The organism is Algoriphagus sp. SE2 (assembly GCF_039563885.1).
Taxonomy (GTDB): Bacteria; Bacteroidota; Bacteroidia; order Cytophagales; family Cyclobacteriaceae; genus Algoriphagus.
The window spans coordinates 1-57,671 of the sequence record NZ_JBCLWJ010000017.1 but is presented as its reverse complement, the minus strand read 5'-3'; the positions used below and the strand labels follow the sequence as shown (position 1 = coordinate 57,671).

The window sequence follows — 57,671 nt, the reverse complement described above, 5'->3', positions numbered from 1 at the left end:
CAAGAAGTAACTGAAAAATATCTCTTGCTGAATGACCTGTAGCCAGAATAACTCCAAGACCTTTTATTTTCTCTCTTACTTGTGTTATTACTCCTTTAATTTCATTTCCTACTAAAATGAAATCCTCGACTCTACAATCAAAATGTATCTCCCCTCCAGATTCTAAGATCGTATTTCTAATATCTGCCACAAGTTTTGGTAACTTATTTGTTCCAATGTGTGGATGTGCATCGACCAGGATTTCTTCAGTTGCACCATGTGCTACCAAAATCTCCATAATCCTCCGAATATCCCCTCTCTTTTTTGATCTCGTATAAAGCTTTCCATCAGAATAAGTGCCTGCTCCACCTTCCCCAAAACAATAATTAGAATCTGGATTAACTAGGTGATGTTTAGTAATAGCTGCCAAATCCCTCCTTCTAGCCCTAACGTCCTTTCCTCTTTCTAAAATTATTGGCTTCACTCCCAACTCTATCGCTCTTAGTGCTGCAAAAAGACCAGCTGGTCCCGCACCAACAATTACTATTGGGTCGGCTTTACTGACGTTTCCATAGGTATGCTTATGTTCAATTAAAGACTCTGGTTTCTCATTTATAAAAATCTCTGAACGAACATTAACCTTAACCTTTCTACCTCTGGCATCAATAGATCTTTTAATTTGTCTTACTTGTACTTGAGGTGTTGTGGGGCTAATTCCAGCATTTTTAAGAACTGTAGATCTAAACAGTTCCGAATCATACGCTTCTTCTGGCGAAAGCTGTAATTGGATTTCTTTTTTCATTGTAAGGTATTTATCCCTAAAGTCGAACAAAGATAGATATTCAAATAAGCATTAACTAGGATCCATATTTAGAATCCCAAACGTTCTGAATCAAAAAAACTCCAGATTCTTATCTGGAGTTAAAAGACTTTTAATATTATCTATTCATGGTTAATTCAACCTATCCAAAACTTCGAATCTAGAAGAATTAGAAATAAACTCAGGAACAATTACCTTGAGATGACTTACGAGATCATTTTCAGAATTCTTACCAATTAAATCCATAAAAAGTTCTATCTGTCCATCGATTTTATGATACGCAGCTGGAGCTACTTGCGCTATTTTTATTTTTGGATGATGAGTAATTTTAACTGTTTCGAAGTCATTCAAAAGTTCTTCATATAATTTCTCTCCTTCTCTTAACCCCGAAAAAACAATTTTTATATCCTCATCTACTTTTTTCCCTGATAGTTGAATCATCTTTTTCGCCAAATCCAAAATTTTAACAGGTCTTCCCATATCAAAAACATAGATTTCCCCTCCTTCTCCCATCACTCCTGCCTCCAACACCAATTGGCAGGCCTCTGGGATAGTCATAAAGTATCTGGTAATATCAGGATGAGTTACAGTAATTGGCCCGCCATGTAAAATTTGCTTTTTAAATAGTGGAATTACAGAACCGTTGGAACCCAACACATTACCAAATCGGGTAGTAATAAACTTAGTGTGATATTTTTTGTGATTTCTTTCGAGATATTCATTTAATGCCTGAACATACATCTCTGCAGTTCTCTTACTTGCTCCCATCACATTTGTAGGATTTACCGCCTTGTCTGTAGATACAAAAACAAATTTATCTACTTGGGAAAGTACAGATAAATCAGCCAATATCTTTGTACCTATCACATTCGCATGAACGGCCTCTTCTGGATAGTTTTCCATCATTGGGACATGCTTGTAGGCAGCGGCATGAAAAACTACTTGAGGTTTTAAATTCCTAAATACCTCTTTCATTTTCTTCTTATTCCTTACATCGCCCAGAATTATTTTTATTTTACACTGAGGCCATTTCTCTTTAAACTCTTGCTCTATATCATATAAAGCTGATTCTGCTATATCCAACAAAATCAAAAGCTTAGGATCATAATGCGAAATCTGTCTACATAATTCAGAACCAATAGAGCCAGCAGCTCCAGTAACTAAAACTACCTTGCCTACCAAATCTTCTTGAATTCTAGGATTTTCTAACTGAATTTGTTCCCTACTCAAAAGATCTTCAATCTTGATTTCCCGAATAGCTCCAGCTGTAAGTCCTCCATTGATCCATTGCCCAACAGGTGGGACTATGGAAACGGATATATTCAATCGAAGACATTCATCTATAATTTCATTCTTCCTTTGAACTGTGAGGTCTTTTACAGCAATAATTAATTCGGTGACATCATGTTGCTTAACAAGTTTATCTAATTCAAGAAGACCTTTATATATTCTTTTACCATCAATGTTCTTACCATCTTTTTTAGGATCATCATCTAAAAAAGCAACTGTATTAAAGAGGCTCTTACTATCTCTTTTTATTGCTTCCTGTGCAATAATTCCAGCTTCACCAGCGCCAAAAATGACTCCGTTTTTCATTTCTCGCTCAGTGATACCATTCTTCAAATAAACAAATAGTTCTTTTACCAATAATCTGTAAAAAATCAGCATGAACATAGCTGACAAGCTTGCTATAATTAAAACTGAATTAGGTAGTAAAAATCTATCATTAAGAAAATTACCGCGAAAAAAATTTAAGAAAAGAAATAATACAAAGTTGATTATTACGGTCTTAAAAATATTAGAACCATCTCTAAAACCAGTATGCCGGACAATCCCTTCATAACTCCGAGTATTTTGCATGACAAGTAATCCACCTATCATAAATGTGAAGGACCCAGCAAATGCATCATTTTGTTCGATGAGAGAAAGTTCAAAGTTAAACCGAACCAAGTACCCAAAAAGTGCACATTGAAATAAAATGAATGAGTCAAGCGTAGCTATGATCCATCTTGGAAGGATTTTTAACCTAGTCAAAAAATTCATAGTAGAGATTGAGTCAAATGGACATTATTTGATTACAAACTTAATTAAACTGAAAAGCAAAGATATCATATTTAATCAAAAGAATTAAGCAATACCCAAAGAAACTTAGGTTAATACCAAATTAATCCAATAAAATTTTGCGCTTTTCAAATAAGTAAAAAAGTTCTTCAAAAAACAAATTCAAATGAATCATCAGAAAAATCACAAAACTGATTGATTCGTATAGTCTTTAGTAGAATTTCCGGTAAATTTTTTCATGCTAATATGTCCCTCTTGAGAAATTCCTTTTCCTGACAAAACATTAAAAAATGTACTAAACAGAATTTTTATATCAAGAGCTAAACTGCAGTTATCAATATACCAAATATCATATTTAAACTTTTGCTCCCATGAAATTCCATTTCTTCCATTAATTTGGGCCCAACCTGTTACACCCGGTTTTATATCATGTCTTTTATGCTGTTCGTCGGAATATAAATTGAGGTATTCTATCAATAAAGGCCGAGGCCCAACCATACTCATATCCCCTCTCAAAACATTTAATAATTGAGGTATTTCATCCAACGAACTTTTTCTTATTACTTTCCCCAGTTCAGTAATTCTTTCTTCATCCGATAGCAAATGCCCTTGTTCATCATAGGAATCAAGCATAGTCTTAAATTTCAGGATAAAAAAAATTTTTCCATTTTTACCTGGCCTAGGTTGGGTGAAAAATGGTGAAGACTTGTGATAAAGGCCTAGGATCACGAAAAGTAAAAGGAAAATTGGAGAAAGTAATAGTAACATCAATGAAGATATTACAAAATCTAAAGGTCTTTTAATAAACTTCTGATAAATCACTTACCTATAAGTTTTTGAAATTTCTCTTTCGATTAATTCTACTATTTCTTCTTGTTGATCAAAAGTAAGATTAGAAGAACTTGGTAGGCATAAACCTGTCTCAAACATGTTTTGGGCGAAATCCCCTCCATAAAAAGGGACATCTTTGAAAATAGGCTGAAGATGTAAAGGTTTCCATAAGAACCTTGTTTCTATTCCTTTTTCGAGCAATAATAATCGAATCCTATCATTTTTAAGCCCTGTAGTCTCCTCATCAATTATGATTGTGGTTAACCAATAATTTGATCGACTTAATTTATCTTCATCTTGAAAAGAAATACCAGGGACTTTTGAAAACAGCTCTCTATATATGTTATTAATTTTTCTTCTTTTTGAAACTAGATCATCTAATTGCTCCAATTGGGCTAAACCAATTGCCGCGGCTAAATTATTCATCTTATAATTAAAGCCTATCTCTAGATGCTGGTAATAAGGTAGGTCTTCTCTTGCTTGAGTGGATAAATGAGCTGCCTTTTGAATTATTTTGGTGTTGTTAGAAACGATGGCGCCTCCACCTCCAGAAGTTATGATCTTATTCCCATTAAAAGAATAGATTCCAATCGTTCCGAATGTACCACAAGCATTTCCTTGATATTGACTACCAACTGCTTCAGCAGCATCTTCAAGGATCGGTATATGGTATTTATTTGCAACATTTAAAATTTCATTGATTTTTGCAGGCATTCCAAAAAGATGTACTAAAACAATTGCCTTTGGTTTTTTTCCTGCTGCTATTCTTGAAAGAATCGCATCTTCGAGAATTTCAGGAGAGATGTTCCACGTATCTGTTTCACTATCAACAAATATAGGTTTGGCACCTAAATAAACAATTGGGTTAGCCGAAGCACAAAAAGTAAAAGATTGACAGATAACCTCATCACCAGGTCCAATACCTAATAAAATCATGGCTAAATGCAATGCTGAAGTACCTGAATTTATTGCAACTGCTTGATGAGTTTTAGTTTTTTTCGAAAGTTTGTGTTCAAACTTATTAATAAATGCCCCATATGTTGCCAAATTACCGGAAGCTATAGCCTTTTCAGTATAGGTTTTCTCATTACCTTCAAATACAGGAAAAGAAAGAGGAATTCTATAGGACATTTAAACCGATAAATGAATTTCCACTAAACATACCATTTAAAACATAAAAACCAAATAAAATAATCCTTAAAAACCAATCAATTTCTCCTTTTCTCACCTTGAACAAAAATATTTCACCTTATAAAAAAGGTTGTTAATTGTATTTTGATATAGGTTTAAATTTTCTAAAAAGAATATGGGTGCATTTAAGATAAGCCCGGATTAAAACAATCATTTTCTAATATTACGCTACAATTTGTGGAATTAATCAGCAAAATGATGGGAAAGAGAACAGATCCTGGATTTAAATCTTTTTAAATCAGATATTGACTACCATAATTGTATTGAAGTGAAATTTAAAAAATCTACAAATTCTTTATTTCAATAAGTGTTTTAAAAATGAATATTCAGATTGTTTTTATAGCAAAAAAAGCCTCCTTAGTTATAATAAGATAAGAAAACTACAATCAACCTTTTTTGAAAATTGATTTAGTATACCGACCTTCGATTTATTGAATTGAGGTATTTAGTTATTGATTTTCTACTAAAAATAACATGGCGAAACAAGTGTGGAGAATAGTTGGAATAGAGCAATCGAAATTAAATTCCAAAAAAGAATTCGAAAAAACTGAGGCGTTCGATTTTTCAAAAAATTATAATTGGAAAAACTTAATTTTAAAAAGATTATTCGATTTAATTGGAGCGTTTTCCTTTTTTATAATCTGCGGATTTTGGTTATTTCCCATTGTTGCTGTCCTAATAAAATTGGATTCAGCTGGACCGGTATTTTTTAAACAAGTAAGAGTAGGAATGAATGGGAGACTTTTTAATTGCTATAAATTTAGAACCATGATTGTGAATGATGATGCGGATTTAAAACAGGCTACTAAAAATGACCCGAGAGTTACCCGAATCGGTAAATTTTTAAGAAAAATCAGTATGGATGAATTACCACAATTCATGAACGTAATTTACGGTAATATGTCTTTAATAGGCCCTAGGCCTCTTATACCTATTCAGAACGAAGAGGGTGAGAGAATAATTGAAGGATTTATTCTTAGGAATTTAGTGAAGCCTGGAATTTCTGGTTTAGCTCAGGCAAAAGGGTATAGAGGGGAAACTAAATACTTTAATGCTATTTATTTCCGCCATAAACTCGATATGTATTATATAAAAAATTGGTATCCTATGTTTGATTTAAAAATAATTTGGATGACCATCACATCAATCGTATTTGGGGACAATAAGTCCTATTAAAAAAGGCTCTTTGCTTCTTGTTCTAGAAAAGCTAAGACTAGTAAATTCGACTTTTTAAAGTAAACGTTGAAACCCTCAATGAGGGTGAAATTTTATATTTAGTAGAGATACCAAATTCAAATAAAGTTGTTTTTTACACTTACCTTAACTTTTTGGTTAAAAAATAAATCTTAAATCAGACAATTAATTCATGTTGATTGGAGTGTCTTTAAAACTCTCTTTGTCTAACCTCACCTTCTTCTTATTCTTTGAATTTCTCTCTCTACTTTCTAATATTCTTGGTGCTTGAATAACCTTCTTTTTAACATATTTAACAGTGACTTGATCTAATCTCCAACCCAATAAAATAGCAATTAGAGATATAATAGGGAGTACCATATGATCAGAAAATTCACTCATTGAAAAAACTAATAATATGACCATTAGCTGTAGCATGCCAAGCAAAACAGCAACCTGATTATGCTTCAATCCCATTCGCATAAGGAAGTGATGCACATGTGATTTATCTGGAGTCATAGGTCCTTTACCCTGGGAAAGTCTACGAGTAAATACTCTTGCCATATCATATAATGGAAAAATCATTAAAGCCACTGACATGGAGAAAGTAGGCTCCAATTTTAAAAATGTCCCTTCAGGTAAACCTTCATTAATCTCCATAAATGCTACTATTAAAGTGGCTAAAGTAAACCCTAATGTTAGAGAACCTGTATCACCCATAAATATTTTAGCAGGATGCCAATTAAAAACCAAAAATGAAAGGACTCCACCTAAAAAAACAAAACTTATCAAAGCATAACTTTCGATCCCTTGAATGTAAAACCAACCTCCTAAGCAGCTCAGAGAGATTATGGCAATTGTACCAGCTAACCCATCTAAACCATCTACTAAATTAAAGCCATTTGTTAGAGCAAGTAATACTATCCCCGTGAAAATGTAGCTAAAGGCAATATTTAAATCTCCTATTCCTAAAAATCCATGAAAAGTTTTTATCCTTATATCAGCAACAACAACAATCAAAATAACTGCTAATAATTGACCTAGTAACTTCCTTGATGCTCTCAACTCAACAATATCATCCCTTAAACCAACAAAAAACATTAGAACAATACCCCCTAGGATATAAGTTATGTCGGGTAAAGGGAATTGCCATGCCCATATACCAAAAGAGGTAAAAGCGGCAATGAAAAACCCTATACCTCCCATAGAGGGGACGAAAGACTTATGAATTTTTCTTCCTCCAGGAGTATCTCCAATCTTCAGTTTCTTTAAAAATGAAATTAATATTGGGGTTACCAACAAACCCACAGAGAAAGCAGTTAAAATTGAAAGAATAAAAAACATAAAATATCGCTTAGGATGTTATAAAATTAATAAATCACAACACAATTGCCTTGCCAATAACAAAAAAATAATTATTATCTGTTTTTTTTTCAATATTTGAAATGCATTTGAATAAATATTTTTCCACAAAATTCTGATTTGAAATGCAATTATTTGAGTTTGTTATTTTTTTCAAAGAAATTTTGTGACAAGTTCTTACAGATGTGCTACAATAAAAACCCAATCTTTAAAAGAAAGTCAAGGATTAAGATTATAAAATTGAAACTTTTATCTTTCCTGATTTTTTTTATTCCAAAAATAAATAGCAGATACCTGGCCCATAACACTAGTAAGATTTTTGCCCGTTGGAAAATCAGGTGTACTGGCTGGATCCAGCTGCCACTGGTAATTACGGGCACGGATAACTTGAAGCTTAGAACTCAGCAATATTTTATCAAATTGCTTATCAAAGAGAAAGGCTAAAGAAAGGTCAATCCAAGGTTTTCGTTCTGTATTTTGCAGTTGGGCTTTATAATAAAAGTCTTGATTATTTTCAAGTCGTTCAAACATGAATCCGATTTTATTAAAACTTTTAATTTTCGAAATTTCTATTGTTTGAACATTGGATCCCAAACCTGAACCTACCCCCATTGCCTGACCAAAATTAGAAAAGCCTCTTGCTAAAGTATTTGTTGCCCATGAATTATTCCCTTTAAGACCTGGATACCTAATATATCGATTTATAGATTCTTGCTGTTGCGTTATTTCAGATTTAACCTGAATAAATTGCCCCGAATTTGGCAAAGAAAATAATTTATTAAATCCCAATAAAAAAGCCCTCGCATGTTCTGGGTTCAACAAAAATTCCCTCCAAGAGTAGTTATGGTCTCGTTTTCCAAACTCAAAATATAATTCTGATTTGGCTTTTTTAGAAACATAACGACCAAAAATTGTCACTTGTTGATCTCTACCATTTCTATCAAAATCAATTGTATTCCCGTTTTCAAAAAAATTCTTCTTTTGAAATCCTTCAAATACTGGGAACCAATCATAAAAAGTATTGCCTCTTAAATCATTGTAAACTTGAAAAGTACGAGTAAACCCTAAATGAAGGCCTTCAACCCATTTTGGGTTATAAGAGATCATGATAGCATTAAGATATTTAAAATCCCCATTAAAAGATTTAAAATATCGATCATTGTAAGCTTGATTAATTAAAGGGGCCAGACCAGAGTCTTTAAAAGAACCAATTAATAATTGCCCTTGGAAATCCCCAAGAAAAGTTTTAGCTGGTTTAACAGTGTTTATACTAAGATGAGGAAAACTTCTCGCATTATTTGAGAAAACCAGGGCATTCCATTGTCCAGGTCCCCACCAAATATTTTCAGTAGAAAGCTTAAATTCAAAAGCCCCATAATTTAATGCAAGTTTGGATTGACCCCACCAAACATTGAAATTGTTACCTCTACCAAAATACTCCGGATAATCGCCCTTATTTAATGCTTGAAATCGATCAGTTACTTGATCAGAATCTAAGTCATCAGGAAATCCATCATATTTCAAATTTGAATTATAATAAATCTCAGGTTGAAAATTGAGAGTGACAAACTTCCATTTTGATTTTACTCCTGACGATAAATATTGTTGATAACCAACATTGGGATTTAATCCGTAATCATTCCAACCATAGGGTCGGCCTGTATTTATTCTGGATAAAGAGTTTAAGGGGGATAACTCTATTGAAATCTCATTTTTATTAAAAAGAGTTTGATTCAAAGGTAGGATTGAGTCACTTTCTAAAAAAATTGACCTTCTTTGAAAATCGTTTAACAAAAAAAAGTCCTTATAAATTTTGGTTTGAGTATAACCATAGCTTATGAAGCTAGTAAACAAAAAGAATAAAAGACCTTTCTTAAAATTCATAAAAAACTTACAACTATTTTTTTATTTGAATCAAATCTAATAACAGCACACCTACGATATTAAGGTCTAACAAAGTATTAATTGTTCATTTGATAGGTTAATACCTTCTCAACAATTTTACCAAAAGGATCTTCAATTTTATTAAAATCAAAGTTATCTAGCCTCTCTTTCACCTTTAAACTAGGTTTACTGGTTTTGAAAGTCTGGTTTATCAAGTCCAATATTTCTCCTGCACTATGAACAATATATGGTGCTATTGAATAAAATACTTCAGGTGTTGGATGTTTTGGAAGTTCGTGTAGTATTAATTTGCCAGATATATTTGCAGCTGCAAAAATCATCGAAGAATAATGAGTGAGATAAATTTCACAATTAGGAAAATCTCTTTGAATGGTTACGTTACTTAGAAGTTCAAAATCCTTATAATAATCGATATTAGCTCTTGGGTGAAGCTTTATTATGAATTTCTCAGATTGCTTTGCTATTAATAAATAATCTTTTAAAAGTCGTTTAAATGAAGCTTCGGTCATTCTTCCATCTTCTACCAACGTCTGCGTAATATAACAAACACCTTTTATCTTAGGTGATTTACAGGCTTGTGCTGCCAAAAGAAAATCATGAGGAGTGATTATGGACATTTTTGAATCATCAAATCCATATTTGTTGTGCCAAAAGACTTTGTAAAAGTCAGAGTAAACAAAGGTGTGAAATGGATGAAATGATCTATGTTTCAGTAAGGAACTCTCAGAAGTCTTTCCACTAAGGATATAAGAGACATAATCACTCACAAGTTTGAAAGAATTTACTTTTGAGAATTTTGAAAGTCTAAACGCAGTTGAAATCAGCCTAAAGCTTTTCTTAAATTTGAATAGAGCTCCTCTAAAAGTGTAATTCACACTATTTACCTCAAAGCCATGTTGATAATTATAAACATTAATATTTCTTTTTAATGCAATATTACACCATAACTGGTCGTAAATTCTATAGGCACCAATAAAGATAAAATCAGGCTTATGTAAATTAAGAATTTTGCTAATCTCTTCTACCGTAAAAGACCCCTCTTTTATTACAGGAATATGGGAAAACTTTTCTAATTCTGTTTTTGAATTCTTCTCTATCTCAATATTTACATTGCTAGATATTTCACCCGAAACAAAAACAGCTTGGAAATCATTTACCTGTTTATCAAATGCAACTGCAATTGGTAAATGATTTTTAGCAAGCATCGTAGCGCTCGCATCGAAAAATAATCCTTTCATCAAATTTATATACTCTCCATAAATCGTTTCAAAGAATTGCCAAGGAATAGAAAATCAGTGCTTAAAGCTATAAACTTATATCCTTTCTCCTTAGTCTTAGAAAATAAATCGCTATCTGGAGGTACGACATGGTACCCCATTGGGAATTTATTTTCAACACATGTTTCTTCTAAATATTTTAGAGCCTCTATCACTTCTTCTCGGTGATATTCTCCTGGATACCCCAAAGACCCAGATAAATCATAAGGCCCTACAATTATTGCATCTATACCCGGAGTAGAAATAATGTCCTTTAAGTTTCTAATTCCATCTATATGTTCAATTTGAGCAACAATGACAACATGATCATTTAACCATTCCTTATAACTCTCAAATCCATCTCCGTAGTTTTGGGCTCTCGAAAGCCCTACTCCTCGCTTCCCAAATGGAGGATAATAAACAAATTCAACTGCTTTTTGCGCATCCTCTTTTGAATTAACCATTGGGACAATCACCCCATCCGCCCCGGCATCTAACACATGCTTGATTACTACCTCCTCATTTTTTGAAACTCTGACTAATGCAGCTTTCTCTTTACTTTGAATAATAGAAATAAGGCTTCGTATTTGGCTGGGGTCAAACAAATTGTGCTCAATATCTATAGTTAACCAATCAAAGGGATAATTACATAGAATTTCAGCTATTGCTGGATGCCCTATTGTCAACCAAGATCCAAGTGTAAGCTCGTTAAGTTTTAATTTATTTTTAAGAGATTTATTTTTCATTTGTCCTTGATTTGTACTTTATAATAATACTCAGAGGAGCACTACATTTCTCACTTATCCAAAATGGAAAAACTATAGGTAATAAAAACTTTGTTTCGATTTAATATTTGATAAAGTCAAATCCAATATGAGAATTAATGTCAATCCTCTTTGTAGAAAGGATAAAAGGCATTCTTTCAAATAAAGTTCTATTTTGAAGGAAACGCTATTTTGATCAATTTCATGAGGAAATGTAAACTATTTCAGCTCTCCTTTCTCCCTTAACTTAAGTAAAAATTCAGCCCATAAGAAATCCTCCCAATAGTCAATATCGGTGGCCTCTAACTCTTCCATTTCAAACATCAAAGGATTAGTTCCTAATCTGTTTTTACATTTTTTGTTAGTTTCTTTTGAGAAGATATATAGACAAGAGTTTTCTTCGAAAATTGGCTCAAGATCTTGAGTTCTAATTAGCACATTTGGATCATGATTAATCCCTTTTCCATTTTTCCAATAAAATCTAGTTTTAACTGGAGTAACTGAGAACAATGCATCATGCTCATTTTGGTTAAAAAAGACCTCGATTGCTTTATTGATCGTTTCTGTTTTTACGAGTGGATTTGTACTATGAGTTTGTAAATAAAAATCAGTATTCCCTTTACTAATATCATATTCAATCAGTGGTTGAATACTAACCATGTCACCCAATAAAAAATCTGGCCTTTCTAAGATTCGAACTTTATCAAAATTACTAGCAGCGCTCTCTGCAATTTCTTTTGAATCTGTGTTGACAAGAATTTCAGAAATATATGGTGAAGCCGAAAGAGAATCCATAATCCAATGGAAACTTGGCCTACCTGCCAGATCTCTAATATTTTTATTTGGAACTCTTTCGGAGTGTCCTTTCATTGGAACTAGCGCTGTAATTTTTGGAATATTCATTAAATATATACCTTGACAGTTATCTTTTTAATCAACTCTTTTTCTTTAAAGTAATGTTGAGGTCCATGACCATCTTGAGGGAAAAATATCGCAAAATATTCGTTTCCAATCACTACTTCAGTCATTTGTTCTGAGGGAGATTTATAAAATGTTCTATCCTTTTTTTCGTCATATGGAATATTGATTTCCATGTTATCAATGGGAGACCATTTAATGCGCTCATATCCGGAAATAGGATATTGAATATCTATTTCATGTTTATGAGCTTCAAATCCCCTCTCAAAATTCTCTACTGTCTCATATTCCGTAACAAATGCTTTTACTTTTTCTGAGATAGTATATTCACCGAGTTTAATGTCCTTGTCAGCAGAAGCAATAAATTGTAAACCCTTATAAATGTCAGGAGATACACCTTTATAAGTTTCGATATGTTGTATTTTATCTAAAATCATCTTGTTTTAATTTCTTGAAAATATTCTTTTATCCATGTTTTAAAAGGTTCTCCTGGATCAACTAAATCCTTGAAAATCTTTCCATATCCTTTATTTAAAATCAGGCCTAATTGATTTCCAACATTTTTTTTGTCTCTTCCTAGAGCATGGATCAATTTCTCGTAGTCTAATTTATTAATTGAATATCCGTTCCAGATATAACTTGTAATTGCTCTAATCTCTTCTCTGATTTTAGGTTCAATTAATCCCATTTTTACCGAAACGTAATTAGATAAATCCATTCCAAAACTCACCGCTACACCGTGAGGAATCGAATAATTAGTCAAAGATTCAATCGCATGGCCGAATGAATGTCCATAATTGAAAACCTGTCTTATGTGCTTATCAAATTCATCTTTTTCAATATATCCTTTCTTAATTTTCAGACTCCTTTGAATAATTTTTTGCAAATCATCCCGGTTTTCGAAAGCACTTTTGTAAAGACTTTTATAAAAATCAAAATCTTCTTTTCCCGACACAATGAAATAATGTAACATCTCACCCATACCAGATTGTATTTCTGATTTTGGTAGAGTATTTACAAATTCAGGATAGATAAAGACCTTTAAAGGAGGATAAAATCCCCCGACCTGATTTTTAAATTCTCTAAAATTAATAGAAGTCTTACTTCCAATACAAGAGTCGCCTTGAGCCAGCAAAGAAGTGGGGTAAAACAACCATTTTACTCCTCTGTATAAAATTGATGCAATAAATGCCGTAACATCTTGGGTAATTCCACCTCCAACTGCAATTAGTCTATGGTTCTTTTTAAACCCTCCAGTCATTAGAGAATTTAAAACGGGAATGACACCTTCATAACTCTTTTGAGCTTCGCTCGCTTCAATTATGATATACTTATAGTTTTCTAATACCTTTGAAAATGAGTCAGAATAAAGATCTTTTATTTTTTTATCAATGATAATAAAATCACCTTCAATAAGTTCTGTGCTTAAAGAAATATCTAGGTTATCAACAAAACTCACCTCATAATCCTGAATTTGTGATTTAATCTTAAAATCAAATAATTGTGTATCCCCCATCTATGGTTAAATTTTGTCCTGTAATGTATGTATTGTAAGAGGATGCCAAAAAAGCGATAGCCTTTGCCATTTCTATAGGTTCTGCCATTCTCTTTATTGGTATTTTTTCCTCTATTTCTTCAATCTGTTCTTGCGTATTCGTATTACGTGTCAATTCAGTTTTGGTAAAGCCAGGGCTAACGCAATTAGCTAAAATATTCCATTGAGCCCATTCAATTGCGGCTGTTTTTGTCAATCCTATTAATGCATGTTTCGAAGTAGCATACATAGACCTCTTTGGTCGTGTAATTACTCCCCAAATTGATGCAATATTTACTATTCTGCCATATTTATTATTCCTCATTTTTGGCAAAATAGCTTGCATGATCCTAAATGGACCTTCTACATTAATTTTATGGATAAGATTGAAATCACTTAACTTTGCATCCTCTAGTGTTTCAATAATGTTAATTCCTGCATTATTTATGCAAACATCTAGTCTATCAAAAGTTAATAGATCTTTAGTAAAAGAATCGAATGATGTATCAGATGCTAAATCCAATTGTAGAAAATGTTTCCTTGGATCTTGATTGGTCTTGTTAAAGGAATCTATTTCAGATTGTTTGGTTCCGGTAACTATTGTATTGGCACCTAGCTCATAAAACAAATCTGCTGTAGCTTTTCCAATCCCTCTTGTCCCGCCTGTTACTAGTACTGTCTGACCTGAATAATCAATAGTCATCATACCTCTGGAATTGCCAAAAATTCTTCATTATGGCACATGTAATTAACTAAAACATGATTAAAAATCATGTGAACATCTTCGATTGGACCGTAGTCTCCTTTTGGATTGGGGGTATAAAGACAAACCTTAGTAACCTCCTTTAATTTACCTCCCTCAAAGCCTACAAAACCGATTGAAGTTCCTCCTTTCTCATTTACATAATTTGCTGCCCTAACCACATTCTCACTATTACCACTAGCCGAAATAAGAATTAAAACATCTCCTGCAACAAAATTCCCTTTAAGTTGCTCAACAAAAACATCATGAAAAGAGGTGTCGTTGCCTATTGCAGTTATGATTGGACCATTGTCAGTTAAAGCCTTAACCTTAGGTCTGAATTTGGTGAAATATCTTACAAAAAAACTAAAATCAGCTTGCATGTGAGAAGCTGTTGCTGCGCTTCCTCCATTACCACAGACATAGACTGTTTTCCCATTTTTAAAAGCTTCAATCATGACTTTGGCAACTTCCCCAAGAGCATCTGTATCTACCGTATCTAATATGTTATCTATTCTTTTCCTATAATCTTCAAAATAGTTTTTCATTGTGTCTAAATTTTATTGATCAATCCTTAAAATTCCTTTTGCTCGTATATTTTATCAATGATCTTCATCAGCTTTAATGCATCCTCCGAAGATCCAATAGTAATTTTATCGCCAGTTCTGATTGCATTGAAAAAATGCTCCATTTCATATCTCCAACTGTTATTATCAGTGTATTGGGTTTTTACTTCATCCTTCCAAGTAGCAGCAGGAGCTGTAGACCTGTTTTTTGCAATAGATAATACTTCCTCACCATAAGACATTGAAGAAGTAATTAACCCATTCATTACCATATATCCCTTTTCTAAAAACACCTCAATTGAAAACAAATGCCTCCATTGAGTCATAGTGGAATGAAGATTAGCAACTAGTCCTGTTTCTGAATTTTTAAGAATAACAAAGGCATTATCTTCAACTTCCAAATTCCAATATAGATTTGAAACTTCAGCTTTTACTGTATCAAAGTTTCCACCTAGGTGCAAAAATAAATCGAGCATGTGAATCCCTTGGTCAATGACAATACCGCCTCCCGATAATTCTTTTTTCGCTCTCCATTCGTTAAAATAATCAGGGGTAACACTCTTTCCATATCTTCCTCTCATCCATAGTATTTTCCCATATTCTCCACTATCAATAATTTTTTTCATATCCATGATACTATCATGATGTCTATGATTAAAACCATACATTAGTCTTAATTGAGGGTTTGCTTCTTCCACTTTCCTAACTTCCTCCATTTCTTCTCCAGTAAAAGCTGGTGGCTTTTCACAAAAGACATTTTTTCCTGCCTTTAACGCCTTAATAGTTAAGGGTTTATTATATAAATTTGGAGTGCAAATAATTATTGTATCTATTTCTTCATGAGATATTATCTCTTCGTGTGTCAAATTCGGAATAGAGTTATATTCCGCTCCAATAGTAGGTTCTGAAATTGCTATAACTTGGGCATTTCCCACCTCTCCGATGGCGTGATGCCTGATTTGGCCCATTTTGCCATAGCCGATAATTCCAACTTTGTTCATTAGATATCTTTTCGTTTAATAAAGTAATAGTGTCCCTTGTAAGGACCCAGAGGTATAAATTTGAAAATAAGTTTTGAAATCTCTCCAATCCCTTTTGAGCTATCTATTTTAAAGGAAGATAAAGCATCAATTTCAATCGAATCAAGTTGAACTAAAGGAAGATTTTCAAATTTTAAACTAAGGTCTTGTTCTTTCGCTACCCTTTCAAATAAATCAGAAAACAAAGTTTCCACAACTTCATCAGATTTTTTCAAAACTTCCAGTAAATCTGTTTTCGGAAAACAGCTAAGTTTCGAATCGTAACCTGCATTTACAATTGAAAAATTATCATCTGTGACAGAATTAGCTAAATATTCTAGATCTTTAATTGTGTTATCTATGACAAACTTTTCAGGTTGATGGTATTTTTTATCTTTTCCAAAATATCTAGGATCAAAATGGTTTGGATCATCATCATCTTGTGACTGGATGTCAATCCCCTTTTTTTCTAACATTTTGGCAGTGGTATGAACTTTATAATTCATATCAACACCTAGCAAGTAAACTTCATCAAAACCTAGATATTTTAAAATTTGAAACCCTTCGTAAATAACAGAGCCCCCTGGATAAATATTAGGTAGGTCTGTAGAAAACCCTTTACCCATCTTTTGTATCGTCCAAAAAGCATTATCAAATTTTTCTATTTCAGAAATAAAATTGTACCCCCTAAAATGTATCCCTGGGAAAAAAGAATAAGTTGTTTTTGGAATAATCTCATCAAACTCTTTTACCAAATCAGATAACACCAAATTATCCGAAGTTAGAAAAAAATCTGGCTGCCAATTCAATCTTTCCAACATTATATGGAAGCGATTAAAGCACATTTTATATTCATCTTTTAATAAATATAATGGTGTTTTATTCAAGCTTGGGCCATTTCCAATCAAGAAAACTCTTTCTCCCTTATACTTATCTTTTAACTTTTCCCATTTCACTTTTTGAGAAGTCAAATCTGTACTTTGGGCTAATTTCCAAGCTTTGAATCGATTTGTGGTTTTGTTTACTGCTGAACTTATCCCCTCTCTTCGTAAAGTTGAAATGGCTTTTTGTAGTAGGTTAAACATTTTTTAATACATCAATTAGATTCTGAACAGCATCCACTTCCATTTTTAGTTTACCCTCTTTCGCATAGGAACCTAGATGAGGTGTTAATACTACATTATCAAGATCACAAAGTGGGCCAGAATATGGTTCTTGATCAAAAACATCTATTGCCGCCCCTGCCAAAGAATTAGAAACTAATGCCTCTAACATGGCTCCTTCATCAACTATACCACCTCTTGAGATATTTATTAAAAATGATCCCTTTTTCATTAATGCTAATTCAGTCTTTCCAATTATTGGTGAATCTGAAGGTGGCACATGAATCGTTAAAATATCACAACTTTTTATTAGTTCATCAAAGTCAACCAAATCAACATTATTCTCTTTAGCCCAAGATGAGTCTGCATATGGATCGAAGCCCATCACTGGATTACCTAGACCTCTAAATAACTCAGAGACTAATCTACCAATCCTTCCTAATCCAAGAACTCCGATACGTTTACCAAATAATAGGTTGCCAATTTGTTTACCCCATTTATGGTTTCTCATATCTCTATGAGCTTGGGGGATTCTTCTTAAAAGAGATAAAGTCATTCCAAGAGTAAGTTCAGCAACAGCTCTAGTGGGGCCATCTGGGGTATAAGTAACAACAATACCCTTTTTCTTAGCATATTCTAAATCTACACTATCTAAGCCAACCCCTACTCTACTGATGCATTTTAGATTAGGAAGGTTATCCATTACATAAGGAGTCAAAGGTTCAACTCCAGCAACAATTCCAATACAGTCTTTGGCTAAATCGATAACCTCATCTTCAGTTAATTTACGTCCATAAGGATTATTGATATATTCATAACCATGCTCATTAAGTAAATCAAAAGGAGCAGAACTAATTTGTCCAATAGAAGATGGAGATGTAAGAATCTTATTCATATGTTTTATGTTTTTTATTGAAAAAACTGATTGTCTTTCAAAGTATACTTTAAATTAGAAGTACGGTTTTTAATAAATTTTGCAGGTATACCGCCATATAAGGTATTATTGGGAACATCTTTTGTAACAACTGCACCCGACGCGATTACACACCCTTTACCCAGTGTAATACCTGGCATTAAAATAACTCTTGCACCTATCCAAACATAGTCCTCAATAACCACATCGCCTGGTTGGGTAGAGAAATAATCACAATCAACTTTATGTTCTAAGGTATAAATCTGAACATCCCTAGAAATACTTACATTATTTCCAATAATTAATTTACCTTTTCTTCCATCGAGTAAGACTCCCCGATTGATAATTGTGTTTTGTCCTATATCTATTTGACTTTTAGGATATAAATTCAGAATTTCAACCCTACTTCGAATAGAACTTTTTTTACCGAGTTTTAAATAAAAACGAGAGAAAAAATTTCTTATAAAGGAAAAAGGAATTTTATTAAAAAAAGAATTATATAAAAACAGTCTAAATTGTAGTAGAAAAAGCAAAAATGATTTAAATTTATTAATAAATATAGAACCTATTATTTTTAAATGTTTAAATAAAACAGATTTAAAAGCAATAAATTTGCTGGTATGTTTGTTATAAAATTTAAAATCAATAAAAATATTAAAATTAGATTTAATAATATTAAGACCTTTAAAATAGTTAATAAATGAATTATTGGTTTGAAAAGAAGTATAATCTCTATCATTCCAAACTTTTAAATAAGAATGACAAATTATATTGAAGTTAGAATTTTTAGCTCTTAACATAAAATCACAATCTCCATAATACTGAGGAAATCTTTTTGAATCAAAAAATCCAATAGAAGTAATAACCTTTTTTGGAATTATAACTCCCATACCACCTGTCCAATCACATTCAGTAATAATAGGAAAATTACCTTTATCTATCATACCTCCATTAATAATAGATTTCTTGCCAGTACTGGAATCAAATTTTGCACCATTAAAAAAAATCTTTTTTGGATCAGAGAGATAATAAACTATACTAGATATTATATGATCAGGATAAGATCTAACTACATCAAGTAGCATGGTGAAATAATTTTCCTCAATAACCAAATCATCATTCCATAAAATAAAATAATCTGTAAGAATATTATTATTTAAAATATGATTTAAACAATAGTTAATAGAACCACTCCACCATAAATTACCATCTCCTTTCAGTATATAAACATTAGGATATTTATCTCTTATGGCTTCGGAGGTACCATCTGAAGAAGCATCGTCCACAACAAAAATTTTAAGATCAATATTTTCTTCAAATAATATAGCATTATGTAGATACTCTAAACCCTTCAAAGTAATTTCTCTACGGTTAAAAACAGGAATAATTAAAGAGAATTTCACCGTTTATTGAAATTTAAATAAGCAAATAAATAAATAACAGGATAATTAAACCAAGCTTGACTTTGCAAAATTAACAACAGAACTATCAATATAAAGAAACTTGAAAAGTAACTCTTATAAAATGAATTGATATTTATAAATATCAAATAGAAAAAGAAAAAACTAAAAATAACACCACATTGAGCCAATAATAAACCGAATCCATTACCTATTTCATGATCGCTATTAAAGTACAAAGATTCTAATAAATCGTACCAATTAGAACTGTCAACAAATAAACCATACCCAATAAAGGGTTGATCCAAAATTAAATTCCATAAAAACAATAAAGAACCAAGTCTAGTAGAATCACTTCCAGATTTTTCCAAAGAAACTAAATCTAATTGAGATAGAATTTTATCTCCAAGAACAGGTAAAAAGTTAAATGCGAAATATATTAAAAGAGCTAAAGTTGGAACAATGAATAAAAAATATTTCAGGTATTCATTAATTCTATTTTTGCTTTGAAACCTAGAGTATAAAAAGATAAATGGTAGAATCAATAGGCCACTAGTACTCAAACTAGATAATACCCCAATAATAATCCAGAATTCGAGTTCCTTAAAATTTTTAACTGAAAACACATTACGATATAAAATTGCAATTAAATAAACCATTAAAAGAGTACCAGCAAAAGCACCAGGTTCCCAATAGAATGAACTATTCCTAAACCAGAAATAAATATTATTATCTATATTTCTAAAATTGTAAATTAATATATGACTGTAATCTAAACTATTAGCACTTCCTTGCCATCTTAAAACAGATGGGATAAAATTCAAAACATTAATATTAAAAATATCAAGTAAAATTGAGGTAGGAATCCAGACAACAAGACTACTAATCACAATAAACTTAATAATATTTTTAAGAAAAGATAAACTACCCCTATCAATGAATGAAAATATCAAATAACCTATACTAAAATTAAAAAAATATCTAACAACCTTACCAATTATTGGACGGTCATTTAGCAAAAACGATTGTGTAATAAGTAAAATTAAAAACATTATAAATAATATAATAAACCTTTTATTCAAATAGATATTAACTCTAAATAAAATAGAAAACAATAAAACTAAACATAAATAGAATAAATTAATTACTGCGGTAGGTAATATATAAAATAAATTGTAAATGACATTATTACCATTTAATATAAATAACAGCAATAATAAAAATATATCAGCTTTTTCCTTTTTAAGTATCATCTATAGAATAAAAAATTTATATTTTCTAGCAATCTTTGATATTGGAATTGAAAATCGCCTAAGCTTATCGTGAAAAACAAAATCCATTGAAATAGTACGAAACTTATAAAAGGGATAATTATGTGATTTGAAATAGGAATTAAATGTATGATTTATGGCATAGCCATTATTTTTTAAGTAATCAAAATAATCTTTATAAAATCGAAAAGATTGTACATTATTAATTGTTTTCCAATCCTCTTTTAAATCTTTATCTATACCAGTTTTACTGAATGCATTTACAGGGTCTCCTAATTTAAACTTGTCTTTAATTACTAAATTAGACATATCACTGAAATAATTAACACCTAAAAAATTACATAAATTTTTCAATTCCAATTCAGTATTTTTAATAATTTCATCATATTCCACATGATATAGGTTTGAATTAACTATTTTTCTTGATTCTTCTAAAGTCTTATAACCTATAGTTAAATCATCTTTATAATATCCTAAAAAGAATGGATTTTTTTTAACCCAAGTTTTTAATATTGAATTTAAAATAGCAAAAGGATTCCTATGAAGAATAATAAACTTTGAATTAGGGAAGTAATCAATAAGTTCATCCAAGATATAGTAGTATCGAGGAGTTTTGTCAAGAAAATAAACCTTACCTTTTTCTTTGGCTAAATCACTACATAATAAAGAATAAAAAATTGCTAAATTTCTTTTTAATGTAAAATTAGAATTTTTAAAATTCGATAAAAATTCAGTTATAGCTACTTGACTAGTATTTCCACTATAAGGAAGATCTTTTTTAATTTCTAAATTATCAAATAAATTTTTATAAAATAAAGGAAGTGCCATCCACGGTTCTGATGTAGTAGCAATATCAGGGTGATTCGAAATAATTCTTTGAAGTAATGTAGATCCACTTCTAGGTAATGAAATAAGAAATATTGGACTTTGATGAGACACAGTTTTTTATATTATAATCTAATTAAGTTTTATTGTATTTATTGACAACTTCATTTTTAGTAAAAAATATTTTAAAATATTCTCGAAAGCTAACGTTATTGCAGTTGCTAGTGCCGCCCCAATCGCGCCATACATTGGAATTAATAAGTAATTTAAAACCAAATTCAATAAAGCAAATATCAAGACAATCCTACCGACAATTTTTTCAAAACCCGTCATTATTAATATTATTCCAGTAGCACCTGTTCCAATATTAAAAAGTTGTCCAATTGTAATAATAATAAGGGGGATATAAGCTGTTTGAAATTCACTTCCCCATAGATTCAAAACAAATTTCCCGAAAACAATAAATACAAAAACACTTGCTAAACCTATAAAAATCAACACTTTAGTAACTTTTTGAACCATTAATTCAAGTTCTTTTATTTTATCTAATTGATAAAGCGAAGCGATTTTTGGTGATAGTGTAGAAACTGTTACCATGTGAAAAAAAGAGGTCATTAAACCCAATTTGGCAGCTACAGAATAAAACCCCACTTCTTTTGCAGAACTTAACCAACCTAGCATTACTGCATCTGCATTACTTGAGATAAGTGAACCTGCAGATACTAGAAGTAAAGGAAGTCCAACTTTGAGCATTGGAGTTCCCAAAAAACTCCTTTTACCTTTGAAATGGAAAATAGTTCTCCAATAAGTCCCAACAGTCAATAATACTATAAGCCTGCTTACTCCATAAAGTATAGCTACATTAACTAGTGAAATTTGAATATCAAAAAAATAGAATAGGATTAAACCAATCAAAATAACTCCATAGCTAAGAGTATCATTGGTAAGATTACTTTGCCAAATTTTACGAAATCCATTTATTCCCGAGGAAAATATTCGAGATTGTACTTGGAAAATTAATGCTATAGATGCAATCGCTAGAGGAATGTACAATTCAGGCTCCTGAAATACCGATATACTTAACCAGGGGCTAATTGAAAATAATAAAATTGAAAAGAGAATTGATATTGGAAAAGTTATCCAAAATGCTGAAAATATAGTATTAGCAACTTCATTCCAATTTTTATTTTCAAAGCTAATAGATATGTTTTTTAAAACTACAGTGTTAATTCCCAAGAGGCTAAATACCATTATTACCCCAATAATCTTGGTAGATAAATTTAAAACCCCTAAACCTTCAGCGCCTAATGTTCTCCCTAAAAAAATACTAACTAAGAAACCAGCAATTAAGCCAACAATCTTTACGATCATTGACCAACCAGATTTATTAACAACTTCTTTTGTATTGACGTCAAGGCCTTTGATCCTTGATTTGATTTTTGAAATCAATTAGTATTATTTAAAAGAGTTACAAAAGATGGGTTCAAAAGATTTTCTTTATTGTATATAAGAGGCTCATGAGAAGGGAGTTGAAGCACCTCACCTCCCATAGATAAAACAACTCCGTGAGCAGCAGCAGTATCCCATTCCATAGTAGGTGCGATTCTTGGATAAATCTGTGCCTTTCCTTCTGCTACTAACATAAATTTTAAAGATGAGCCCATCGAAATTACTTCTACGCCTGGATATTGATCAATAAATTCTTGTGTTTCTTTGCTCAAGTGAGATCTACTCGCTACTATGGTTTTGACTTCAATTGAATGCTGATTCTTTAACTGAGTAACCTGCTTCTTTCCTTCTTGCTTCCAAGCCCCCTCCTTTTCATTTCCCCAATACAACCATTCTAATACCGGTGCATATACTACACCGAGTATAGGTCTTCCATGATGGATTAATGCTATATTCACTGTAAACTCACCATTCTTCTTGATGAATTCTTTCGTACCGTCAAGTGGATCAACCATCCAAAAATATCCCCAATTCTTTCGCTCTTCATAAGAAATATCTCTTCCCTCTTCAGATAAAATCGGCAAAGAAGTTTTTTCCAAGGAACCAACAATCACTTTGTGTGCTGCTTGATCTGCCTTGGTTAAAGGAGAGTTATCTCCTTTCATCTCAACTCCAAAATCTGATGAGTTATAGATCTCGAGAATAGCTTTTCCTGCTTCAAGAGAAGCTTTTTTGGCTAGTGAAGTAAGTTCTTTGATTTTAATTTCAGTTTTCACAGTTTTATTTTTAAAATGCACTAACCCATAATAAAGAAAGTTTCATCCAAGAGTGATCAGGATTCTCTTTACAGTAAAAAATCACGTATTCCTTTTTAAAACTTAGTAATTACCTAATTAAGACTTTTCTTTTCCATCTAGTGGAATCAGACTTTTATAAAGCTTGACTTTGTTTTTGAACTAATTAAATGATCATCCCCGCACCAACTGTTTCGTTAGTATTTGGATCAATTAAAATAATAGAACCTGTCATCCTATTTTTTCTGTAAGAATCAAAAAATATAGGTTGTGCAGTACGAATAGATACTCTAGCTATATCATTCATACCTATTTCTTCAATATCCTCTATTCTATGTAATGTGTTTACATCGATTTTATATTGGATATTTTTAACCATAGCCTGACATTCTTTTGTGGTATGTTTTACGATCAACTTGGTTCTGCTTTGTAATTCTTTCTGATTCATCCAACAAACCATTACCTCTAAATCCTGATCTACATTTGGCTGATTTTTTGGTCTAACGATCATATCACCCCTTGAAATATCGATATCATCTTCAAGGGTCATAGTGACTGACATAGGAGCATACGCTTCTGAAATGGTTTCACCATTTAACTCGATAGATTTAATTTTAGACGAAAAGCCGGAAGGCAAAACTTTTATTTCATCTCCAGGTTTAAAAATCCCTCCATCTATTCTTCCTGCGTACCCTCTATAGTCTTGAAAATCCAAGGTATGTGGTCTAATCACCATTTGAACTGGAAATCTGCAATCAATATGATTGAAATCTGAAGCAATATGAACATTTTCCAAGTGATATAACAAAGTTGAACCTTCGTACCAAGGCATGTTTTTAGACCTATCAACAACATTATCTCCTTTTAATGCCGATATTGGTACAAATTGTACATCCTTAATGTCAAGTCTACTAGAAAAAGCCTTATAATCAGAAACTATATTATTATATACTTCCTCTGAATAATCCACCAAATCCATTTTATTCACACAAACAACTACATGAGGAATTTTAAGTAATGAAGCTATAAATGAATGCCTGTAGGTTTGCTCTAACAATCCTTTCCTTGCATCTACTAAAATTATGGCAAGATTGGCTGTGGATGCCCCAGTAACCATATTCCGAGTATACTGGGTATGTCCAGGTGTATCTGCAATAATAAATTTTCGTTTTGGGGTTGCGAAATACCTGTAAGCAACATCAATTGTGATCCCCTGCTCTCTCTCTGATTTTAAACCATCAGTAATAAGTGATAAATCAACATAGTCAAAGCCTTTCTTTTCTGAAGAAGTTTTTACAGCTTCAATTTGATCTTCAAATATTGATTTAGAGTCATACAGTAGTCGACCTATTAAGGTACTCTTCCCATCATCCACAGATCCTGCAGTGGTAAAGCGCAATAATTGATTATTTTCTTGAATTGACATTTTAATGAATGCTATTTGTTATTATAACTGAGGTTATGAAAACCTCCTGGCAACGAAATTTTAAAGGGTTAACCCTTGTACTAAAAATAGCCCGCTTTCTTTCGATCCTCCATGGCTGTTTCACCTCGTTTATCATCTGCTCTTGTACCACGTTCTGTTGTTCTTGTAGTAGCAACTTCCTCAATAATCAATTCTAGTGAATTGGCTTTCGAAAGTACTGCTCCCGTAATTGGCATATCACCACAGGTTCTGTATCTAACAACTAATTTTTGGACTTCCTCTCCTGGTTTAAGAGGTAAATATTCAGATTTTGCCAATATTACATTATCTCTTATTACGCACTCCCTTTCATGCGAAAAGTAAAGTGATGGCAAGGAAATATTTTCTTCTTTTATGTATTGCCAAACATCCATTTCTGTCCAATTTGAAATTGGAAATACTCTAAAATGTTCACCATGATGCTTTCTTCCATTAAAAAGATTCCATAGCTCAGGTCTTTGGTTTTTTGGATCCCATTGACCAAATTCATCTCTGTGTGAGAAAAAACGTTCCTTTGCCCTTGCCTTTTCTTCATCACGTCTTGCACCACCCATAGCTGCATCTATTTTTAGCTCTTCAAGAGTATCTAAAAGTGTAATGGTTTGAAGAGCATTTCTACTGGCATTTACGCCAGTTTCTTCTCTCACTCTTCCTTTATTAATGCTTTCCTGAACCGACCCAACTACTAATTGTACCCCTAATTCCTCAACTAATGCATCCCTAAATTCTAAAGTTTCTGGAAAATTATGCCCTGTATCTATGTGAATTAGGGGGAATGGGATTTTTGCCGGATAGAATGCTTTTTTTGACAAATGTGCCAAAAGTATGCTATCCTTACCACCAGAAAACAATAGTGCTGGCTTCTCGAATTGAGAAACAACTTCTCTGATTATAAATATGGCTTCCGACTCGAGTTCTTTTAAATGTGATAAATAATATTTTCCCATGACTTTATTTTCAGGGTTTAGATTTATTTATAATTTTTCAAAAAGAGAGTTTTTCTTTAACAGCATTTATTATTTGATCAACTGAAAAATTCAATTTTTCTCTATCCGAATGAATATGTAGAAAAGGATTAGTAGGTTCTTCATAGGGTGAATCTATTCCTGTGAAATCTTTTATTAATCCCTTTCTAGCTTTCGCATATAGTCCTTTAACATCTCTTGCTTCACATACCTCAATTGGACAATCCACAAATATTTCTATATAGTTATCTTCCCCAACCAAGTTTGAGATTAATTCCCTATCTTTTTGAAATGGAGAGATAAATGCTGATAATACGATGATACCAGAATCCATCATTAATTTACTTACCTCAGAAATACGACGGATATTTTCTATTCGGTCTTCATCCGAAAAACCTAAATCGTTATTTAAGCCAGTTCTAACATTATCTCCATCTAATAGATAGGTGTGATAACCTTCTTCAAATAGGCGTGATTCTACAGCATTAGCAAGCGTAGATTTACCCGATCCAGAAAGCCCTGTAAACCAGAGTAACCTTGGTGTTTGATTCAATTTTTCAGATCGCTGCTTTTTAGAAATTTTAAAAATGGTAGGATGAATATGATTATCCATTTTAAAGATAGTAGTAATTAATAAACACTATTGTTGCAAAGGAATATAAGATGGTAAGCGGAAAGCCAATCTTAGTATAGTCTTTAAATTTATAATTCCCTGGCCCCATTACCATTAAATTTGTTTGGTAGCCTATTGGAGTCATAAAATCCGCAGATGCGGCAAAGGCAATTGCAATAAAAAACGGTGTAAGTGGTAATCCTGCTTGTAATCCCATTTCATATGCAATAGGAAACATGATAGAAACAGCTGCAGCGTTTGTAATCAAAGAAGTTAGTCCTAAAGTAATCAAATAAAGGACCGATATTAAAATCAATGGTGAAGCCCCAATAAGAAGAAGGTTCATGTTTTTTACCACATAACTGGCTGTCCCCGAACTTTGTATTGCAATACCTATTGTTAAAGCTGAGATTAAAATTACCAATAAATCTAAATCAACTGCATTTTTAATATTCTGAATAGATAAAACATTCAATATCATCATCAATATAATTCCGACAAAAGCAGCCAAGAATAAATCAATGATACCGAAAACTCCTAATAATAAGATCGCTCCTGATAAAATACTGGGAAGTATTTTATTAAAAGTTAGTTTTCCTGAGATTTCACCCGTTTTTGACAATAAAATAATTTCTCTATTGGAGATATTAATTTCAAAATCTCTGGATCCCATCAATAATATCAAATCGCCGGCCATAAGTTTTATTTGGCCTAAATTACCAGATACCTTTTCTCCTTTTCTATGAACAGAAATAATTGATGCTTTAAACCTATCTCTAAATCCAGACTCTTTAATGGTCTGACCAACCAAATCGCTTCCAGAGGGAATTACTGCTTCTGATAAAGCACTAAATCTATTTGAATATATTTGACTTTCTTCTGGAAGCTCTAAACCGTTCTTTTCATTTATTAAGTTCAAAATGGACTTTGTGTTACCTGCAAAAAACAAAATGTCTTCAGCATTGATTAGCCTATCTGATGAAACCGCTGTTATGCTTCTATTCCCCCTTTTTATTTCAACTAAAAAAAGTTCCTTCAAATGTCTTAACCCTGCTTCCTCTATTGTTTTACCAATTAAAGGAGATGATTTATTAACCTTTGTTTCAACTAAATATTCATTCAAGTGACCAATAATCTCTTCTTTACTTCCTTTATTATTCGGCAGCAATTTTTCTGAAAAAATACTCAAGTAAGCCAACCCTATTAGAGTTACAATTAAGCCCAAATATAAAAAGTCTTGAAAATTTAAAGGGTCTAAGCCTGATTGAATAATTAAACCGTTCAAAACTAAATTTGTTGAAGTTCCAATAAGCGTAACCATGCCACCAAGAATTGTAACAAAAGAAAGTGGTATTAAGAATTTGGAAGGTGAATAACCGTTTGAATCTGCCCAATCCTTTACAAAAGGAATCATAAAAGCTACAACCGGCGTATTATTCAGGACACTTGAAAGACCTGAAACAAGTACCATCATTCTGATTCTAAACTGAGAAGATGATAATCTTTTGCTAAAAATTTTATAGAAAAACTCCTTTCCTAAATTTTTTTGAATACCCGAAGTCAAAATAATTAATAGGAATATCAGAACTATTTGTTTATTAGCAAGCCCAAGTAAAAAATCGTCAATAGAAAGTATCCCGATGAGGATAAATAAAAAAACTGCTGTAAGAAAAGCAAGTGATGGCCTAATCCAATTTTTGAATAAGACCATCACTAGTAATAGAATCACTATTGAAGTAATAGCTATTTTAAAGGTCATAAAGATTACTCCGACTGTCTGAAAATCTCGTGTCCCTTCTCGACTAAATGAATATCTTTCTCCATGAGTTTTATGTCAGATTGCATCATATCATTTACAAGTCCTTCAAGATCATATTCAGGTGTCCAACCTAATTGAGTTTTAGATTTAGTTGGGTCACCTAATAGTAAATCAACTTCTGTTGGACGAAAATATTGTGGATCTACTTTGACTATTGGAGATTTAATGAGTGCAGAAATCTTAGGTTGAACATTTTGACCTGTTGCTGCAAAATATTTATTTTCATCAATAGCATCAAGGAAGCCTTTTTCTTCTGCTCCTTCACCTTCCCATCTGATTTTGAAGCCTATGTATGAAAATGACATCTCCACAAAGTCTCTTACTTTGGTCGTAACTCCTGTAGCAATTACAAAATCCTCAGGCTTTTCTTGTTGTAAAATTAACCACATTGCTTTGACATAATCTTTTGCATGTCCCCAATCACGCAAAGATTCTAAATTACCCAAATACAAACAATCTTGTAAGCCCATTGCAATTGCTGCAGTCGCCATGGTGATTTTCCTTGTCACAAATGTTTCTCCTCTCCTAGGTGATTCATGATTGAAAAGGATTCCATTACATGCAAACATATTATAGGCTTCGCGGTAATTTTTGGTAATCCAAAAACCATAAATCTTAGCTGCTCCATAAGGAGATCTCGGATAAAAAGGAGAATTCTCATCATAGAATCCTTTTTCATTTTTGTTTTCTGGCATTCCACCATATAGTTCAGAAGTAGATGCCTGATAGATTCGAGTCTTTTTTTCTAAACCCAAAATCCTAACAGCCTCTAAAATTCTTAAAGTACCAATACCATCAACGTTTGCTACATATTCAGGAGAATCGAAAGATACCTTTACGTGAGACATTGCTCCTAAATTATAGATTTCATCAGGTTGAACTTCCTGGATGATTCGAATAATATTGGTTGAATCTGTTAAATCACCATAGTGCATTTTAAATCTAACCGGCTTTTCGTGTGGATCTTGATAAAGGTGATCCACTCTTTGGGTATTAAAGGAAGAAGCTCTCCGTTTGATACCATGTACCTGATATCCTTTTTCCAATAATAATTCGGCCAAATATGAGCCATCTTGACCAGTGACACCGGTAATTAATGCAGTTTTCATCTTTTATATTTTAATTTTTGAAAGTTTTGGAGGACCTTTAATTGTTCTTAAATATATTTTTTTTAATCAATTTAAATAAATCATTATTTTCGATTGAATTTAAATTTTGGGTTTTCACAATGTATAAGTGGTCTGCTCAGGTTTTCGATTCAAGCTTCCTACTAATCTATTTACCGCAGCAAAATCTTGAAAATCTTGTTTAGGTCAAAAACTTTTTAGGAATAATTAATTTACTTAGGATATGTAATCTACCTATTCGGTAATAATAACAATTAAAATGTTTTGCAATTTGGGATAATGTTTTCTCGGAATACAGAGCAATATGCCGAACATGTTCAAGTCCATAATACCACCATTCCTCAGGTTTTGGAGCTGGAAGAGGATACATTTCTGTTGAAAACAAAATTGTATCAGAATATGAAAAAAGTTCTTGATGGAAAATATTCTCCATGCATTTTCCAATTTTATCTTTTCTATTGTGGCAGGTTATAAGTACTGCTAATTTCAATTCCTCTTGGTTTAGAAATTTTTAAGAGATGAAATTAATGCCCCTTTTAAATTTTAACCTCTTTAAAATTCTCTTTATTTTCTAAAAACCATTGGTATGTTTTATTGATGCCCTCAGAAAGTTCAACTTTTGCTTTCCAGCCTGCGAATTCCATTTTAGATACATCCATCAATTTTCGAGGGGTACCATCAGGCTTGCTCGAATCCCATATAATTTCTCCGGTATGACCGACTGTTTTTTGAATAAGCTCGGCTAGCTCTTTTATAGTTAAATCTTTTCCCGTACCTACATTATACAGATTATCCTGAAATTTATTTTCCAAGGCGAAAACCACTGCATCCGCTAAATCCTCAACAAATAAAAACTCTCTCATAGGAGTGCCTGACCCCCAAAGTTCCACGTGGCTATTGCCTGACTCTTTTGCATCATGGAATTTGCGAATCATAGCAGGGAGTACATGTGAAGTTTTTAGATCAAAATTATCGTATGGTCCATATAAGTTAGTTGGCATTAAAGAAATATAATCTTTCCCAAATTGCTTCCTAATCGCTTCACAAGCCTTAACGCCAGTTATTTTTGCAACAGCATACCACTCATTGGTAGGTTCCAATGGCCCAGTTAATAAATAATCTTCTTTCAATGGTTGTGGTGCCATTTTGGGATAGATACATGAGGAACCTAAGAAAATAAACTTCTGAACATCAGTCTTTAATGAAAAATCAATAAGATTATTTTGAATAAGCATATTCTCCATCAAAAACTGATATGGATAATTATTATTCGCCAAAATCCCACCCACTCTTGCAGCAGCATCAATTATTACTTCTGGTTTTTCACTAGAAAAAAATTCAGAAACCTCATTCTGGTTTCTTAAGTCCAGTTCTTTGGAAGTTCTTCCTATAAGATTTGTATATCCCTTTGCTTCTAAAGCTCTCCAAATGGCTGATCCTACCATACCTCTATGACCAGCAATATATATTCTAGCGTTTTTGTTCATTTTTTAAGAATTTAAACTTTAAAATGAAGTGAATATTTTACATTAAGCTCTCCATTTTAAATTTTATTTTAAACTAAATCGGGTCTCTCCTTCTCCAATCGCTCAAAAACTTTTTTCACGTCCTGTGCTTGATCTTTTTTAAGAACCAATATCGCATCAGGCGTTTGTATTAATAATGTGTTCTTCATGCCTGTAAACTCAGTATGAATATCTGTTCCAATTACCATATTTCCTTTAGAGTCAATCGGGTGACCTTGTCTTTTAAAATAGTCATAAATGGATTCAAATGAGCCCATATCCGACCAAGAAAATTCAGATGCGACAACCTTTATTTTTTTTGTCTTCTCCATGACGGCGTAATCCACTGAGATCGATGGTATTTGCATAGATAATTCTTTATCCAAAAAGGAATTATTCATTGCCTCAAAAGCATTCTTAGAAGCAAAATATACCTCTGGCTCCAATTCTTTTAATTCCTCCAAAAAAACAGAAGATTTAAAACAAAACATTCCTGAATTCCAATAAAAATTTCCTGCTTTAAGAAAAGATTCAGCCGTCTCTTTATTAGGTTTTTCACGAAAAGACTTCACGTCCTCACCTGCTGCTTCTATGTATCCAAAACCAGTTTCAGGTTTTGTAGGCTTCAATCCAAATGTTATGATGTACCCTTCTTTTGCTAAGGATATACCCCTAGTTATAGATTTCGTATACTCTTTGCCCGTTCCAATCAGATGGTCCGAAGGACTTATAAATAAAATATCTTGGGGATCAGCAGCAAATGCAGCAAAAGCAATGGCCGCGGCAGTATTCCTAGGGTATGCCTCAATGATATCGGTAAAATTCTCTATCCCAGCTTTCGTTAAATCACTTCTTGATAAGAGATAGTTTTCTCGATTACCAACAACTATTACGGAATCACATATTTCAGTATTTCTCAATACTGTTTTTTGAAAAAGTGTTTCACCCTCAAATAATGGCAAGTATTGCTTCGGCTTCGACTTTCGAGATAAAGGCCAAAGTCTTGAGCCTACTCCTCCAGATAATATTACGTTAATTACCTTCATTGAATTAGTTGAAATTAAGATGAATAAGGCTTAGATACTGAATGAATCCTAACCTAAATTGAATTTTATGAAATAAACTTCACCAAAATACACATTTAAATAAAGGTTAATGACAATAAATTTATTATTTAAGCACTATACAGCTTCGCCCTTTCGGTCCCATTTAGGACTTAATTGAGTAATTCAAAAAACACTTAAAAATCAAGCAGTTATTTGAATTATTTTCTATAAAAACCAATAAAAAATATGGAATTGTTAATTTTTAACTGAGATTAGCAAATTTCAATCGTCAAATATAGTAAAGTGAGTAGTTATTGTACTCATTTTTTATCCAATTTTTAAAAGGAATTTTCCTATACTAAAAACTGTATTTTACATAATTTCTAAGGTTAAAAAAGTCAATTTTTTTTTTAAAGGTTATATATAAAAACTCCTTAGTTCAAAATAAGCTTTTTATTAATTAATAGTGAATCCCTTTTCATTTTCAAAAAAAAGAGTCCCACTCTTTCGGGACTCTTTACCATTTTATTTAAATCCAATAAAAAGAAGAATTATTTTCTTCTCAAGGCTCTTTTCCACCAAGGTAATTGCACTTCCTCATGGTACCCATACGAATTACTTCCATAGCCGTAACCATAGCCATATCCATAACCATATCCATAGCCTTTGTCTATATGAACATCATTTAGAATCCCATATATTTTTTTAACTCCACCTTTTTCGACGAGGTTATTTAATATCTGTGTATTACCCTTTAAGGAGTATGCTTGTCTGAAAACAAAGAAGCTAATATCAGCCATAGAGAATAATTCTTTAGTCTCTGAAACTAAGCCAACTGGGGGACAATCAAATACAATTACATCATATGATTGTTTTATCTCATTAATAATTTGAGAAAATTTATCTTGTAGAAGTAGTTCTGCTGGGTTCGGTGGAATAGGTCCAGAAAGAATTACATCGAACCCCTTATATCCTGAAGATTTAACAACTGATTCCCAAGGAGTGCTTGAACTCAAGCAGGTACTCATACCCACATCGTTACTCAAGCCGAAATCCTCGGCAATTTTAGGTTTACGTAAATCCAAACCAATTAAAATTGTCTTCTTTCCCATCAAGGCATATACTGAAGCCATATTAATGGATACAAAAGTCTTTCCTTCACCTGAAATAGATGAAGTAAAAAGTATCGTCAAATTTTCCTTTTGCTGGCTTAAATAAGACATATCAGCCCTCAATGACCTAAAAGACTCAGTAACTGTCGAGCGAGGATTATTCAAGACAGGAAGTGCGTCTTCGGAGCCATTTCTTCCCACCATTCCGATTAATGGAACTTTTATCTGATTTTCTAATTCTTTAGGGTCTTCAATCTTTGTGTTTAAAAAGTCTTTGATAGTAATAAAGCCTATTGGCAATATTAAACCAAGGATAAATCCTATCATCAAATTTAATGTACGCTTAGGAGCTACAGGTTCTTGCCCTGCCTTTGCATAATCCAAAATAGCATTTTTAGGCATATTGGAAGCCTTTGTTATCTCAGCCTCTGCCTTTTTTTGCAGTAGATAAACGTAAATATTTTCATTGATTGTAAACTGCCTTTGAATCCCCAAGAGATCTCTTTCAGTTTTAGGTAATGCATTTATATCTGATTCAATCGTCTGAATCCGATCATTTATATCAGCCAATACATTTCTGGTATTATTTAAAGCAAGATTAACATTTTCTTGTAATTGCTTTTTGGTGTTGGCTATACGGGTTGCATTTTCTCTTACTGCAGGTGCTTGATCCGAAAAATTAGATTTTAACCGGATTTGATCTGCTTGTAATTCTGCCAAAGCACTGACCAACGAATTTAACAAAGGGTCAGTTACACCAATAATAGAAGGTGCCACCAAATCTCCCCCTTGATTATTTTCTAAATAAGAGTTGAGGGTTTGATAATATTTTAAACTTACTTCGGTCTCTCCTTTTTGCTTTTCCAACTCTTGAAGTCTTTCGAAGATTACAGAACCTTCTTGCGAAAGATTGAATATATTATTTTCTGACCTGTATTTTTGAAGCTTGTTTTCAGAAAACTCCAAGGAATCTGAAATACCTGATAATTGCTGTTCAATAAACCTTATAGTGCTTTCAGATGCTCTATTTTTCAACTCTAATTCTCTCTCAAGATACATCTCCATTAATTTGTTGATGTAATCTTCACCCAATCTTCTAACGGGTGTTTCAATGCTAAGAGATAAAATTGAGGCCTGTTTATTGATAGGAGAAACAGTCAATTGTTCTAAAAAATTAAGGGCTAATGTAGGCGTATCGGTAAATCTGAAAAGGAATTTATCTCCTGGATTCCCACGTATATTGGTTACTTTAAAAGAAAGATTATCTTCTTCGATTGACTCCCCAAAGCTATAAATCGATTTTTTTAAATTAGGCTCAAAGCCTATATTTTCAGGTAATACCTTATAATAAGGGTCTGAGGGGTTATAAATCTTAAAATCATCATCCTCAATCTGAATTTCAAAAGAATCTTGGCTCAATATTTCTATACTAAAAAGCCCACCAACCCATTGTGACTGATTCCAATTGACTGAAACAATGATTGGTAGTTTATCATAAATCTGGCTGGATTTTAAAAACCCTTCCTCAAAATATTGAACATTTAAATTTAAATTGGAGATCGTTTTTTCAGCCAAAGAAAACGACTTCAAAATCCCCATTTCATTTTCAATATTGCTTTTTCCTTGAAATCCAAGACCTGCTGATTCAAATAGATCCATCCCTAGAGCTGGCTCTTCTTCTTCTATTAGTACACTAGACTCAATTTTATAAATAGATGTGGCATAACGATTAAAAAAAAATGCTGAAATCAATCCTGCAAACATGAATGCAAGAATGAGAGGCCAATATTGCAAATAATTAAAAAGTAAAACTTTTAAATCTATCTCATCCTCCTTTTGAACTATTAAAGGATTTTGTTGATTGACTGAATTCTGAGTCGAATTAGGGTACATATTTTACTTAATTAAATTCAGGATAAGTGCTAAAGCTGTGATTGCAGAAATTACCAAAGCTATTGACTCTGCAGCATTCTCACCGGCACCAACCTCTCTTACCTTCATTGGTTCCGCATAAATTTGATCATTGGGCTGAATAAAATAAAATTCAGATTCAACTACATGTCTATCATTTAAATTCAATCGATGTAATCTTGTTCCTTCAGGATATTGTCTAATTAGTAAAATAACATCTCTTTTTGCAATTGGAGTCAAATCACCTGCATTAGCAATTGCTTCAAAAATCGTCATTCTATCTTGCAATACAACAAACTTGCCGGGTCTTCTAAATTCTCCTAAAGCAGAATAACGAATCCCCCCTAATTTTACCTTGACGTATAATTCCGTAGTTACATAAACCCTTAATTTTTCTTCTATTTCTATTCTTGCTTCTTCTAAGGTTTTATCTTTTACCGTAACCTCTCCAACTATTGGAAGCCTAATTTTACCTTCATTGTCCACAGTATAGCCTGTCATATAGTAAATATCACCACCAGACTGACTTGCCATATTCCCCATTTGATTAGTCCCTTGAATTCCCGTCGCTTTATTATTGAATCCATTTTGGATCATATCATCCACAGTCTGAATATTGACATCTATAATATCATTATACTGTAATCTATATTCAGGAATTTCATAAGTTATCAACTCTCCATCCTCAATTGGTTCACTACCTTCTTGATTCTGGAGGTAGATGATCTTCTCATTAGAAACACAAGATGTAATAGCAATTAGGGCGATCATTACTACAATCCCTATTCGGATACTCCGCATACATTAGATTTTATTAAACAGTTTCAAAAACTGGGCAAACATAATCATTTTAACAGAAATAGAGGTCAAAATTTACGAATTCATAAAATGAATCACCTTTATGACTTGAATAAAAACTGAAATTTGATTAATTGATAAAATTGAAAGGTTTTGTTCTATGACTTTACCTCAAAAAAAGAAATAAATAACAGTATTCCAGAACAAAGTTCTTAGCCTTTTTTGAGACCAAGAATCACCCTTGCCCTTGCAAGATCTTCAGCCGTATCAATAGCAACTGTTTTATGATTCGTTTCAACCATCCTTATTTTAAATCCATTTTCCAATAGCCTTAATTGCTCTAACATTTCAATAGATTCTAACTTGCCTCTTTTCATTTGAGTGTATGCAAGTAAAGCAGCTCTTCTATATCCATATATGCCTACATGTTTCCAATAGAGAAGATCTCTGATTTTCTCCCTATTATATGGAATTGGAGAACGCGAAAAGTACAAAGCGTCATCATTTACATCCGTAACCACTTTTACAAAATTCGGGTTTTGTGCCTCATCTTCAGAAATCTTGGTTTTGAGAGAGGCTATTTGGACTTCTTCATTTAGAAAGGAATCCACTAAATCATTAAGTGACTTCCTGTCTTGAAAAGGCTCATCGCCCTGAACATTCACAATCAATTCAGCATCAACTTGTTCTAAAGCCTCCGCAATTCGATCTGACCCAGACTCATGATTTTTTTGGCTAAAAAAAACATGTCCGTTTAAAGCCTTGATTTGATTTGCAATTTCTTCATGATCCGTAACCACCCAAACTTCATCAAATACTCTTGTTGCAACAGTACTTAGATAAGTCCTTTGTATCACTGTTTTGCCTCCTAGATCCTGAACCAACTTGGCGGGAAGTCGAGTTGAAGCAAATCTAGCAGGAATTAATGCCGCACTTTTCAAGGAATTCTTTATTTTAAATCGATTTGGATTAGAAATTCACAATTATTTTGCACGAAATGCTTTCTTTAACTTTTTCATGAAACTTGAATCATTCTTCTTAATTCGTTTCTTTTTGGAATCTAAATCTTCTCCATAATAATTATACATGTACTTATTATTCTGAGAGTATAAATAAGTATTTCCGTAGCCATAATTGTATCCTTCGTAATGATATCCAGAATTTATTATTCCATTAAACACACCGTATACATTTTTCACTTGTTTGTTGTTAAACAAGTCATTAATCATTACTAAGTGATCTTTTACAGTATAACTTTGCCTAACCACATATAAATTAATATCAAAAAGTCTCATCAAATCAATAGTTTCAGATACCAGTCCCATAGGTGGTGTATCAAAAATTACTACATCAAATCGTTCCTCTAAGTGATGCAGTAAATCCTTTAACCTCTGGGTTTGAAGCAATTCAGCAGGATTTGGCGGAATCACTCCAGAAGGGACAAAATACAGATTGTCATGTTGACTTTTAAAAATAATATCTTCCGCTTCAACTTTACCTATGAGATAGGTTGAAAGTCCTATTTTATCTGAATGACCAAAATAGGATGCAAGTTTGGGCCTTCTTAAATCTCCTCCTACAACGATAGTTTTTTTGGAGCCTAAAGCCATTGCTGAAGCAAGATTCAAAGATGTGAATGTCTTTCCCTCCCCTGATACAGAAGAGGTTACTAATATTTTCTTGGTATTTTTACCACTTGCTAAATAGGTAATAGCAGACCTAAGAGATCTAAAAGATTCAGCCACAGCAGATTTTGGGTGTTCTAATACAACTTGATTAGTTTCTTTTTGACTATAGCCAATAATTCCCAATTGTGGAATCATGAAATTCTTCTTTAAATCTCTTTGATCTTTTATGGTATCGTCAAAAATGTCCCTAACAACGATGAAACCAAAAGGAATCAAAAAACCCAACACAACTGCCAAACCATAATTCTGCTGCTTTTTGGGGAAAATCAAGGTTCCTCTTTTTGCTGGATCCAAAATAGAATTGTCAGAAACATTTGAGGCCATTGCAATACCTGCTTCAGCTCGTTTTTCTAATAGATAGGTATATAAAGATTCTCTTAATTTAAACTCTCTGAAGATTCCAGTGTATTGTGATTCAGACTCAGGTAAAGTTGCAAATTGAGAATCATAAAAGTCAATATCATTTTGAATATTTGTTTTCTTTTGGCGGGTATTTTCAATTAGGTTTACCACATTTTCAAAAAGAGCTTCCTGAACTTTTTCCATTTGCACATCAATCTTTGTAACCTCAGGATGGTTCTCATTTACAGTGGCAAGTAGCTTTCTTCTATCTTGGGAAAGTGTAACCAAAGTCTGAATAAGTCCATTTAGTAAAGGATCAGGTACTCCTATTACTGAGGGAGCAATTACATCAGAAAAGTCTTTACTTTTCTGTTCCATATACTGACGTATTTGTTCAAAATAATTTAGTTGGTAGTCCAATTCGGCACTCATTTCATCCAACGTATTCATTTTGGTCAATATATTTGAAAATTCAGCTGATACGTCCAGCATTTTATTTTCAACTTTGAAATTTTGGAGTTCCTGTTCTTTATTCTTCAAAGAATCTTCCAGAAAGCCTAATTGCTCTTCTATAAATTTGATTGTGTTTTCTTGAATTCGATTTTTTTCATTTAAATCATAGTCTATATAAGAAGTCATTAAGGCATTGATATAATCCCTGCCTTTTTCTACAACCTTAGTATTTGTGCTCAATCTTAATACAGAACTATATTCATTTACCAAACTCACATTTATAGATCTACCAAGCTGCTCCTCTAATACTGCAGGATTCTTTAGAGAAAAAACAATTGATTCCCCAGCTCTTCCTGGGTTGACAAGAAAAACTGTAAACTTTGATCTTCCTGTTTCAATCTCCTCTCCAAACCTAAATGTCTTGTTGTAAATAGACTCATCTCCTGCAGCCATAGCAGAATTAAAGTCCATAAAACCAGAGGTTTCCGGTAAAATTTTAAAATTTTCCTCAGATAATATTTGTAATTCAGATGGAGTATCGGTTACCTGTAAATGATCCCAATCCACATCGATTCTAATCGGAGATCGATCATAAAGTTCAATCGCCTTGATATTAGTTTTTGCGAAATATTCTACATCAAAATGTACTTTCTGTAACGCTTCATGAGCAAGATTTTTTGAACGCAATCTTAAAATATCATTTTCAAGATTAATACCTGATGAAAAAATATTAGATCTATCAAGAATTCTAGCCTCAGGAGAAGTATTAGTTTTGATGATCATCGAGCCAGTAACCTCATATTCATCCACTGTATATCTGTGAAATAAAAAAGTAGCAATCAGAAAAATTAAAATGAATAAAATGTACCAAGGCCAATACCGAATGTATTTTGCTATGACATACCTAATCTCTAGGGCTTTTTCTTCATTATCGAGCTGACTTAAGTCTAATTTTTCCATAGTATCTTAATTACCCGTAACCAAATTAATAATCAACAAGGTGGAAGCCAACAATCCAGCAAATAAAGCTAAGGAAGCCGTCAAATTATCAGCTGTACCAATTTGTCTAATTCTCATCGGTTCCATATACAATATATCATTGGGTTGTATGAAATAAAAAGGACTAGCTAATATAGCTCTGTCATTCAGATTAATTTGATGGATTTTTGTACCTCCATCATATTGCCGAATGATAAAAAGCTTATTCTTTTTACCCAATAAAGTCGTTTCTCCTGAATTTGCCAAAGCGTCAAAGATAGTGGCTCTATTCTTATAAATTACTTTTACGCCAACACTATTAAACTCCCCCAGAGTAGTATATCTAATTCCAGCTATTCTAAGCCTTACATAAACCTCTTCTTTAAAAAACTTATTGATTTCTTCCTGGACTTTATTTTTGGCATCTTCCTCTGTCAATCCTGAAATCTGAATCTTTCCAAGCATTGGAACTTCTACAAAACCTTCTTGATCAAGACTGTAACCTCTAAAGTAAAGCGGGTCTGACCCCTGCCCTCCTCCTGAACCTCCCCCCATACCTGATATTCCTCCTCCATTGGCATTTTGATATGTGAATGCTTTAGTCAATTCTTCATCTGAAGAAGCAAAATCTATTTCCACAATATCAAATGGTTGTAAAATATATTTATAATCAACCTCTCCAAAAGGAATAAACTCATCCAATTCAATAGGTTCGTTTTCAGGCAAATTCTGTAAATAAGTTATTCTCTTGTTACTGATGCAAGCTGAGGCCAAAAGCACTAATAAAAACAGGGGTGAAAGTTTTCTCATTAATTCTCAATTGAAGAAAGTAACGTAAATATATAGAAAATGAACAAGGGTGAATTCAAAATTAGAAACGATCATCCAATTATTCGATTGGGCTTTGGAAACTACAGGTTAAAATGAGTAAAAATCAAAATACTTCTAAATCCCCCAAAGACCATTTCCAATCTACTTTCATGGGGTGAAATTCTTCTTTAACTTTTCGAATTGTGAGAAGTGGTCCGGCTTTTAATATTGGAAGTGAACCGAGGTAGATGGCTTTTTGATCTGGGTACTGAGTTCCTGAAAATGAAGTAAATCTAGCTCCACATAATCTTTGAACTTTACTAAGGGATCTTTGGAGTTGAAGTTTTGTTTCATTTTCTAATTGATTCAAAATGAATAAATCAGTAACTCTAAGCTCTCTACCCAATCTACTTTCTTTGATTCTGTAAAAAAGCACATAATTTTCTTCATCACTTAAAAAATAGTAGGGGAATAAAGGACATTCATGATATCTCCATTTTAAAAACCCCTGTTTTAAATTTGTTTTAGGATAGTTTTGAGTTGCATTTGATTGCTCAATTTTTTGAATTAGTTTTTCAATTTTAATCCAGTTTTCCGGTTGTAATGGATGCTTGTTTTTACCCGCTTTCAAATGAAACTCTAGTTTCAAAGGTAATTTCCCCCACTTTTGCCATCCCATTTTTACATAACCAGGCATGCTGTCATTATTCGGACTATTATAAATGAAATCAATTCCTTCTTTTTTAATTTTATCTATTAAGGAAAGCGTCAACTTACTGAAAATCCCCTTTCCCTGATATGCTGGATCAATTGCCGTGTCTACTGCCCTGCAAGCCTTTACAACATTCCCATTCACTAAAAACTCCCAACGCAAAAATACTCTCACCCCAATAATTCTAGTTTTTTCAACGGCAATCAATATTGGAGAAGGTCCAAATGGGTTATTTAAATGTTTCCATTTCCATAGATCAATTGATTTAGGTGTCAAAGCCTCTCCAAGAGATATTTTCAACAAAGAAATAATTTGAGGAATATCTTCTTCCTCACCTATTCTAATTTCCATTCGGTAATTATAAGAAATGCAGATTTAAATTTATCCCAAAAACTGTTTTACGCTTGGAAGTACTTCCTTCCCTATCAGTTCAATTGATGCCATTAGTTGAGAATGGGATAATCCAGCATTATCCATTTGAAAAGTAAATCTCGAAATACCTCCTAGAGCTTCACTATGTCTAATAATCTTTTCGGCAACCTCTTCGGAACTACCTACAACCAAAGCTCCTGTTTCTCCTGTTTGGGCATAAAAATGATCCAATGTTACCGGAGGCCAACCTCTTTCCTTTCCAATTCTTGTGAAAGTTTGAGCATATCCTGGATAGTAATTTTCTAACGCCTCTTTTGTGGTTTTAGCCACATACCCTAATGAATGTAAACCTACTTTCAAAGTTTCCTCAGGATGACCAGCTTTCGCTCCTGCTTCCCGATAAAGATCAATTAAAGGTCTAAATCTATGTGTTTCACCACCAATTACTGCTACCATTAAGGGCAAGCCAAGCGAACCAGCTCTCGCAAATGATGCGGGGGTCCCTCCTACTCCTAGCCATATCGGCAGCTTCTTCTGAAAAGGTCTTGGATAAATACTTTGATTCGTGAGCGAAGGTCTAAATTGACCTTGCCAAGAAATCGTTTCTTTGTCTCTGATCTTGAGCAACAGGTCCAGCTTTTCTGCAAAAAGCTTATCGTAATCATTTAATTTCAATCCAAATAAAGGGAAGGCTTCTGTAAATGAACCTCTTCCAGCCACTATTTCTGCCCTTCCTTTTGAAATCAAATCCAAAGTGGCAAACTCTTGGAAAACACGAACTGGATCCGCTGCACTGATAACTGAAACAGCTGAAGTCAATCGAATATTTTTAGTTCTGGAAGCAGCTGCTGCTAATATGATGGCTGTAGCCGAATCCAAAAACTCCTTTCTATGATGCTCTCCTATTCCAAATACATCAAGTCCAACACGATCTGCTTGTTCTATTCTTTGTAATAATTCCTCTAAGGAATTGGCACTCTTTTCAGAATCTATTAATACGTCTCCTGCTTCCGTGGCTGCAAAACTGTCAATTCCTATTTCCATATTATTCAGTTGTTTACAATTTTATATAACTAGCAGAAAACCTTTAGCTAAGCTGATTTGAACCCGCTTTTATTTAGAATCTATTTTCTTGAGTGAAACAGCATTAATGCAGTACCTTAATCCACTAGGTTCCGGGCCATCCGGAAACACATGTCCTAAATGTGCATCACAAACATTGCATGTCACCTCCACTCGTACCATTCCAAAACTCACATCTTTTGTATATGCAACATGACTTAATTCGATTGGTTGAGTGAAAGAGGGCCAACCGGTTCCACTTTCAAATTTCACTGTTGAATCAAATAGCTCGGTTCCACAACAAACACAAGCATATTTTCCAGGTTCAAAAAGGCTGCACATCTCTGAACTATGGGCTCTTTCTGTACCTTTTTGTCTTGCAACTCTGAACTCCTCAGAGCTCAAAATCTTCTTCCATTCAGCGTCTAGTTTCTCGACTCTTTTGGGTGGTTTTGGATTTCCATTGTTTGCAAATTTGATGACGTCATTCCAAGTGATCATTTTAACTTTATTTAATTTCATACTTCAACTAAAGTCCAACATCAGAAGTTTTAAATTAATTCTTTTGACACAATTCAATTTTATTTCTTAAATGTGAAAATTTTGCTAAGAATGATTCATAGGGAATGGAAACTCTTAAAGAAGTGATACTTTAGAGTATCAAATCCCTTATCTAATAATATGAAAAGCGTCTTTTTATTATTTCTTATTTCAACTTTGATAGCATATCAAAGCTATTCTCAGAAATCATTTCATAAAAACAAAGTAATAGCCCATAGAGGTGCATGGAAAGCAAATTCGTATCCCCAAAATAGTTTAGCTTCTTTAAATCAAGCTATTGCTTTGGGTTGTGAAGGTTCTGAGTTTGATGTATGGATGACTGCGGATGGAGTTCTTGTAGTAAATCATGATTCAGATTTTATGGGAATGCCAATTGAAACTACTAACTATAAGCAACTTTTGACTAAAAAGCATGAAAATGGAGAAAAGCTTGCTACCGTAGAAGAATATTTAGCAGAAGGAAAAAAGCAAAAAGGAACTAAACTTATTTTTGAAATAAAACCCTCTAAAATCAGTGTAGAAAGGTCAAAAGAAATTGCTGAAAAATCAGTTTTAGCAGTTAAGAAAATGAAAGCGAAAAAATGGGTAGATTATATCACATTTAGTTATGAGGGAGGATTGAAAGTAATTGAAACAGACCCGAAAGCGAATGTTGCTTATTTAACAGGAGATAAAACTCCAGCGGAATTAAAAGAAGCTGGATTTTTCGGTTTTGATTATAATATTGGTGTTTTAAAGAAAAATCCCCAATGGATAAAAGAAGCAAAAGATTTAGGCTTAACTGTTAATTCTTGGACTGTAAATAATGAAGAAGATATGCGATGGCTTCTGAAAATGGGTACTGATTTTATCACAACAGATGAACCTGAGTTATTATTATCTATTATTGATTAATTCCAAAAACTTATCCTACGCTACTCAAAAATCTCTTGGAATATTGATTTAAGTAAGAAAATGGTTTGGTATTTATTAAATTGAGTACTACTTGAAATAATTATGATTCTTCTTTCATACGTTTTTTTGGATGAACTTAACTAAAATAGACCTAAAGCAATACATATGAAAATATCTCCGAAATACTTTCTGCTACTATTAACATTAGTCTCATTTACTAAACCCAGCCTTTCTCAAAACTCCAAACCGAATTTTATTATAATTTTTACAGATGATCAGGGGTATGGAGACCTCGGTGTTTTTGGACACCCAACTATCAAAACTCCAAATCTGGATCAAATGGCCGCGGAAGGTCAAAAGTGGACTAATTTTTATGTTGCTGCGAATGTTTGTACTCCTAGTAGATCAGCAATTATGACGGGTAGATTGCCTGTCAGAACAGGTATGTTCAGTAATACTAGAAGAGTATTGTTTCCAGATTCGGGTGGCGGACTACCTTCTTCGGAGAATACCATTGCAAAGTTGCTTAAAAATTCCGGCTACAGCACAACTGCAATTGGTAAATGGCATCTAGGACATCTCCCTCAATATTTACCAACAAGTCACGGTTTTGATTCCTATTTCGGGATTCCCTACAGCAATGATATGGATAGGATTAATGATGTTTCGGCAAAAGTCGCATTTGCGGAACCAGATTATAAATATTTCAATGTTCCATTGATGAGAAATGAAGAGATCATTGAAAGGCCGGCAAATCAAAATACAATTACAAAACGATACACGGAAGAGGCGGTTAATTATATAAAGGAAAATAAAAACAATCCCTTTTTTATTTATTTAGCCCATTCCTTGCCACATGTCCCCTTATTTGCAAGTAATGATTTTATGGGTACAAGTGAAAGAGGTCTTTATGGAGATGTCATTGAAGAAATAGACTGGAGTGTCGGTGAGATCTTAAATACGTTGAAGCAAGAAGGAATCGATAAAAACACTTATGTAGTATTCACTTCAGACAATGGGCCTTGGTTAGTTTATAACGAACAAGGCGGAAGCAGTGGCAGCCTCTTCGGTGGCAAAGGCACAAGCTATGAAGGTGGTGTGCGAGTACCGACTATAATATGGGGACCAGGAAATGTGGAACCCGGAGTAGTCTCAAAAATAGGAAGTACATTGGATTTGTTACCTACCTTTTGCAATCTATCTAATACTCCAAAGCCAGAGGACAGAATCTACGATGGGTATGATTTGAGCCCAGTCTTAATGGGCAAAGACGAAAACCCTCGAGAAGAAATGTTTTACTACCATGGAGACCGATTATTTGCAGCCAGAAAGGGAGATTTCAAACTATATTTTTACAAAAACAACCCGATGGGCTATCCCGCGAAAGTTGAAAAACTGGATACGTTAAAACTTTTTAATCTGGCACATGACCCTTCAGAAAGATTCGATTTAGCTCCAGGAAACATGGACATTGTTAATGAAATAAACGAACTCGTAAAAATACACCAATCAAAGCTTACAATGGGAGTAACACAATTAGAGAAGAGAATAGAAAATTAACGTATTGATAAAATGTCTTACACCTAACCAAATGAAATTTCAATTCCCAAGAGAGATTAAAATGTTTACCCCCTAAAATCTTCAAAAGATATACGTGAATAAAAATTTAAACGCACTTTATAACTTATGAAGGGTTTGATATAGGATTAGTATCAATCTCACTTAAACTAAGCATACTGAAATTCAGCTTTAAAAATTTTTACCTCCAAGGAATATCATGAAAACTGATTCAAAAAACTAGTATGGGTACTTGAAAAAAAAATTCAGGAATTATTTTTTAAATTGGTTAATCAACTGTTAAATGGGTTTTGATTTTTTTTAATAAACTCAAAAATCATGAGTTTCCTTACAAAGTTGAAGCCCTCTGAAGTGGAACAAGAAATTTATTTATCCAAAGAACACTTTTTTTCTAAATCTTAAATATAATTTTTGGAAAAAAATAATTTGAAATACATTTTTTTTGACACAAAAGTAAATTTTATTATTTTAGTTTTTGGACTCATATTTCAAATAACTATTGAAATAATCTGATACACATCTTTTTCAAATTCCATTATAATGCGAATCAAAAAGGAAATTAAAACTTTAAAGTGGATGTCAATCCAGAAGAAAATTGAAAGCTTAGATTAAAAAAAATATATGAACTAAATTTATTCACTTATGAACTCTCCAATTTTATCACTCAATTCATATTGGGATTTTTTTGAGAAACAACAGATTTCGGCTTACACAAAATTTTACTGTTGATTCTTTTATTTCAACTTCCCTTAACCTCTTTTGCAACAGATTACTATTTCTCAACTTCTGATGGTGATGATAACAGAAGCATAATAGAAGCTCAAAATCCCGCAACTCCTTGGAAAACCATTGCCAAGTTGAATGCCCTTTCTGCAGGTTTAAGACCGGGAGATAGGGTTCTATTTAAATCCGGCGATGTATTTTATGGGACTATTAATGTTGTCAAAGGGGGTACTTCAGGGAGCCCTATCACTTACACTTCTTATGGAGTTGGGGCGCCGCCAATAATTACCTCCTTAGAAACAATTGAAAACTGGAGATCAATTGGAGGAGGAAAATACGAAGCTTCTCTTTCAAATTTAGAAAGTTCTAAAATTCAAATATTTGAAATCGATGGCGCTCCGCAAGAAATTGGAAGGTTTCCAAACTCTGATGCTGAAGAATCCTATTTAGAAATTAGAAATGTTTTAAATCCAAACTCGATTTCGGGAGATTTTAGTTTTCCAAATCTGGCAGGTGCTGAGCTTGTGATCAGAAAGAATAATTGGATCATAGATAGACATCCAATTTCATTTTCATCTGGAACAACTATAAATTTTGAAGATATTGTAACGGCCTACCAAGCCAGGCCTGGAAGCGGGTATTTTGTCCAAAATCACGTAAGTACGTTGGATAAATTTGGAGAATGGGCTTATAATCCTGAATTAAGAACAATTTCCGCATTTTTAGGATCAGCTGACGCCTCCTCTTACACCTTTCAGGTTGCTACTAAAGATCATCTCGTTGTAAATCAACCTTACATCAAATACATTACTTTTAGAAATCTGCATTTTAAGGGAAGTAACAAGAGCATTTTTAATCTTGAAAAATCGGGAAATTTCATTGTAGATCAGTGTATTCTTGAATCGGCAGGTGAAAATGGTTTTTATATTCAGGAAGTTCCTGATATGGTTATTTCCAATAATACCGTAACAAATAGTCTGAATGATGGAATCTTTGTCTTTTACGGTGGTCCACGAATGGTTATTTCTAATAATATTTTTGAGAACACCATGCCTTTTAATGGAATGGCTAGAAGCAGTGATCTTACAGGAGTCGGAATTTACATTCCATTTGATTCCGATAATTCCTTAATTGAAAAAAATCAGGTTATTAACACCGGATATAACGGTATTCATTTTGGGGGAGATTTTACTATTGTTAAAAATAATTTAGTTGATAGGTTTTGTGTTTACAAACAAGATGGTGGTGGTATTTACACAAATGCAGATAATCAATTTGATAGAAATAATAAAGGGAGAGAGATTGTAGGAAATATCGTTCTAAATGGAATCGGAAATAAGGAAGGTACAGAGGAAGAAGCTGAACTTGCCCACGGAATCTATAATGATGACAACAGTTCCGGGATAAAAGTCTCTCAAAACACAGTAGCCAATATTAATGGAAATGGCTATTTCGTTCATAATAACAATAAAATTGAAATTTCGGATAACTTAATTTTTAAAGCGATAAACCAATTAAATATCACCCATGATCCATTAGGTAATTCTATCAGGGAAATGGTAATTAAGAACAATACTTTCTCAAGTGTTTTTGATAATGAAGCTTTGATTACACTATCTTCAATTGATTATGATTTGGATCAAGTTGGTATAATTGATGAAAACAACTTTTTTGACCCCTACAACAGAGACTTTATATTTCTGAGCAAAAGTCCATCCGATGCAACAGCTGTCTCAAGAAATCTTGAAAATTGGAGTAACGAATTTGGGTATGATGAAAATTCTAAGAAACCAAGATTCAACATAAAGAGATATAATGTGCTCGAAAGAGATCTCATTAAGTCCAGTACCTTTGATTCGGATATTAATTTTGTTGCGGCAACTTATGGGGGAACCGGTCAATTCATACCTGATGGTATTGATGGAGGTTCCCTTTCAATTCAACCAAATCCAGGAAATAATTCGGCTACTTATATTCAAATTGGTCCTGTTGAGGAAGGTGAGCAGATTTTACTCGAATTTGACTCCAGAAGTTCATTGGCAGAAAAAGAAGTCTCTTTGTTCCTTGAGAATTCTTTTAATGTAGATCAAAAAAGCAGTGTAAAGTATTTTGCTACTACCACAGAAGCAGAGAGTATCCAAATTGGCTTCACTGCATTGGCTACGGCTGGAAATGAAAGTATTGTAATTAAAATAAATGACCCTGCAGATGCAGTTATTTTTGATAATATGTCTGTTTCTAAAGTTACGGCAGAAGAATTAGACCTCAGAGAATTTCTTTATTTCAATTACAATTATTCCGATGAACCAGTAACGCTTCCACTTTCTGGTGTTTATAGAAATGCTAAAAACGAACTAATTGATAATGAGGTTACTATCCCTCCTTATGGTTCAGTATTATTGGTGAAATTAGAATTAAGTCAATTAGGTATTGAAGCTTCCCCAATAGAAATAGCAATTACTGATCCTGTTCAAGATCAAGAATTCTTTAGTGGGCAAAATGTACCGATCAATACTGAAATTATTGATTTAGCAAATGAACTTGATAAAGTTTGGATATTACAAGGAGATAGTGTTCTTGCAAGAATTTTTGAGCCTCCTTATAGCTTCACTTGGCCAAACCCGAGTCCTGGGTCATATAATTTAAGAGCGATAGCTTTTGACACTCAAGAAAGAGTTACTGTCTCTGATTTAGTCACTATCAATGTCCTAGAGGAAGCTTTAACAAATCTTCCACCTACAGTTAGCATCCAAAATCCTTCAAATAATCAATCTATCGATATAGGGAATGATATCACTATTAGTGCGTTCCCAGAAGATGCTGACGGGACAATCGATCGGGTTGAAATATTTGTAGGAAATACACTTATAGGAACTGCCAATGCCGCTCCTTATGAAGTTACATGGACACCAACTGATATATCCAGTTATACCATTAGTGCTAGAGCTTATGATAATGAAGGAGCTGAAGGTGTATCTCAAAATGTAATAGTCAATATTACTGAACAGCCTGTTGATAATTTACCTCCTGCGGTTCAAATAATCACACCACTTGATGGTCAAAATTATGCTGTAGGTCAGGATGTGTTTTTACAGACCAATGCCAGTGATCCTGAAAACAGGATCGATCGGGTTGAATTCCTAATAGATGATTGGGTGTTCGCAACTACTGATGTGGCTCCTTATGATTTTAATTATCCAAATGCTCCAGCAGGTACTTATACAATAAGGGCAAAAATATATGATGAGCAGGGCTTAAGTTCTGAATCGAGTGAAGTTACGCTCAACGTTCTTAGTCCTGATGAGTTTGATTTCCCTCCGATAATAACTATTCAGCAGCCGATTGATCCTGAGGTTGTAATCAATTCACAAGTGTTTTTAGACATTAAGGCTGCTGTAACTGACCCTGAAAATGATTTGGATAGGGTTGAGATTTATAGTAATGACAATTTGATAGCTAACATTAATGCTGAACCTTTCGAATTTGAGTGGTTAGTTTCAGAGGTCATACCAGGTACTTATTTGGTATATGCGATCGCATATGATAATTCAGGAAATAGTACACAGACCAAAAGTATCACAGTTCACATATTCCCACCTGTAGAGGGGAATCTTGAGCCTACGATCTCTATAACTCAACCGTCTTCAAATCAAACAATTAGTTACCAGCAAAATTTCCTAATCACTACTAATCCATATGATCCTGAAAGTAACATCGAAAAGGTAGAAATATTTGCAGATGGAGCGTTGTTAGCATCACTTACTGAAGCACCATACGATTATGAATGGTCAAATATCCCAATTGGTGTCCGTGAGATTTATGCAGTTGTTACTGATGATATAGGTCAAACTGGTATATCAGAAACGGTTAATCTAAATGTAGTCAATTATGCTCCTACCATTTCGATTGTAGACCCTATCGACGGTCAGACCTTCCAGTTTGGTGATGATGTTCTTATAAAAACTGAACCTGTTAGATTCTCAGAAGCTAACAGAGGAGCTCCAATTTATGAGGAAGACGACATAGAAAGAGTTGAGTTCTTCTACAATGAGCAGATTTTTGCCATCGTAACAGAAGCTCCATTTGAATATAATTGGGAAAGTCCACCTGCAGGAACCTATACGCTTAAAACAAAAGTCTTCGACAATTTTGGACTTTCCTCAGAATCTCAGAGGCCTGTGATTCAGATCTTGGATAACCAGCCTCCCGTAACCAGCATTGTCACTCCAAGTCAAAATCAGACTTTCAACTTCGGTGAGGATATCCTGATTCAATCCTACGTAGCTGACCCTGAAAATAAAATCGCCTTGGTAGAATTCCTTGATGGAGATGTGGTGATTGGTTCCGTAACAGGAGGGCCCTACGAAATTAATTGGCAAAATGCCTCTGTCGGTATCCACGGATTAAAAACCAGGGTAACTGATCAGGGTGGCTTGGTAGTAGAGTCTTCTGTGGTAAACATAGAGGTAATAGAGGTAATAGAGAACCTGCCGCCGGTTACAAGTATTGTCACACCTACTCAGAATCAAGAATTTGATCTTGGGGATCCAATATTGATCCAGGCTTATGTGGTCGATCCCGAAGGTGAGATAGCATTGGTAGAGTTTCTCGATGGTAACACAGTAATTGGATCTGTTAACAATGGCCCCTATGAAATAAACTGGACCAATGCATCTGCAGGAAGTCACGAACTGAAAAGCAGAGTAACCGATCAAGGTGGTTTGGTTACCGAATCATCTGTGGTCACTATTGAGGTAATTGGAGGTTCTCCAGCAGACAATTTCAGTCTATACCTAAATGCCGGTAATGGAAAAACAGTAATTTATGAGGGCAAGGAGTTTATTGGTGATAAAACTACTACTCCTTTATATTATAATTACGATAAGGTATTTATCACAGAGGAGGCATCCACCGATGAGTTGTATCAATCCGGTAGAAGGACTGATGGATTTAATCAAACTTTGACCTATAACATCCCGGTTCCAAACGGTACATATAAAGTAAGTACCCATCATATTGAGTTACAGTTTGGATATAGTTCCAACGGCGGACCAGGAGATCGTATCTTTGATATTGAGATTGAAGGCAATACCGTAAGTAGCGGCGTGGATATAATGCAGGCAGTGGGGACTGGCAAACTCAAACTTGAGTTTGAGAATATTGAGGTAATAGATGAGATCCTTACAATTAATTTAATTGGAATCAAACATAGACCACTTGTTTCCGGAATTGCAATCGAAGGAGCAAACGTAGTTTCCTCAGGATCATCAATAGGATCAAGATTCTTAAGTAAACCAACTATCCTTGCCTCTCCTCTGGAAGGTACCGGACCTCTGAAGGTTGACTTTATGGGAGACTTGACTGGTGTGGATCAGGGTAATTTAAGCTACAGTTATGAATTCGAGGATGGAACAATTTCCTCCGAGAAAAACCCAACACATCTGTTTGTTACACCTGGTTCCCATGAGGTAAAAGTGACAGTAAGAGATGGAAATGAACTGGTAAGTCAGGAGACAATTACCATTCAAGTGAATAAGTCCAAGGATGCAGGATTCAATACCGATCCGGAATTTGGAAAGTCCTCGATCAGAATGTATCCTAATCCGGCCGATGATTTGGTAAATCTCCAGTCAACCAATCCAGAAGAGAAATTGAGTGATATCTCAATCTTTGATGTAAGAGGAAGGTTGGTACAGACCTATTTACCTGAAATGGTGGAAAATGAAGGTAACAAATACACTATTTCAGTAAGAAGCCTTGCTGCAGGTGTTTACTTCTTGACTACTACAACGGAGGAAGGTGTATCACAACTCCAAAGATTGATTGTCGTCAAATGATAAAAAAGCTTTAATGAATTAATAAAGAGTCCCGAAAATTCGGGACTCTTTTTTTCTTAATCCAGTCTTTTTGCTTCTGATTTTTTCACTAATGAATGTGTTTCGAAAAAAAAATCTTTAGGTGTTAAATAGCATCAAAAATTTTTATTCTTCTCTTTTTTAAATCTCCCAAGCTTTAGACTCCAATTTAAGATTGCTGCTTGTTTAGATAGAAGTCAAAACTTACTATACATTGAAATGAATTTTACTAAATCCGAATAATTAATAAGTGATAAAAAAATATAAAAAACATTTTTCTATATTCAAAAGTTGATATTTAGTATATTTGACATTTAATTCAGTTTTCCATTTGCTATTAAACTATTAATACCATTACACGAGTCATATCTTTTATGAGTCTCATTTTAAGAACACAATTGATATGTGACACTTTCATAAGAATTTGTACACTGAATTAGAATCAGACATTAAAATCAATAGATAAACTAAAAATATTTTAAATATGATCTCTTTGATAAATATTACAAGACCACCCTGGAATTTTAAAGAGAGAATTCAGAATTTGGATTCTACTAAAACTTTTCTTTTTATTCTTTTATTTCTGCTCCCTTACCTCACATTTGCTACAGATTATTATTTTTCCACGAGTGACGGTGATGATAATAGGACTATTTTAGAAGCTCAAAGCCCAGCTACGCCTTGGAAAACAATTGATAAATTAAATTCAGTATCGGCAGGTCTAAAACCTGGGGATCGGGTTTTATTTAAAGCTGGTGATGTCTTCTATGGGACCATAAATCTAGTAAAAGGAGGGTCAGCCGGAAGCCCAATTACCTATTCTTCCTATGGAGTTGGTATAAAACCATTGATTACCTCTTTAGAATCTGTTGAAGAATGGAGATCAATTGGTGGAGGTATATATGAGGCCTCCTTACCAAATTTGGAGAGTTCTAAGATACAAATATTTGAAGTTGATAATTCTCCCGTAGAACTCGGACGATTTCCCAATTCTTTTAGTGAGGAATCTTATTTAGAGATTAATAATGTTCTTAATCAGAACTCAATTTCGGGAAGTGCCAGTTTTCCAAACCTAGCGGGTGCCGAGCTTGTGATTAGAAAAAATAATTGGATCATAGACAGGCATCCAATTTCTTCTTCATCTGGAACAACGATAAATTTTGAAGATATTGTTACTGCTTACGAGACAAGACCAGGAAGTGGCTATTTTGTTCAAAATCACGTTAGTACGCTAGATGTATTTGGAGAATGGGCTTATAATTCAAGCTTAAAAACTTTAACGGCATATATAGGACCAAAAAAGACCTCTACCTTTAAATTTAAGGTGGCAAACAAAGATTACCTCGTTGTTAATCAGCCATATATTAAATACATAACTTTCTCTAATTTGCACTTTAAGGGAAGTAACAAAAACATTTTTAATCTAAAAAAGTCGGGAAATTTTATAATCAATGAATGTATTCTTGAATCAGCAGGTGAAAATGGAATTTATGTAGAAGAAGTACCCGATCTGATAATTTCCAACAACACCATAAAAAATAGTCTCAATGATGGGATTTTTGTCTATTACGGAAGCCCTAGAATGACTATTTCAAATAATATTGTTGAAAACACCATGCCTTTTAATGGTATGGGAAAGAGCAGTGACCTAACTGGTGTTGGTATTTATATCCCATCTGATTCAGATAATTCATTAATAGAAAAAAATCAGGTAATCAACACATCTTACAATGGGATCCATTTTGGAGGAGATTACACTGTTGTTAAAAACAATTTAGTTGATACGTTTTGTGTTTTCAAACAAGATGGTGGGGGAATCTATACCAACGCTGATGGACAATTTGACAGAAATAATAAAGGTAGAGAAATTGCAGGCAATATCGTGCTTAATGGTTTAGGAAATATTGATGGGACAGAAGAAGAATCCAAACTTGCACACGGCATCTACAATGATGACAATAGTTCTGGTATAAAAGTCTACAATAATACAATCGCCAATATCAATGGTAATGGCTATTTTGTTCATAATAATAATAAAATTGAAATTACAGATAACTTAATTTTTAAAGCTCAGAACCAACTAAATATCACTCATGATCCTTTAGGTAATCCTGTCAGGGATATGATTATCAAGAATAATATATTCTCAAGTATTTTTGACAATGAAGTTTTAATGGCTTTTTCTTCAATCGATTACGATTTGGATCAAGTGGGAATGATTGATGAAAATTACTTTTTAGATCCCTACGACAGAGATTTCTTATTTCAAAGTAAAGACCCCTCTAATTCCCAGGCGGTTGTGAGAGATCTTGAAAATTGGAAAAATGAATTTGGTTTTGATGAAAATTCAGAAAAACCAAGATTTAATATAAAAAGGTTTGAAATTCTAACACAAGATGAAATAAAGGCTACTGACTTTAATTCAAATATTAATTTTATCGCAGCAACTTACGGGGGAGTTGGTGAATTTATACCTGACGGAATTGAGGGAGGTTCCCTTTCCATTAAACCAAATCCTGGTAGTAATTCTGCATCCTATATCCAGATAGGAGCTGTTGAAGAAGGAGAGGAAATTCTTCTTGAATTTGACTCCAGAAGTTCAGTTGCTGAAAAAGAAATCATTTTATTCTTAGAGAATTCATTTAATGTTGATCAAAAAGGAAGCCAGAGGTATTTCGCAACAACCGAAGAAACAAGTCGCATTCAAATCGGATTTATTGCAAAAGCCTCTGTTGCAAATGAAAGTATTGTTATTAAAATAAATGATCCTTCAGAGGCCGTTATTTTTGACAATATGTCCGTCTCAAAAGTAACTACGGAAGAGTTAGATATTAGGGAATTTCTCTATTTCAATTACAACTATTCAGACAAGGAAGTGACATATCCTCTTTCTGGAGTTTATAGAAATGCTAAAAATGAAATTTTTGACAATAAAGTAACTATTCCTCCATACGGTTCGGAATTACTAGTAAAATTTGAACTAGATCAAATTGATGCCCCCTTGTCCCCAATTGAAATTTCAATTATTGATCCAATTCAAAATCAAGAATTTTATAATGGAGAAAACATACCTATCAATACTGAAATTATTGATTTAGCGAATGAACTTGATAAAGTTTGGATATTGCAAGGTGATAGCATTCTTGCTAGAATTTTTGAACCACCTTATAATTTCACTTGGTCAAGCCCAAATCCGGGGTCGTATAATATTAGGGCCATAGCCTTTGATATCCAAGGTAGAGTTTCAACCTCAGATTTTGTCACGATCAATGTGTTAGAAGAAGCACTGACAAACTTACCTCCCACTGTCAGTATTCAAAATCCCTCTGATAATCAATCAATTGATTTAGGTAATGATTTAATTATAAGTGCATTAGCAAATGACACCGATGGTACCATAGAAAAAGTTGAGGTGTTTATTAATAATATACTTTTGGGAACCTCAAATGTCTTTCCTTATGAATTCAACTGGTCACCTACTAGTATTGATAGTTACTCCATCAGCGCGAAAGCCTATGACAATGAAGGAGCAGTAGGTGTTTCCAGTAATATTTTAGTAAATATCACAGAACCACCTGCTGAGAATTTACCCCCAAGCGTACAAATAATAGATCCGGTTGATGGTCAAAATTTTATTCAAGGTCAAAATGTTCTATTCCAAACAAATGCAACCGACCCCGAAAATCGAATCGATAGAGTTGAATTCTTAATAGATGACTGGGTATTTGGTACAGTAAGTGAAGCTCCATTCCAATTTAATTATCCAAATGCTCCTGTTGGAACTTACACAGTTAAAGCAAAAATATATGATGATAAAGGACTTAGCTCTGAATCAAGTGAAGTTTCGGTAAATGTCCTTAACCCAGATGATATTGATTTACCTCCGATAATTTCTATTTCTCAACCAATTAAAGAGGTGATTTTCAATTCTGGAGAATTGGTAGATATAATAGCCAAGGTTACTGATCCTGAAAACGACTTGAACAGAGTAGAAATCTATAGTAATGACAACTTAATTTCTACCATAACTGCAAATCCTTTCGAGTTTGAATGGACTGCTGATGTTGTTCCTGGTACATATTTGGTCTATGCTATCGCATTTGATAATGCAGGAAACAGTGCAAAGACTGAAAACGTCATTGTACATATTACTCCACCAACTGAGAGTAATCTCCCCCCTACTATCTCAATAACTCAGCCATCGCAAAATCAGACAATAAGTTATCAACAAAAATTTCTGATTATGACGAATCCATATGATGCTGAAAATGATATCAAAAAAGTAGAAATATTTGCAGATGGTGATTTATTGGCAATACTTAGTGAAGCACCATACGATTATGGTTGGTCAAAAATACCATTGGGAATACATGAAATTTATGCGATCGTAACCGATAATGACGGGCAGACAGGAACTTCAGAAACTGTTAATTTAAATGTTGTGAATTATGCTCCTACCATTTCTATTGTTGATCCGATTGATGGCCAGACATTCCAAAATGGTGATGATATTTTAATAAAAACAGAACCTCTTAAATTTGATGAAGCAAATAAAGGAGCTCCACTATATGTAGAAGATGATATTGAACGTGTGGAGTTTTTCTATAATGAACAGATTTTTGCCATCGTAACGGAAGCTCCATTTGAATTCAACTGGGAAAGTCCACCTGCTGGTACTTATACTTTAAAAACTAAAGTCTTCGATAATTTTGGACTTACAGCCGAATCTAAAAGACCAACTATTCAAGTATTGGAAAATCAGCCTCCGGTTGCGAGTATAGTGACTCCAAGTCAAAATCAAACATTTGATTTGGAGGAAGCTATTTTAATCCAGTCTTATGTGGTGGATCCAGAAGGGCAAATAGCTTTAGTGGAATTCCTTGACGGCACAACTGTAATTGGATCTGTAACTTCAGGCCCTTATCAAATAACCTGGACGGATGCCTCAGAAGGAAGCCACGAATTAAGAACAAGAGTAACAGATCAAGGCGGTTTGGTTACAGAATCAACGGTTGTGACAATTGAGGTAATTCAGAATCTACCTCCGGTCACAAATATTGTTACACCTACTCAAAACCAGGAATTTGATCTTGGGGATCCTATATTAATTCAAGCTTACGTAGTGGATCCAGAAGGTGAAATAGCATTGGTAGAGTTCCTGGACGGTAACACAGTAATAGGATCTGTTAACACTGGTCCTTTTGAAATAACGTGGTCCAATGCATCCGCAGGTGGTCATGATCTAAGAACCAGAGTCACCGATCAAGGCGGTTTGGTTACGGAGTCTTCTGTGGTTACTATTCAGGTTAATGAGATTGCTTCTGCTGACTTCAGTCTGTATCTGAATGCGGGTAGTACTGAGACGGTAAGCTACGAAGGGAAGGTATTTGTGGGAGATCGAACTAT

At 33.4% G+C, this 57,671-nt stretch carries 42 protein-coding genes (1 of these 42 running past the window's edge); 5 read left to right on the top strand and 37 right to left on the bottom strand.

What is annotated here, in order from left to right; translation table 11 throughout:
- From AAGF08_RS17260 to AAGF08_RS17245, 4 genes are all read right to left on the bottom strand, one after another.
- Positions 1-781: the start of an FAD-dependent protein gene (locus AAGF08_RS17260; protein WP_343512586.1), read on the bottom strand. Its footprint begins 800 nt before the window's first position; the window shows 781 of its 1,581 coding nt (coding positions 1-781); its start codon is at positions 779-781; the stop codon falls past the left edge of the window.
- Between the two features lie 150 nt (positions 782-931).
- Positions 932-2,842: a nucleoside-diphosphate sugar epimerase/dehydratase gene (locus AAGF08_RS17255; protein ID WP_343512585.1), complete on the bottom strand. Its 1,911-nt coding sequence runs from the start codon at positions 2,840-2,842 to the stop codon at positions 932-934.
- A gap of 201 nt (positions 2,843-3,043) precedes the next feature.
- Entirely contained in the window at positions 3,044-3,682 is a 639-nt protein-coding gene (locus tag AAGF08_RS17250) for a sugar transferase (protein WP_343512584.1), read from the bottom strand.
- Complete coding sequence (locus tag AAGF08_RS17245; RefSeq protein WP_343512583.1) at positions 3,683-4,822, bottom strand: aminotransferase class I/II-fold pyridoxal phosphate-dependent enzyme; 1,140 nt, start codon at positions 4,820-4,822, stop codon at positions 3,683-3,685.
- 534 nt (positions 4,823-5,356) lie between these two features.
- Here AAGF08_RS17245 and AAGF08_RS17240 point away from each other — a divergent pair.
- On the top strand, positions 5,357-6,058 hold the full coding sequence (locus AAGF08_RS17240; RefSeq protein WP_343512582.1) for a sugar transferase: 702 nt from the start codon (positions 5,357-5,359) through the stop codon (positions 6,056-6,058).
- 183 nt (positions 6,059-6,241) lie between these two features.
- Here AAGF08_RS17240 and AAGF08_RS17235 read toward each other — a convergent pair whose 3' ends face one another.
- The 33 genes from AAGF08_RS17235 to msrB form a co-directional block, all read right to left on the bottom strand.
- Positions 6,242-7,399, bottom strand: coding sequence for an MraY family glycosyltransferase (locus AAGF08_RS17235; protein ID WP_343512581.1), 1,158 nt, complete (start codon positions 7,397-7,399; stop codon positions 6,242-6,244).
- Between the two features lie 267 nt (positions 7,400-7,666).
- Positions 7,667-9,154 (bottom strand): capsule assembly Wzi family protein, encoded by a 1,488-nt coding sequence (locus tag AAGF08_RS17230; protein WP_343512580.1) that lies wholly within the window; start codon positions 9,152-9,154, stop codon positions 7,667-7,669.
- 224 nt (positions 9,155-9,378) lie between these two features.
- A complete protein-coding gene (locus AAGF08_RS17225) occupies positions 9,379-10,560 on the bottom strand; it encodes a hypothetical protein (protein ID WP_343512579.1) in 1,182 nt (393 codons plus the stop codon).
- A 5-nt stretch (positions 10,561-10,565) separates the two neighbouring features.
- Positions 10,566-11,324 carry an aldolase/citrate lyase family protein gene (locus AAGF08_RS17220; protein ID WP_343512578.1) on the bottom strand — a complete coding sequence of 253 codons (759 nt, stop codon included), beginning with the start codon at positions 11,322-11,324 and terminating at the stop codon, positions 10,566-10,568.
- 237 nt (positions 11,325-11,561) lie between these two features.
- Complete coding sequence (locus tag AAGF08_RS17215) at positions 11,562-12,245, bottom strand: acylneuraminate cytidylyltransferase family protein (RefSeq protein WP_343512577.1); 684 nt, start codon at positions 12,243-12,245, stop codon at positions 11,562-11,564.
- The gene (locus AAGF08_RS17210; RefSeq protein WP_343512576.1) at positions 12,245-12,697 is read right to left on the bottom strand and encodes a YhcH/YjgK/YiaL family protein; all 453 of its coding nucleotides are present in this window, start codon (positions 12,695-12,697) and stop codon (positions 12,245-12,247) included. The genes AAGF08_RS17215 and AAGF08_RS17210 overlap by 1 nt, the downstream gene beginning before the upstream one ends.
- The gene (locus AAGF08_RS17205) at positions 12,694-13,776 is read right to left on the bottom strand and encodes an AroB-related putative sugar phosphate phospholyase (cyclizing) (RefSeq protein ID WP_343512575.1); all 1,083 of its coding nucleotides are present in this window, start codon (positions 13,774-13,776) and stop codon (positions 12,694-12,696) included. Before AAGF08_RS17205 ends, AAGF08_RS17210 begins: the two co-directional genes overlap by 4 nt.
- Positions 13,754-14,500 (bottom strand): SDR family oxidoreductase, encoded by a 747-nt coding sequence (locus tag AAGF08_RS17200; RefSeq protein ID WP_343512574.1) that lies wholly within the window; start codon positions 14,498-14,500, stop codon positions 13,754-13,756. Before AAGF08_RS17200 ends, AAGF08_RS17205 begins: the two co-directional genes overlap by 23 nt.
- The gene (locus AAGF08_RS17195; RefSeq protein ID WP_343512573.1) at positions 14,497-15,084 is read right to left on the bottom strand and encodes an SIS domain-containing protein; all 588 of its coding nucleotides are present in this window, start codon (positions 15,082-15,084) and stop codon (positions 14,497-14,499) included. Before AAGF08_RS17195 ends, AAGF08_RS17200 begins: the two co-directional genes overlap by 4 nt.
- Positions 15,085-15,110: 26 nt before the next feature.
- On the bottom strand, positions 15,111-16,103 hold the full coding sequence (locus tag AAGF08_RS17190; RefSeq protein WP_343512571.1) for a Gfo/Idh/MocA family oxidoreductase: 993 nt from the start codon (positions 16,101-16,103) through the stop codon (positions 15,111-15,113).
- Positions 16,103-17,206 carry a 6-hydroxymethylpterin diphosphokinase MptE-like protein gene (locus tag AAGF08_RS17185; RefSeq protein ID WP_343512570.1) on the bottom strand — a complete coding sequence of 368 codons (1,104 nt, stop codon included), beginning with the start codon at positions 17,204-17,206 and terminating at the stop codon, positions 16,103-16,105. The genes AAGF08_RS17190 and AAGF08_RS17185 overlap by 1 nt, the downstream gene beginning before the upstream one ends.
- Positions 17,199-18,119 carry a phosphoglycerate dehydrogenase gene (locus AAGF08_RS17180; protein ID WP_343512569.1) on the bottom strand — a complete coding sequence of 307 codons (921 nt, stop codon included), beginning with the start codon at positions 18,117-18,119 and terminating at the stop codon, positions 17,199-17,201. The genes AAGF08_RS17185 and AAGF08_RS17180 overlap by 8 nt, the downstream gene beginning before the upstream one ends.
- Positions 18,120-18,133: 14 nt before the next feature.
- Positions 18,134-19,540 (bottom strand): glycosyltransferase, encoded by a 1,407-nt coding sequence (locus AAGF08_RS17175; protein WP_343512568.1) that lies wholly within the window; start codon positions 19,538-19,540, stop codon positions 18,134-18,136.
- Entirely contained in the window at positions 19,537-20,790 is a 1,254-nt protein-coding gene (locus AAGF08_RS17170; protein WP_343512566.1) for a hypothetical protein, read from the bottom strand. The genes AAGF08_RS17175 and AAGF08_RS17170 overlap by 4 nt, the downstream gene beginning before the upstream one ends.
- Positions 20,791-21,747 (bottom strand): sulfotransferase, encoded by a 957-nt coding sequence (locus AAGF08_RS17165; protein WP_343512565.1) that lies wholly within the window; start codon positions 21,745-21,747, stop codon positions 20,791-20,793.
- A gap of 18 nt (positions 21,748-21,765) precedes the next feature.
- Complete coding sequence (locus AAGF08_RS17160) at positions 21,766-23,082, bottom strand: oligosaccharide flippase family protein (protein ID WP_343512564.1); 1,317 nt, start codon at positions 23,080-23,082, stop codon at positions 21,766-21,768.
- Positions 23,079-23,858, bottom strand: a complete 780-nt coding sequence (cysQ, locus tag AAGF08_RS17155; RefSeq protein WP_343512563.1) for a 3'(2'),5'-bisphosphate nucleotidase CysQ — start codon at positions 23,856-23,858, stop codon at positions 23,079-23,081. Before cysQ ends, AAGF08_RS17160 begins: the two co-directional genes overlap by 4 nt.
- Before the next feature lie 184 nt (positions 23,859-24,042).
- Positions 24,043-25,302, bottom strand: coding sequence for a sulfate adenylyltransferase subunit CysN (gene cysN / locus AAGF08_RS17150; protein ID WP_343512562.1), 1,260 nt, complete (start codon positions 25,300-25,302; stop codon positions 24,043-24,045).
- An 80-nt stretch (positions 25,303-25,382) separates the two neighbouring features.
- Positions 25,383-26,288, bottom strand: a complete 906-nt coding sequence (gene cysD / locus AAGF08_RS17145; protein WP_343512561.1) for a sulfate adenylyltransferase subunit CysD — start codon at positions 26,286-26,288, stop codon at positions 25,383-25,385.
- Between the two features lie 37 nt (positions 26,289-26,325).
- Positions 26,326-26,919, bottom strand: coding sequence for an adenylyl-sulfate kinase (gene cysC / locus AAGF08_RS17140; RefSeq protein WP_343512560.1), 594 nt, complete (start codon positions 26,917-26,919; stop codon positions 26,326-26,328).
- A 1-nt stretch (position 26,920) separates the two neighbouring features.
- Positions 26,921-28,630 carry an SLC13 family permease gene (locus tag AAGF08_RS17135; RefSeq protein WP_343512624.1) on the bottom strand — a complete coding sequence of 570 codons (1,710 nt, stop codon included), beginning with the start codon at positions 28,628-28,630 and terminating at the stop codon, positions 26,921-26,923.
- 53 nt (positions 28,631-28,683) lie between these two features.
- Complete coding sequence (gmd, locus tag AAGF08_RS17130) at positions 28,684-29,847, bottom strand: GDP-mannose 4,6-dehydratase (protein WP_343512559.1); 1,164 nt, start codon at positions 29,845-29,847, stop codon at positions 28,684-28,686.
- Positions 29,848-30,046: 199 nt separating this feature from the next.
- A complete protein-coding gene (locus AAGF08_RS17125) occupies positions 30,047-30,298 on the bottom strand; it encodes a hypothetical protein (RefSeq protein WP_343512558.1) in 252 nt (83 codons plus the stop codon).
- A gap of 103 nt (positions 30,299-30,401) precedes the next feature.
- Positions 30,402-31,352, bottom strand: coding sequence for a GDP-L-fucose synthase (locus tag AAGF08_RS17120; RefSeq protein WP_343512557.1), 951 nt, complete (start codon positions 31,350-31,352; stop codon positions 30,402-30,404).
- 68 nt (positions 31,353-31,420) lie between these two features.
- Positions 31,421-32,416, bottom strand: coding sequence for a sugar phosphate nucleotidyltransferase (locus tag AAGF08_RS17115; RefSeq protein ID WP_343512556.1), 996 nt, complete (start codon positions 32,414-32,416; stop codon positions 31,421-31,423).
- Between the two features lie 551 nt (positions 32,417-32,967).
- A complete protein-coding gene (locus AAGF08_RS17110) occupies positions 32,968-35,421 on the bottom strand; it encodes a polysaccharide biosynthesis tyrosine autokinase (protein ID WP_343512555.1) in 2,454 nt (817 codons plus the stop codon).
- A gap of 3 nt (positions 35,422-35,424) precedes the next feature.
- Positions 35,425-36,240 carry a polysaccharide biosynthesis/export family protein gene (locus AAGF08_RS17105; RefSeq protein WP_343512554.1) on the bottom strand — a complete coding sequence of 272 codons (816 nt, stop codon included), beginning with the start codon at positions 36,238-36,240 and terminating at the stop codon, positions 35,425-35,427.
- Positions 36,241-36,449: 209 nt separating this feature from the next.
- Positions 36,450-37,178, bottom strand: coding sequence for a 3-deoxy-manno-octulosonate cytidylyltransferase (kdsB, locus tag AAGF08_RS17100; protein ID WP_343512552.1), 729 nt, complete (start codon positions 37,176-37,178; stop codon positions 36,450-36,452).
- Between the two features lie 42 nt (positions 37,179-37,220).
- Entirely contained in the window at positions 37,221-39,680 is a 2,460-nt protein-coding gene (locus AAGF08_RS17095; protein WP_343512551.1) for a polysaccharide biosynthesis tyrosine autokinase, read from the bottom strand.
- A gap of 6 nt (positions 39,681-39,686) precedes the next feature.
- Positions 39,687-40,508, bottom strand: coding sequence for a polysaccharide biosynthesis/export family protein (locus tag AAGF08_RS17090; protein WP_343512550.1), 822 nt, complete (start codon positions 40,506-40,508; stop codon positions 39,687-39,689).
- Positions 40,509-40,632: 124 nt separating this feature from the next.
- Positions 40,633-41,571, bottom strand: a complete 939-nt coding sequence (locus AAGF08_RS17085; RefSeq protein WP_343512549.1) for a GNAT family N-acetyltransferase — start codon at positions 41,569-41,571, stop codon at positions 40,633-40,635.
- A 30-nt stretch (positions 41,572-41,601) separates the two neighbouring features.
- On the bottom strand, positions 41,602-42,636 hold the full coding sequence (locus tag AAGF08_RS17080) for an LLM class flavin-dependent oxidoreductase (protein ID WP_343512548.1): 1,035 nt from the start codon (positions 42,634-42,636) through the stop codon (positions 41,602-41,604).
- 69 nt (positions 42,637-42,705) lie between these two features.
- Positions 42,706-43,155 (bottom strand): peptide-methionine (R)-S-oxide reductase MsrB, encoded by a 450-nt coding sequence (msrB, locus tag AAGF08_RS17075; RefSeq protein WP_343512623.1) that lies wholly within the window; start codon positions 43,153-43,155, stop codon positions 42,706-42,708.
- A 180-nt stretch (positions 43,156-43,335) separates the two neighbouring features.
- Here msrB and AAGF08_RS17070 point away from each other — a divergent pair, with 180 nt between their 5' ends.
- From AAGF08_RS17070 to AAGF08_RS17055, 4 genes are all read left to right on the top strand, one after another.
- Positions 43,336-44,109, top strand: coding sequence for a glycerophosphodiester phosphodiesterase family protein (locus tag AAGF08_RS17070; protein ID WP_343512547.1), 774 nt, complete (start codon positions 43,336-43,338; stop codon positions 44,107-44,109).
- A gap of 165 nt (positions 44,110-44,274) precedes the next feature.
- Positions 44,275-45,669 (top strand): sulfatase, encoded by a 1,395-nt coding sequence (locus AAGF08_RS17065; RefSeq protein WP_343512546.1) that lies wholly within the window; start codon positions 44,275-44,277, stop codon positions 45,667-45,669.
- Positions 45,670-46,412: 743 nt separating this feature from the next.
- Positions 46,413-52,247 (top strand): Ig-like domain-containing protein, encoded by a 5,835-nt coding sequence (locus AAGF08_RS17060; RefSeq protein ID WP_343512545.1) that lies wholly within the window; start codon positions 46,413-46,415, stop codon positions 52,245-52,247.
- Between the two features lie 502 nt (positions 52,248-52,749).
- The coding region (locus AAGF08_RS17055) for an Ig-like domain-containing protein (protein ID WP_343512544.1) at positions 52,750-57,671 on the top strand (4,922 nt) is incomplete at its 3' end.

Bases quoted from the DNA above. Each gene is read 5' to 3' on its own strand.
- AAGF08_RS17065 (WP_343512546.1), top strand. From the start codon at position 44,275: ATGAAAATATCTCCGAAATACTTTCTGCTACTATTAACATTAGTCTCA.
- AAGF08_RS17205 (WP_343512575.1), bottom strand. From the start codon at position 13,776: ATGGGGGATACACAATTATTTGATTTTAAGATTAAATCACAAATTCAG.
- AAGF08_RS17215 (WP_343512577.1), bottom strand. From the start codon at position 12,245: ATGAATATTCCAAAAATTACAGCGCTAGTTCCAATGAAAGGACACTCC.
- AAGF08_RS17110 (WP_343512555.1), bottom strand. From the start codon at position 35,421: ATGTACCCTAATTCGACTCAGAATTCAGTCAATCAACAAAATCCTTTA.
- AAGF08_RS17210 (WP_343512576.1), bottom strand. From the start codon at position 12,697: ATGATTTTAGATAAAATACAACATATCGAAACTTATAAAGGTGTATCT.
- AAGF08_RS17235 (WP_343512581.1), bottom strand. From the start codon at position 7,399: ATGTTTTTTATTCTTTCAATTTTAACTGCTTTCTCTGTGGGTTTGTTG.
- AAGF08_RS17115 (WP_343512556.1), bottom strand. From the start codon at position 32,416: ATGAAGGTAATTAACGTAATATTATCTGGAGGAGTAGGCTCAAGACTT.
- gmd (WP_343512559.1), bottom strand. From the start codon at position 29,847: ATGAAAACTGCATTAATTACCGGTGTCACTGGTCAAGATGGCTCATAT.
- cysD (WP_343512561.1), bottom strand. From the start codon at position 26,288: ATGGGAAAATATTATTTATCACATTTAAAAGAACTCGAGTCGGAAGCC.
- AAGF08_RS17120 (WP_343512557.1), bottom strand. From the start codon at position 31,352: ATGAACAAAAACGCTAGAATATATATTGCTGGTCATAGAGGTATGGTA.
- AAGF08_RS17225 (WP_343512579.1), bottom strand. From the start codon at position 10,560: ATGAAAGGATTATTTTTCGATGCGAGCGCTACGATGCTTGCTAAAAAT.
- AAGF08_RS17195 (WP_343512573.1), bottom strand. From the start codon at position 15,084: ATGAAAAACTATTTTGAAGATTATAGGAAAAGAATAGATAACATATTA.
- AAGF08_RS17105 (WP_343512554.1), bottom strand. From the start codon at position 36,240: ATGCGGAGTATCCGAATAGGGATTGTAGTAATGATCGCCCTAATTGCT.
- AAGF08_RS17245 (WP_343512583.1), bottom strand. From the start codon at position 4,822: ATGTCCTATAGAATTCCTCTTTCTTTTCCTGTATTTGAAGGTAATGAG.
- AAGF08_RS17095 (WP_343512551.1), bottom strand. From the start codon at position 39,680: ATGGAAAAATTAGACTTAAGTCAGCTCGATAATGAAGAAAAAGCCCTA.
- AAGF08_RS17200 (WP_343512574.1), bottom strand. From the start codon at position 14,500: ATGATGACTATTGATTATTCAGGTCAGACAGTACTAGTAACAGGCGGG.
- AAGF08_RS17085 (WP_343512549.1), bottom strand. From the start codon at position 41,571: ATGGAAATTAGAATAGGTGAGGAAGAAGATATTCCTCAAATTATTTCT.
- cysC (WP_343512560.1), bottom strand. From the start codon at position 26,919: ATGGATAATCATATTCATCCTACCATTTTTAAAATTTCTAAAAAGCAG.
- cysN (WP_343512562.1), bottom strand. From the start codon at position 25,302: ATGTCAATTCAAGAAAATAATCAATTATTGCGCTTTACCACTGCAGGA.
- msrB (WP_343512623.1), bottom strand. From the start codon at position 43,155: ATGATCACTTGGAATGACGTCATCAAATTTGCAAACAATGGAAATCCA.
- AAGF08_RS17255 (WP_343512585.1), bottom strand. From the start codon at position 2,842: ATGAATTTTTTGACTAGGTTAAAAATCCTTCCAAGATGGATCATAGCT.
- AAGF08_RS17080 (WP_343512548.1), bottom strand. From the start codon at position 42,636: ATGGAAATAGGAATTGACAGTTTTGCAGCCACGGAAGCAGGAGACGTA.
- AAGF08_RS17185 (WP_343512570.1), bottom strand. From the start codon at position 17,206: ATGTTTAACCTACTACAAAAAGCCATTTCAACTTTACGAAGAGAGGGG.
- AAGF08_RS17180 (WP_343512569.1), bottom strand. From the start codon at position 18,119: ATGAATAAGATTCTTACATCTCCATCTTCTATTGGACAAATTAGTTCT.
- AAGF08_RS17220 (WP_343512578.1), bottom strand. From the start codon at position 11,324: ATGAAAAATAAATCTCTTAAAAATAAATTAAAACTTAACGAGCTTACA.
- AAGF08_RS17170 (WP_343512566.1), bottom strand. From the start codon at position 20,790: ATGATACTTAAAAAGGAAAAAGCTGATATATTTTTATTATTGCTGTTA.
- AAGF08_RS17125 (WP_343512558.1), bottom strand. From the start codon at position 30,298: ATGGAGAATATTTTCCATCAAGAACTTTTTTCATATTCTGATACAATT.
- AAGF08_RS17135 (WP_343512624.1), bottom strand. From the start codon at position 28,630: ATGGTCTTATTCAAAAATTGGATTAGGCCATCACTTGCTTTTCTTACA.
- AAGF08_RS17090 (WP_343512550.1), bottom strand. From the start codon at position 40,508: ATGAGAAAACTTTCACCCCTGTTTTTATTAGTGCTTTTGGCCTCAGCT.
- AAGF08_RS17190 (WP_343512571.1), bottom strand. From the start codon at position 16,103: ATGAACAAAGTTGGAATTATCGGCTATGGCAAAATGGGCCAAATCAGG.
- AAGF08_RS17070 (WP_343512547.1), top strand. From the start codon at position 43,336: ATGAAAAGCGTCTTTTTATTATTTCTTATTTCAACTTTGATAGCATAT.
- AAGF08_RS17240 (WP_343512582.1), top strand. From the start codon at position 5,357: ATGGCGAAACAAGTGTGGAGAATAGTTGGAATAGAGCAATCGAAATTA.